The following is a 57,671-nucleotide window of genomic DNA, read 5'->3' on the forward strand; positions in this document are numbered from 1 at the left end:
GGTCAGGGAGGCCAGGGGGGCAAGGGTTGTCGCTGTTCCCAACCTTTCTGGACAATTCAAACCTGTAGCGGTAGGCCGGGTGATGCCAATTATAGCTGTACCACTAGAGAATTTAGCTGTCAGGATGGTCTGGATGGGGCGACGGGTAATAGTGGTCGTAACGGTCGCGAGGGACGTTTAGGACAGTTAACTTTAATTCAAATCGATCGCCCTTTAACTGCCGATCAACCGAGCGCAACCGTTGCCCTTGCGGAGTTAAAAGAACGGGGTTATATTCTCTCTAAAAATACTTGGGAAACTCGCACTGGCGCAATGTCTTTATTTTCCCCCGGTTCCCTGATCGATGATCAATATCGGATTTTATTAGATCGATCGGAACGTTCTTTTATTTTAATTTGGAATGCCCCCCAAGAGTTTAACCGGTTTGCTAATCAGCGTTTTACTTTAACCCTTGATGATCAAAAGGAAATGAAGGTAACTGTCCCCGGTGAACTCTGGATCGAGGGAACCACTCAAAAACGCAATAATGTTACGGAATTTGTCGTTTATAATGCTGTTTTTGAACGAGATGTCACCCAATTAGAAGCAAAAGGTATTACAGGAAATGGTACTGATTTAAGGCTTTTTCTGGAGGATAAAGCTTCCCAATCGAATTTAATTGGCACTAAATTTAAAGTCCGTTATCGCGTCACTCGTTGGCAAGCAGACGACCTGCAAACCAGTCCCAGAACCGATTTTGTCACTCGCTATGAAGGAGATATGCCTGCTAATTTAGTCCGACAGGACGGCAATCAATTTATTCTAGATATCGGTCAATTACCCTTACCTGTGGAATCTTTGCGATCGGGTACGGGGATAGAAATCGAGTTACTTGCTACTCGTTCTTTTGCTGGTTATTCCAAAGAACAAAAAATCGTCATCCGCGACACGATTAGAGGGGCAAATATACCACGGAGATAAGTCAAAAAAGTCTCCTTCTCCCTTCTCCAGTGCAGTCTTAACCAGTAATTTAAGTAGCTGGTTATAATTAAATTAAAAATGGATTTTAGGTTCGATCCCCCCTGCCCCCCTTGATAAGGGGGGTGCCGATCCCCCCTTAGTCCCCCCTTGATAAGGGGGGTGTCTGACAACTTTTAACGCCTACCTACTTAGATAGTCAACTTACCAAAAGGCTCTAAAATGTCTTGAGAGGAAGACTGGTTCTTCTCTGGGTTTCCCTGGAGAATGTCCCGATCAGCGAAAAAATCAAGGGAAAGATGGGCAGTATTTTAAGTGTGGCGCCGATGATGGATTATACCGATCGCCATTTTCGCTATTTTTTGCGACAAATTAGCCGTCGTCCCCTTCTCTACACGGAAATGATCACGACGATGGCGATTAAACACGGCGATCGCTATAAGTTATTGGGGTTTTCCCTAGCAGAAAAACCTCTAGCTTTGCAGTTAGGGGGTGATGATCCCTATCTTTTGGCAGAATGCGCTAAAATAGCCGAAGATATGGGTTATGACGAGGTAAATCTCAATGTGGGTTGTCCTAGTTCTCGGGTAAAAGAGGGCAATTTCGGCGCTTGTTTGATGGCTAACCCGGAATTAGTCGCTAGGGGAATATCGGCAATGAATCAAGCTGTATCGATTCCCGTGACTGTAAAACAGAGAATTGGCATTGATGATCAGGATAGTTACGAAAATATGGCCAATTTTGTCCGTATTGTCGCGGATGCGGGTTGTCAACGTTTTACCATCCATGCGCGGAAAGCTTGGTTACAGGGATTAAGTCCCAAGGAAAATCGCACCGTCCCCCCCCTGCGTTACGATGATGTTTATCGCCTAAAAAATCAGTTTCCCCATTTGTTTATTGAAATTAATGGCGGTATCATTAATTTAGAACAGGCTAGACAACATTTACAATTAGTAGATGCAGTTATGATCGGTCGGGCAGCCTACGATAATCCCTATTTATTTGCCACAGTCGATCGAGATTTTTATGGGGAATCGGTTACTCCTCCTACCCGGGAAGAAGTAATCAAAAAAATGCTTCCCTACATCAATGAGTGGGTGAGTAAAGGTTATAAATTACACCAAATCAGCAAACATCTTTTACAGCTTTTTGCTGGTCAGCCCGGAACTAAGGCCTGGAAGCGTTATATTAGTGAAAATAGCCATTTTCCTGGGGCCGATTCTGGGGTAATCTGGCAAGCTTTACAGCAGGTAAATTCCCTAAATGATCTGGCTAATTCCCATTGATTTATTTTCTTTTCTATGATTACTCAATCCTCAATTACTGCCGGGGTAAAAAATTCAGCTATGGCGGATTTTGTTTATCAACCTCCCCCGGCAGCTATCACGGCTAAACGTATTTTAATTAAACCTAATTTAGGTTATCCTGTGCCTCCACCGGTAACGGTTAGTCTGCCGGTATTAAGTCAAGTTTTGCGGGGATTGAGAGAGGTAAATCCCACGGCAGAAATCATCTTGGTAGAGGGAGTTTGTTCGGCTATTTCTTTGAGAGAAATTATCGATATTTTGGGGGTAAAATCTATTCTCGATTCTGGAATAACCATTCTTGATGCTGATAGTTTACCCCAGCAAGAATATCCAAATCTTTCTCCTTTTCCTGTCCGTTTTCCCTCGATGTTTGCCCCTAAAATTATCGAAGAAGTGAATTGTCGGATCACGATTGGAACCCTAAAACGCACCCATTTAAAGGATGAACCCCTGATTTCTGCTTCTTTAAAAAATCTCTATGGACTCTTTCCCCGTAGTCATTATAAAGCCCGTAGTCCCAACTCGCGAGGGCAATTACATCGCCCCTCCGTACCGCTAATTTTACAGGATGTTTATTTTTGTATCGGTCATCTTTTTGATGGGGCAGTGGTGGACGCTAATCTCAAATATTTTAGTAGCAATTGGCGACCGGATCGAGGAAAATCTATTCCTCTCGGTCAAGTGTTTTGGGGTGATGATATGATTAGCGTGGATCGCAGTGCTTGTCTGTTAGGTGATGAACCGATGCCAAGTTATTTAGATGCGATCGATTTGCTTCGTTCTCAACTTTTAAACGGAACTAATTAGGGTTAATAATTAGGGTTGGCTGAAATAGGCAAACACTTGTATTAAATAATATCCAGCTTATTATTTATACTGCAAAGCCGTCCGATCCTAGGCTGACATGACGGGATTTCATAGTCAGTAAAAGTATAGGAGATTGGGGATCACCGGAGCGGGGGGGGAACAATCCATAAGGGACTTGCGCTTTGATAATGTACCTTTTGGGCGAACGCAGTTCGCCCCTACATTGTGGACAAAATCCGTTACTGTAGGGGCGCAAAGCTTGCGCCCTCCGATCGATTGGGATATTATTCCCACGCAAGTCCCTAACTGGGTTTTTACGGAAGCGAGCGGGGTGCGTTTGGCATTCTCAAAGATTACCCCATTGTCGAGTGAACTGCTCTTTAGGTTGCCCCAAACCCCCCCTCGGTGAGCGGTTATGCGTCTATCCAGATGCTGCCGTCTTCGATGCGAAGGGGATAAACTGGTAAAGCTTGGGGTTGAGAAACTGCCGCCATCGCTTTGTTAACCACAGGGGGCCAGGTAATCCAATCTTTGACAGCACCGCTACAGAGATCAAACGAACTACGATGCCAGGGACAAACGATCGCGCCGTCCTCGGTAATTTTGCCCTTCGTCATCGATAATTTTAAATGGGGACAACGATTACCGACGGCGTGGAATTGACCGTTATTGTTAATCAAAAGAATGGAATTTTCCCCCACTTTTACCACTTGACGGGCGCCGGGGGCAAGGGAATCTACAGATAATACTTTTGTCCAACTCATATTTTTATTTAACCAAGGGAGAGATCGAGAATGGTTTCGGGGTAATTTTGGGCAATAATGTCCTGTTTGGCCCATTGTTGGTAATCTTGCAACAATTGACTCATTAAACGCTGTTTAATCCGCAATAAAACCCCTTTTAGGAGACTATTGCCAGTGATTTCTAACAACGGACGCGGGGTTAACCATAATGGTGGTGGTAGGGCGACTTTCACTTCAAGATTGGCTTTTCCCGCTAGATAGGTTTGATTATTTTTTTCCACAGGAGCGAGTTTGCCTTTAACATTGAGGCTAAAGCGATCGTTGATATAATCAATACCTTTGATCTGACAGTCTTCTGATTGCAAAAATATCGTCCCCTCAGAGGTAGCCCAGACATTAAGAATAACCGTGGGCTGAAAATAGTACATATTCAAGAAGTTTAGGGGACGCATTTTTAGGCGAAACCGATGCTCGGACAAGTGTTCCGTTAAGCTAGTCTCAACGATAGCCTGTACTAATCTTTGCGGTTGACGCAGATAATGCTGAATCGGTATGGTTTGTTCAGCAACAACAATTTCTAGGGATTCGGCAGCGGTAAAAGTTACTTCCATAAGTTGGTTATCTTAAATTTGTCTCCCTTCTTAATTTTACTTTACAAAACTTATGCTTTTCGACAGTCCAGATGTAGAAATTTTACCGCTAAGAGGGGACACAAACCAGATTTTTGCCCAAAGTTGGGCTTTTTTCAGTGATCAGTGATCAGTGGGGGGTTTTAAGTCAACAGTGGGGGAGAAGGGAGAAGGGGGGGAGAAGAAGGGAAGTTAAGGCCAAAAGACTAACAGGCTCTACAATGATGACAAGTGAGACCTCTAGGGAAAGCAAAATAATTATAATGAAACCGAGAGAGTCAATTAAAGTCTTAATTGCTGACGATCAAGAGTTAACCTGTTTAGGACTCAAGATTTTAATTTCCCAGCAGCAGCATTGTTAGGTGGTAGGAATTGCGGTTAATGGTCAACAGGCGATCAACTTGGCGAAAAGTTGTCAACCAGATGTAATTATTTTAGATATAGGGATGCCTGTCTTAGATGGACACAGCGCCGCTATTCAAATCAAACAATTCGACCCTTATATTCGCATTATCGCCTATAGTTCCTTGCCAAAGCTTCCAATGGAAAAAAATAATCAAAGTACAGCTTTTGACCTATACTACCCTAAAGATATATCTTCCCAAGCTCTGATCACAGCGATCGATGACTTGGGAAAATTAGCACAATCGGACAAAGATCAATTCCGTCGAGTCGGATAGTTAACTAAGTTTTTCTTCAGGAAAAGTTGCTTGAAACTCATCGAGTAATTCATCCAACTCCTCAAGAGCTTGATTAACATCTAATCTCAGTCCCCCAATGTCGGGTTTATCGCGCAATTGCAGTAAATAATCGCGTTTATTAGCCATTTGTTTCACTTTATCGATCAAGCTGGTTTTATCCATAATTCACCCTCTGGTACTGACTGCGATTATATCTCAGTCAGCCCCCATCAGTGGCTCTCCTGCAAAAATCAAAAATCTTCTCTTGGGTGAGGAGACAGTAAACTCCGAGACAGGAGGATAAAAAAAGACAAGAGACAAGCACCCTATCTATAAAAACCACAATTAGGTCAAATTTATCTGATATTTTCAATATTTTAAACCGATAGCAGCTCGATAACCTAACTTCTTTAGCAGATATACTGATAACTAATAACTGATAACTGATTTTCCTATGTCCCCTCTCAATTCTCACCGCACAGAAATAACTACCGTTGCCGATCCTATTTATCTAGAAATCTTTAAAAATCTCTATCAATTTATTGCCGAACAGATGGGGATTACTCTCCAAAATACGGCAGCAAGTGTCAATATTAAAGAGCGTCTAGACTTCTCCTGTGCTATCTTTGATGAGGTGGGAAATTTAATCGCTAATGCTCCTCATATTCCCGTCCATTTAGGCTCTATGGCCGATAGTGTTAAAAGCTTAATTCAGGATAAGGGGGAGACGATTCGTCCGGGGAATGTTTATCTAGCTAATAATCCTTATAATGGCGGTACTCACCTCCCAGATGTCACAGTAATTAGTCCTATTTTTGACCGCCAAAATCAGGAAATATTATTTTATCTTGCCTCCCGGGGACATCAAGCTGATATCGGTGGCATTACCCCCGGTTCTATGCCTCCTCACTCTGTCCATATTAGCGAAGAAGGAATTTTATTCGATAATTTTTTGCTGGTAGCGGCGGGACAGTTTCAGGAACAAGAATTAATTAATCACTTAACTAATAGTCCTTTTCCTGCTCGCAATATTGCTCAAAATATTGCCGATTTTCAAGCACAAATAGCCGCTAATACTAAGGGGGAAAGAGAATTACATAATATGGTTGATCGCTACGGATTAGCTATGGTTAAAGCCTATCAAAAGTTCGTTCAAAATAATGCCGAATTGGCGGTTAGAAAAGCTATATCTGTCTTGAAAGATGGTGAATTTACTTATTATCTGGACAACGGTGCTGTCATCAAGGTCAGAATTACCATAGATATTGATAATTGTCAAGCAACCATCGATTTTACTGGCACATCTGACCAGTTAAATAATAACTTTAATGCACCCCTGGCAGTGACAAGAGCGGCGGTTTTATACGTTTTTCGTACCCTTGTGGAGGAGGCAATTCCTTTAAATGCTGGCTGTTTCAAACCCCTCCATTTAATTATCCCATCTGGCTGTTTTCTTAATCCCGTTTATCCAGCGGCCGTGGTAGCAGGAAATGTGGAAACTTCCCAGGCAATAGTTAATACTTTATACGGTGCTTTAGGCATTCAAGCAGCCAGTCAAGGAACGATGAATAATTTCACTTTTGGTAATCAAGAATATCAATATTATGAAACTATTTGTGGCGGGTCTGGTGCGGGGGCAAATTTTGCGGGAACCGCCGCCGTACAAACCCAGATGACTAATTCCCGTCTCACTGATCCAGAAGTATTAGAAATGCGCTATCCTGTGTTAGTAGAAAGTTTTAGCATTCGCCAAGATAGTGGCGGTAAGGGACAATATTCTGGAGGTGATGGTGTGATTAGAAGGATTAAATTTCAAGAGGCTATGACTGCTAATATTCTGTCGGGTAATCGCCGGATTCCCCCCTTTGGACTAGCGGGAGGAAAAGCCGGTAAAATAGGACGTAATGCCGTGGAAAGAAACGATGGAACTATCGAAGAATTGCCCGGCACAGCGACTGTAGAAATGAATCCCGGTGATATTTTTATTATTGAAACCCCAGGCGGTGGTGGCTATGGAAATTGCTGAACGATAACTTTAATTTTAATTAAGTACCTGAGTAAAATTAAGTAAGTGGTTATAATTAAATTAAAGACGGATTCCCCCTTAATAAGGGGGGTGTCTGACGATTTACTGATTAATTTATGACAATTATCTTAGCGATCGAAACCAGTTGCGATGAAACGGCTGTGGCCATTGTTAACAATAACCAGGTGTTGAGTAGTGTGGTTTCTTCTCAAATTGATCTCCATCGTCTCTATGGCGGTGTTGTGCCAGAAATGGCCTCGCGACAACACCTAGAAACCATTAATTTTTGTCTAGAAAAAGCTTGGCAAGAAACGGGTTTAACTTGGTCAGAAATTGATGGAATAGCCGCCACAGTTGCTCCCGGTTTAGTAGGTGCTTTAATGGTGGGAATGACGGCAGCCAAAACCCTCGCTATTATCCACGATAAACCCTTTATCGGCATTCATCATCTCGAAGGTCATATCTATGCTTCCTATCTCGCTGAATCTGATCTTAAACCCCCCTTTTTATCTCTTTTAGTCTCCGGGGGTCATACCAGTTTGATCCATGTGCAGACCTGCGGTAAATATCAACAATTAGGAACTACTAGAGATGATGCAGCCGGAGAAGCTTTTGATAAAGTGGCACGATTATTAAACTTAAGTTATCCCGGTGGTCCGATAATCGATCGCATGGCTAAAGATGGTAATCCCCAAGCTTTTCCCTTACCTGAAGGTAAAATATCTTTACCAACCGGCGGTTTTCATGCCTACGATTCCAGTTTTAGTGGTTTAAAAACTGCTGTTTTGCGCTTAGTAGAGAAATTCGAGCCAGATAATTTACCCGTAGCTGATATAGCCGCTAGTTTTCAAGATACGGTAGCCAGAAGTTTAACCCGTCGGACAATCAATTGTGCCTTAGATTATGGCTTAAAAACTATCGCGATCGGGGGAGGAGTGGCTGCTAATAGTGCCTTGAGAAATCATCTAGAAACTGCCGCCAAAAATCATGATTTAACCGTCTATTTTCCGCCGCTTAAACTCTGTACCGATAACGCCGCTATGATTGCTCGCGCTGCCGTTGATCATTATGATCTTGGTCATTTTTCTGACCTTTCCCTCGGTGTTCGTTCCCGTTTACCTTTAAGCGAAGTTATGCAATTATATAATACGTCAGATTTTTAGCTATCAGCCGTCAGTATTCAGAATTGAGGAGATGGCTTTTATCTATTCTCCCCATCACCCCACTTCATAATTCATAATTCATAATTCATAATGTTTGGCTTTTTAAACCTCAATAAACCCCCCGATTGGACTTCTCACGATTGCGTGGCCAAAGTCCGCAAAATTCTTAAGACAAAACGAGTCGGCCATGGCGGAACTTTAGATCCTATGGCTACGGGAGTTTTACCGATCGCCGTCGGGGCTGCCACCCGATTACTGCCTTATTTACCCGAAAATAAGGCTTATCGGGCAAAAATCCAGTTAGGACTCAGCACCGATACCGATGATATTACGGGAAAAGCGATCGCTACTTGTCCCTGTGGCGATTTAACTTTAGAGGCAGTTAAGCCCCATTTAGCGGAATTTATTGGCAATATTGCCCAGATTCCGCCGATGTATAGTGCTATTCACAAGGATGGTCGCCGTCTCTACGAATTGGCTCGCAAAGGGGAAATAATCGCAGTGGAGCCTCGTCAGGTCAAAATTGACCAAATTACGGTTTTAGGCTGGTTAGAGGGGGATTTTCCGCAAATAGAGCTAGATATTCACTGTGGATCGGGGACTTATATTCGTTCCCTGGCCAGAGATCTGGGCCAGGTGTTAGCGGTGGGTGGCACTTTAGCCGGTTTAACTCGCACGGAAAGCTGTGGTTTTCAATTAGCTGATAGTATTAATCTGGAAGCTTTAATGGCTAATTCCGAGGGTTTAATTTCGCCTCGCATTGCCTTGGCACATCTAGACTGGATTTCTTTCACGTCAGAGAGGGTTATCGATTGGTTTCACGGCAGAAAAATTAATCTCACCGATACAAATGTTATAATCGGTTCTTTGGTTGCTGTGGAGTCTTTAGAAGCTCAATTTCTCGGCATTGGTGAGATAGTTGTCGCAGAAGATGAATACTATCTACAGCCTAAAATAGTTATTCAGCAATAGGGTTAATAATTAGGGTCTGCTGAAAAAGTTTTTCGTGGGGACAGGGTGTGGGGTGTGGGGAGAATAAATAAAATAATCTCCTATCTCCTGACGACCGGCTACTGACTCCTGACTCCTAACCCTAACAACAGTTTTTGATTTTTACAAGAGGTCTAGTATAAACCCACTGATTATGATTTTTTCTGGCCACGATTTTTTTAGAAGCGACCAAAGATTTTAGACAAAGATTGAGCATAGAAACGGGACGATTTAAGCGTTGGCTCAATTCTTGAACTGTGATTCCTTGGGGATAAAATTGCATAAGTTCAAAAATTTGTGCGCTAGTATTTAATCCTTTTGTCGGACTAATAATCTTGATAGCCAAGGCTAGTAATCGGGAGAAACGACAGACCATTAGACCCTTGTTTGTCGCTGCTTTGTTCCGCTCGATCTAGCCTTTTTTCGAGAATTTATCAGGGCTTAAAGTGTTAATAAAACCCTGACGAAAATCGAGATTAATTTGTTCCCATAATCTCTTGAATAGCAGATAAAAGACGATCAATCTCCCCATCAGTGCCGATGGAAATCCGCACATAATTCTGAATGCGAGGATGTTTAAAGTATCGCACTAATATCTGACGCTCTTTCAGTTGATTATATAACTCACTGGCACTAATGTGCGGGGGAGAAGCGAGGATAAAATTAGCTTCCGAGTCAAAGACAATAAATCCCAAATCGCGCAAAGAAGTAATTAAACGGCTGCGGGTTTGACGGACTTTTTGCCAAACTTGCTCAAAATAATTATGGTGTTTTAAAGCTGCTGTGGCTAAAGTTTGAGCGATGCGATCTAAATTATAGGAATCACGCACCTTATCCATCTGTTCGATAATTGCCCTCGAAGCAAAACCGAAACCGACTCTTAACCCCGCTAAACTATAACTTTTCGACATGGTACGACTAATGATGACATTATCGTAACGGGAGAGAAAATCGAGATGATTGTCATCACTAAAATCCACATAAGCTTCATCAATTAATACCACTCCCGACGCATTAGCACAGGTTGCCTCTAAATAGTCGCGCTCAAGATGTTTACCGAGGGGAGGATTAGGAGAAGCGAGAAAAATTAATTTCGCTTCTGGACAAATAATCGGTCCTGCTAATTCAAATTGATCATTAGTGGGAAATTCGATAATATTTGCCCCGTGTACCCGGGCAATTGTCTCGTAAAGGGAATAGGTTAAATCCAAAAAAGCGACGCTTTCGCCGGGGTTAACAAAGGTACGCAGGGCGATATTAAGGATATCATCAGACCCATTACCCGCGATTATCTGATCAGCTGCTATGCCGTATAATTCCGCCGCCGTTTGCCGTAACTCTTTGGAGATAGGATCGGGATAGAGTCGGACTTTCTCTAATTGCTCTTGCAGGTGGGCAAAAATTTCCGCCGGTGGGGGATAGGGGTTCTCATTGGTGTTAAGTTTGGTAAATCCCGCAGTTTGGGGCTGTTCTCCCGGAGTGTAAGCGGGGGTTTGACGAACACAATCGCGTGTAGGTAGCATGAACTCTCTGGGGCGGCAATTTCTAGCAAGCTTTTTATTATAGCTGATTATCAGGGGTCGAATAGATGTCAACCCCTACCGGTAAAACTAATTAAGGTTCTACCCAACGGCCATCGGCTTTAATTAAATTAATCAACTCGCTTACACCTTCACTTTCGGGGACCCGTTTAATTTCCTCGCGACCGCGATAAAGGGCAATATAACCGGCCTGTTTGCCTACATAACCATAGTCTGCGTCGGCCATTTCTCCCGGTCCATTGACAATACAACCCATAACGGCGATATCGAGTCCGGTGAGGTGTTGAGTCGCTCCACGCACTTGCTGGAGGACATCTTCTAAATTAAAAAGAGTGCGACCACAGGAAGGACAGGCAACATATTCGACCATGGTTTTCCGCAGTCCCAGAGCCTGGAGAATACTGTAACAGACGGGAATTTCCTTTTCGGGAGCTTCCGTCAGAGAAACGCGAATCGTATCACCAATACCGTCCGCTAAGAGAGTGGCAATCCCGGCAGTGGATTTAATTCGTCCGTATTCCCCATCTCCTGCCTCAGTAACCCCCAAATGTAGGGGATAATCCATACCTAACTCGTCCATGCGCTTAACCATAAGACGATAGGCGGCCACCATCACTGGCACGCGGGAAGCTTTCAGGGAAATGACCAGATTGCGAAAATCGAGGGATTCGCAGATGCGGATAAATTCTAAAGCCGACTGTACCATTCCTTCGGGGGTGTCGCCGTAGGTAAAGAGCATTCTTTCGGCCAGAGAACCGTGGTTAACGCCGATTCGCATCGCTTTATCTTGATCTCGCAGGGAAATCACCAAGGGTTTCAGGGTTTCGGCAATTTTTTCGCCAATTTCATCAAATTCTGCTTGACTATACTCGCTGCGGTCGGCTTTCGGTTTCTCGAAAACGTACAAACCGGGGTTAATCCGCACTTTATCGACGTGTTTGGCCACTTCTAGGGCGATTTTCATGCCGTTGTGATGCACATCGGCTACTAACGGCACGGGTTGATAGGTGGCGAGCAGTTTTTCCCTAATTTTAGCCAAGGCGGTGGCGTGGGCCAGACTCGGCACGGTGACGCGGACAATTTCACAGCCGATTTCATGGAGGCGACGGATACCGGCCACGGAACCATCTATATCAAGGGTATCCTCGTTAATCATCGACTGCACGACTACGGGATAACCACCACCAATGGTAACGCTACCTACCCGGACGGGACGGGTTTTGCGTCGGTGAATCGTGGTGTCGAATTCGGAGGCAGTTGCGGGGGGGTTGAACGTCGATTCCAAGGTTTGCATAGGACTATCACCAACAATCACTCTCCCTATTCTCTCAAAGAACAGGAACAGATTCTAGCCACTCTAATAAAATTGGGTTAAAACGGTCAGGACATTCATCCTGTAAACAATGACCGGCCCAGTCAAATTCTACATATTGAATCCTAGGATTAAGGGAGACAAAACCCTGAGCTAACTGGACGGGAACCATGCGATCTTGTTTGCCCCAACACAATAAAATCGGGATTTCTAAGCGTGGTAAAATTAACTTTGCTGGTGGACAATATTCGGGATGATTAACAGCTTGTGCCAGGGAAATAAAGGACTCCGCTGCCCCCTCATCTAGGGTTGGGGCGGCGATAATTTGTACTAATTCGTCGCTAACGGCTTTCTTGTCTTCGTAGGCGATTGCTGTCCATTTTTTCAAGACTTGCGGACGACGCAGATAGTAAAAAATCGGTTTTAATAGCCAAGGGGAAGTGAAAAAGTTTTCGATGGGAGTGACGATATTTAATAACCAATCGGCGATCATTTCCCGCCGGCGACTGACATCGGGTAAACTGAGCATAACTAATCCGGCTACCATTTCTGGGTATTTACCCCCCAGGGCCATACTAACTAAAGAACCGATCGAATTTCCCACTAATACCACCGGTCTATTGATAAAAGTTTGCCAGAAATCGTGTATTTGTTCCACCCAGAGATTAACGGTATAGGGAACCTGTACTTTACGCGAACCACCGAATCCTAATAAATCTACCGCGTAAACTCGATGATTTTGGCTGAGGATAGGAATATTATGGCGCCAATGTTCGATCGCCGCTCCAAATCCGTGCAGTAAAATTAAAGGGGGATTATCGGCATCTTGGGGGTTTTTTGCCGGCATAAAACTATAACGAATTTGCCAACCGCGCCACACCCAATCCCGTTGATAACCGATACGTTCTGTCCAAGTTGGTGAAGTCGTCACTTAAGTCAAACAATTAAGAGGTTTTCAGGAAATATCACTCTAGTTTTATTATACGGGTTTCCCCCTGCCTAACCCACAACCGAATAACATTTTTGTACTACTTTTTCCAAATATATTTAGGTCTTGCTGAATAATGGTAAAACCCTTTTAAAATAAGGCTTTTGACCTGCTAAAATTCGATGTTAGTGCTGCGAAAATAGGATTAAGACCTTCAAAAACCTTGTATTATCCTTATTTAAGTACACAAACTGGTACAAAAAAAAGAGGACAACAAAGCCTGAAACGACTGGCTACTGACTCCTGACTCCTGACTCCTAACCCCACCAACAAACTTTTTCAGCAGCCCCTATTTAAATCTAGGGTTGATCTAGCCTATGCTAAAAAGAGGGGGATTAAAATCGCTCCTAGACTTTAATTGCAAATTTAGGATACTGCACAGATGGGCAATCTATTTGATGATGTTAGTCGCTTTCTTGAAACCCAACTGGAAGAATTTCTCAAAAGTCATCCCCAATTAGAATTACAGGCGCTGGTGGAACAACTGCGCGAACAGGAGCGCGATACTGCTAAACTGATTAGCGCCCTAGAAAATGAGCGTCAACGTCTCGAACAGCAAATTTTGGCCACTGCCCAAGATATCCAAACTTGGCACGCTAGAATTGATAAGGCTAAGGCCGCTGGACGGCAGGACTTGGTTAAGGCTGCCAGTGAACGCGAGGCGGCTCTATTTCGTCAGGGTAATCAACTTTGGGGACGGATGGAAGGAGTGAAAAAACGTCTGACTCAATCCCAAGAGTTACTGCAACAAGTCCAACAACGTCGTCAGGAAGTGCAAATTAAAGCCGAAAAAGCCCCCAAAAATCAGTCCCGTGACTGGGAAACCAGTTTTTGGGATCAACCCCAAGAATCGGACTATCAGCGCTCGAACTACGATAATCTCGATCTAAAATTTAAAGAATGGGAAATGGAAGAAGAATTGAAAAAATTAAAGCGAGAAATAGGACGATAATTACTGTTATTAGGGGAAGTAGGGAAGTGGGGAAGTGGGGAAGTGGGAGAATTTCAACTAAAACCCTAAAACCCTAAAACCCTAAAACCCTAAAACCCAAAACCTAAAACCTAAAACCTAAAACCCAAAACCTAAAAATTCCCCAGAATTGTTCCTCTTAGAAAACGATGGCATCTCAAGCACAAAATCCTGAAAATCAACCCTCCTCTACCCTCGAAGAAATCCGGGCTGCTCGTTTAGAAAAAGTGGCAGGATTGCAAAAAGCTGGCTTAAATCCCTACGCTTACCAATGGAAATCTACCGCTCACGCTCAACAATTACAAGAGCAGTACGCCGACTTAGCACCGGGGGAAGAAATTAGCACAGAAGTAGCCATTGCTGGTCGGATTATTGCCCGAAGAATTATGGGTAAACTAGCCTTTTTTAACCTGCAAGATGAAACGGGAACGATTCAATTATACCTCGATAAAAAACGCATTAGTGAAACTATGGCCGCCGTGCCGAATGCCTTTAACACGGTGATTAAACTAACCGATACAGGCGATATTTTAGGGGCAAAAGGGACGATTAAACGCACAGAACGCGGCGAATTATCTATCTATGTAAACCAGTACGAAATTCTCACTAAATCCCTCTTACCTCTTCCAGATAAATGGCACGGTTTAACCGATGTAGAAAAACGTTATCGACAAAGATATGTGGATTTAATTGTTAATCCCGAAGTGCGACAAACTTTTCGCCGTCGCGCCCAAATTACTGCTTCTATTCGGAGATATTTGGATCAACAAAACTTTATTGAAATTGAAACTCCCGTGCTACAAAGTGAAGCCGGAGGAGCCGATGCTAGACCGTTTATCACCTATCATAATACGCTGGAGATGGAGTTATATCTCCGCATTGCCACCGAATTACATCTAAAAAGATTAATAGTCGGTGGTTTTGAAAAAGTCTTCGAGTTAGGCCGAATTTTTCGTAATGAAGGGGTTTCTACTAAACATAACCCTGAGTTTACTTCCATCGAAATCTATCAAGCCTACGCTGATTATTATGACATGATGGAGTTAACCGAAAACATTATTGTTAATGCTGCACAAGATGTTTTAGGTACGCTGAAAATCACCTATCAAGACAGGGAAATTGACCTAACTCCTCCTTGGCGACGAGTGACTATGCACGAATTAGTCCAAGAAATAACTGGGGTTGACTTGAATAGTTTTGAGGATTTCGAGTCGGCTCGTATTGCCGCAGAAAATGCCGGCATTGGCGTTCCAGAGGACTGTAAAACCATCGGTAAGCTCTTAAATGAAGCTTTTGAACAAAAAGTCGAAGAAACCCTAATACAGCCCACTTTTGTGCTAGATTTTCCCGTGGAAATTTCCCCTTTAGCTAAACCCCATCGCTCAAAAACTGACCTCGTAGAAAGATTTGAATTATATGTGGTTGGACGGGAATTGGCTAATAGTTTTTCTGAGTTAACCGATCCCATCGATCAACGGCAAAGATTGGAAGCACAGGCACTCAAAAAAGCGGCTGGAGATTTGGAAGCGCAGGGAGTTGATGAGGACTTTTTAACCGCTTTAGAATACGGAATGCCTCCCACGGGAGGCTTAGGAATTGGCATCGATCGCCTGATCATGTTATTAACCGATTCTGCCAGTATTCGCGATGTGATTGCTTTCCCCTTATTAAAAAGTCAAAGTACAGCGATTAAATCTTTTGACTACGATGAGGACAAAAAAATTCTGAAAGTGGAATTTAATCACGGTGGTATCTATCTTTATCATGATCTACCTTTGGCAGTATATAAAGATTTTCAGTCTGCACCATCGAAAGGACAGTTTTTTGTCGGACAGATTCGCGATAAATACAGTTTTGACAAGGAATTGTAAAAGTTAGTGTCACTTCAGTTATCAGTTATCAGTTATAATTCATAATTCATAATTCATAATTCATAATTCATAATTCACAATTCACAATTCATAATTCATAATTCATAATTCATAATTCATAATTTATAATTCATAATTCATGATCCCTTTTTACCTTTGACTTCCTGCCAAGTATTACCGACTCCCTGTAAAACCCCGCGAATTACTAAACCAATACCCCTACCGATAACTTGGATAAGAATATAGACTACTCCCTTACCCACCACCCGAAAAAAAGCGCGTAAACGAGGAGATAAAGAGTCTCTTAATTCTAAGGCGATCGAAGCTAACCAGGGTATGCCTGTTAAACTGTTTAATTCTTCCTGTCGGGGGGAATAAATGGCTAGAGATTGGATTTCTCCATCGCTATAGTGAAATAATTGATATTGACTTTCAAAGATATCTTTAGGTTCTTGCCAATATTGTTGCCGTCGGTATTTCCAAGATAATTCATTGCGGATTTTAGCTAATTTTCTGGCGATGAGAAATTCTGACCGGTAAAGTTTTTGTTTGATTCTTTCCGATTCCGAGAAGTTATTGAGAATAATTACCGTTACTGCATTGGCAATATTATGAATGAGATTTTGCAGGAGAATTTCGGCTCTGGCGATGGTTTCAGGAGCATTCGCTCGGTATTCTACTCCGTCAATAGTTAAACTATTTTCGTACACTAAATAGGAAAATAAGTCAAGAGTAAAAGGAATTTTATTGAGGATTTCTGTTTGAATTGCCTCTCTTTCTTCCCGAATAATTTCGTTAAGTCTGCCTTTACTAATTTCGTCATAAACCGAGGCATTAATTTCTAAAAATTTACGGGTCACTTTCTCCCAGATATCGTAAATAATCAGATTTAAGCGACCAGTTAATTCCCCTCGGCTAATCTGTAAATATCTCATCTCATCGACATTTTTACGAATTTCATCGAGAACTAAATACAATAATTCCCGTTGCCGATTATCCTGTAAAACATCAATTTCAAAACTGATCTTGGTTCTATTAATTAAAGGGGAGCGAATGACTGCTAAAGTGGACTCAAAAACCGCCGAAACACAGAGGGGACGCTCGCGGCTTAAAATTGGTAATTCTCGATCGATATTGTTAATTATTACCGGGGGTGTGACTGAAGCTGAATTGTAATAGCTACCTTCCAGGGGAATTAGTTTTCTCACTAACCATAGAGCTGCTAAAAGTTCTCGTTTTCTTCCCTGCCAATAAAAGCGATCAAAGCCGGATAAAGACTGTTGATTGAGATGGAGATCAATTAAATGTAATTCACTTTCGATGCGATTTAATCCCGTTTTGCCAGCACTGATTAACCAATGGCTAGGAGCTAAACTTGCACGGGTAGCAATGGTGAGAGGAGAAGGGACAACATCGTGGGATTCATCCCGGTAAATCTGACCTAAAATAGTGATAAATTGCTCTAGGTTTGTGCCTTTGGGAATATAACCGGCGATGCCTAATTCCCTGGCGATAAGTTGCTGTCGGGAGTCGAGAGGAAAGGTTAATAGAACAATTTTACTTTCCGGATAGCGAGAGTGGAGAATTTCACAGTGAGACCAATCAAAGAGAGGATCAATAATAATAATTTCGGGGGCAGGATTAAGAGTCAAGGCGAAAATTGTTTCTAAATCCCCTTCGGTGACGATACTAATATTTTCTATCTGCGACAAAGCCTGCACCAGACCCAAGCGGAAAATCGGGTCATTATCGATGATAATTAGGGTGAGAGGGCGATCGATCACAAGAGTTGCAGCCTGTCAACGGATACTATTCACAGGGTCGATTATACAGTTATCTGGCTCATTTGTTTTGTTTATAGCCATAGAAATCGATGCGATAATCGGTAATTTTTACCCCCGTCGATGCCTCGACCTGTTTAATTAATTCCGGGGGAAGTTGGATATGCACATCGATGATTTCTTGACTGTCGAGACAATTGATGTGACTGTGGGAATCGCTGATGTTACCGTAGAGTCTGCCGTCCCAGCGTTCCACAGATTCGATAATGCCTTGACCCGATAGAGCCTCTAGGTTTTGGTACACTGAGGTATGACCGATGTTTTTTCCTTGTAGATTGAGACGATCATAAATTTCTCGCGCTGATAGGTGTTCCTGCGCTTGCCACAGCAATTCTAAAATATAGCGACGCTGACGACTAACCCGCATTCCTAAAGTTTGACACCTTTCGATCGCATCTTCTAAACACCGGATCGGTTTTTGTTTTACCTCCAAATTGTCCATAGTTGCGTCCGTTGACCTCCGCCCTAATACATAGTCATTACCAGTTTAGCTTAGTCTTTCGATCGATGTCCACATTGCCCCAGTTTTTAGCCCCTCTTACGGCGGTTATCTCATACTAAATCCTGTTTAAAAAGTATAGGAGATTAGGGGGAAGGGAGAGGAGTTTGAGCATTTCTACTAAAATTATCTACCTGCACAATTCTAGCTTTAAGTCAATAGCCTTTACAAAACTTAAAAAATTGCAACATAAAAAAATGTCACCACTAGCGGCTTTTTTTGGGCAAGAGAATCGATACAGTACCCTGATTGTCTTGGTTTTGCGTTGATTTGAGGTTTAACGGTTAAACTAAGCCCACAGAATACAACGATCATACCAGATTAATAAATGTAGGCAACCCCGATTTACAGCCAAATTTTGGCAAATTCTGGGAAAATCAAAATCTTGTAACTTACTTGTTACATTTAACTAATCGGTCAAAATATTTAAATATTTTACTTGTTTATCTTAAATTTATAATTTTTACTTATTTTTTAAAGGCTGATTAACTAGGGTTGAGCAAAAAAGCTTGTAAGCTCTATTTAAAGTCAGTCGAATCGCTTAGTATCGGGAAACAGATGTGACTTGTATAAGCTGTTAAGTATTTAAATTTCTTGTTGAGATGAGGCAACAGGCAGGATAGGCGGTTAAAATACATCTTAGCTTAAGGACTAGAGAATATTATGAGACTAGAAAGAGAAGATTTTGATTGGGCGGTACAAGAAAACCTAATTACTGCCAGCCAAGCTGAAAATTTATGGACGGCTTTTTTGTCCCGTTATCCCCAAGAAGATGAAGTTAATCGTCCTCGCTTTAATTTCGCTAATGTAGCCTATTATTTTGGGGCATTAATTGTTATCTCTGCTCTGGGGTGGTTTATGAACGAAGCTTGGGAGAGTTTCGGCGGTGCAGGCCTATTTTTTATCGCTCTATTTTATGCAGTTTGTTTTATTTTCACGGGTAAAAATCTCTATTTTCAGCAAAATCTCAAAATCCCCGGCGGTCTTTTATTTACCATGGCAGTGGCAATGACTCCCTTAGCAATCTATGGTTTACAACGCTGGACAGGATACTGGCAAGCCGGAAATATGGCCATTTATCCAGATTTCTATACCTGGACTAAAGGCGGTTGGTTTTTAATGGAATTAGGCACGATTCTCGCAGGATTAATAACTCTGCGATTTGTTAAATTTCCCTTTTTAACTGCACCGATCGCTTTTAGTCTGTGGTATATGTCAATGGACTTAACCTCTTTAATATTTGGAGAGAACGAATATACATGGAGAATGCGACTGTGGGTATCCTTTTGGTTTGGAATTGCCTGTTTAATAACTGCCTATTTAATTGATGTACGTCAGCGTCGCAGTCGGGGAGATTTTGCTTTTTGGCTGTACTTATTCGGATTGATTATGTTTTGGTTTAGTCTATCTCTTCTCATCGAGGATAATGAATCGCAACGATTTTTGTACTGTCTAATTAACTTGGGATTGATGTTATTATCCATCCTGCTAAGAAGAAGATTATTTGTGGTTTTCGGAGGTATCGGAGTATTTGCCTATCTTTCCTATCTCTCCTATCGTATCTTTGCCGATTCAATTTTCTTTCCCTTTGCCCTAACCGTCCTAGGACTTGGTATTATCTATATGGGAGTTTTGTATCAGCGTCATTACCCAACCCTAGCTAGATTTATTGAAAGTTATATCCCTCTCGAATGGCGCAATTTATTACCCAAAGATAGATAATTAGGAGAAATGGGGATATGGGGAAATGGGGAGATTCAACTAAAAACCCCAAAACCCCAAAACCCGACACCATCTTTTTTACTTTTATGAAAATACTTATCGTTGACGATGAACACGAATTAACCGAACCCTTAGAACAAATTCTTGATCAAGAAGGCTATGAAGTGGATATTGCTGATAATGGTCGGACGGGGTTAGAATTGGCACGAGAGAATAATTATGACCTCTTAATTCTCGATTGGATGTTGCCCCAGCAATCTGGATTACAAATCTGTCAATATTTACGGGATCAGGGGGACACCACTCCCGTTTTATTTCTAACCGCTAAGGATACCATAGACGATCGAGTGGCGGGATTAGATGCCGGTGCTGATGATTATTTAGTCAAACCCTTTCAACTGCGAGAATTATTAGCGAGAGTCCGCGCTTTATTGCGTCGTTCTCCCAATTTTGAAGCTAGTAATAGCAGTAAATTAAAATGTGCTGATTTAGAACTCGATAGCGAAAATCAAGTGGCCTATCGTCACGGTCGCACGATCAGTTTATCAGCAAAAGAAATACAATTGTTAACTTTATTTATGACCCATCCCGGGCAACTTCTCACCCATGAACAAATTTATCAGCATCTCTGGTCAGAAGGAGAGCAACCTAATAGTAATGTGGTTCCTGCCCTGATGCGCTTGCTGCGTCGTAAAATCGAAGCGGAGGGAGAAACACCTCTCATTAATACTGTCTATGGGAAGGGCTACCGTTTCGGGGAAAATTAGGGAATGCTGAAGGATAATGAGAATAAGTAGCTGGTTATAATTAAATTAAAAATGGATTTTAGGTTCGATCCCCCCTGCCCCCCTTGATAAGGGGGGATTAAGGGGGGCATCTGATAATTTTTAACGCCTACCTACTTAGCAACTGATTACTGATTACTGATTACTGATATATGTTATCCTGCCTACAAATTGAAAATTTTACCCTCATCGATCGCTTAGAATTAACTTTCGGCAGCGGATTAAATGTACTGACCGGTGAGACGGGGGCAGGAAAATCGATTATATTAGATGCGATCGATATTGTTCTCGGTGGTAAAGTCAATCATCGCGTCATCCGTCAGGGAAGCCAACAATCAACCCTAGAAGCGACTTTTTCTCTGACTCCAGAATTAATTGCTTGGCTAGAAAGTCAGGAAATTGACCTACTAGAGGATAATAGTCTGACCATCAGCCGGGAATTAGTGATTACTAATAATTCCTTGCGTTCTCGTTCTCGGATTAACGGAGTCGTCGCTAATCGCCAACAAATGGCGCAAATAAGAGATTTTTTGGTAGAAATCACCGCCCAAGGTCAAACAGTTCAGTTAATGGACGCTAATCGACAGAGGGAATTATTAGATCTCTACGGGGGTGAATCGCTGCAGCAGCAGCGGGAAAAAGTAGCCACAGCCTACGCTAACTGGCAAGAAAGCAAGAATAGTTTAAATAATAGGTTGCAATCGGAACAAAATCGCTTACAAAGATTAGATTTAATAGAATATCAACTAAAAGAACTAGAATCAGCTAATTTAACTGACGCTAACGAGTTGGAACAGTTGGAACAGGAAAGAAACCGACTCTCCCACGGTGTCGATTTGCAAAATTCCAGCTATCAAGTCTATCAACTACTCTACCAAAACGATCGCGATCAACCCGCTGTCGCTGATTTGTTAGGAAAAGCTGAAAATATCTTGACAAATATGATGGTTTATGATACGAGTTTAGAGCCAATTTTAGAGATGGTGCGATCGGCATTAAATCAGGTGGTGGAAGCGGGACAGGAAATCAACGTTTATGGGGATAGTCTAGAGGCAGATCCCGAGAGATTGAACGAGATAGAAGAGAGAATTATCCAACTTAAGCGCATTTCGCGCAAGTATGGCCCAAGTTTAGCCGAAGCGATCGATTATTATCAGAAATTACAGCAGGAATTAGCGGAGTTGACGGGAGAAGGACAATCGATTGAGGAATTAGAAAAAATTTGTCAGCAACAGGAAAAAATCTATCGAGAAACTAGCACCCAGTTGACCTTTTTGCGACAAGAAACCGCTAGTCAACTAGAAAAACAATTGGTACAGGAATTAAAACCTTTAGCCATGGAAAAGGTGATTTTTGTCTGTCGGATTGCTCCGGGTAATCCTAGCAGTCTGGGAGTCGATCAAGTGGGATTTTATTTTAGTCCCAATCCGGGGGAAAAAATCCAACCTTTATCCAGTACCGCTTCCGGAGGAGAAATGAGTCGTTTTCTCCTAGCGTTAAAGTCCTGTTTTTCCCAATCCCAATCGGCAGCAGCCACCCTAATTTTTGACGAAATCGATGCGGGAGTATCGGGAAAAGTTGCTCAAGCAATTGCCGATAAATTGGATCAATTAGGTCAACAATATCAGGTTTTATGCGTTACTCATCAACCCTTAGTGGCTGCTTTAGCTGATCACCATTTCCGAGTTTATAAACAAATGATTGCCGAAGATGATCCCACTAATCTCTCGGAAATTCGCACGGTTGTCCGGGTTACTTCTCTCGATAATCGTCAGACGAGAAGGGAAGAATTGGCACAATTAACGGGAGGAAATTCGGCAGCGGCTGCCATCGCTTTTGCCGAGTCTTTATTGGATAAAGCGGCTGCCAAAAAACAGCAGGATTTAACCTTGAAATTGACTGATTAACCAACGTCCTACCTGACTTTGATCCTTGCTGCGTGCCTGTTGTAAAGCTGACTCTAAAACCGCAAGTTTTAAATTAGGTAAAACCTTTGATATATCAATTCTTTTACTACCTCGATCGATTATTTCAAAAGCGAATATTTGGGGATAATCGACGTTAACACTCCAATATTCACTAACTCCTAATTCTTCGTATAGTAAGCGTTTATTGACTAGGTCATCATTGAGGGTAGATTTTGAGATTTCAATGACTAAATCTGGTGGGGGATACTGATTTAAATCAATTAGCGAAGTACCGTAGGGAATCAGATTAGCTTTCTCGGCAAAATAATAAGATATATCTGGTTGAATTTCTCGATAACTAGACTTGCGAAAACTGCAATTATCTTTGGCATTAAAGGCCAGATTTTTTAGGGTAGCATAGAGACTAACAGCGAAGATCAAAATAGCATGATCGCTGGCATGATCGTTACTAATAGGAGTCATTTCTAATCGATAATAGCCATTGTAATAATAACTTTTTCCTTGATTTTCTGGGAAGTTTTTAATCGCTTCTAAGTATTCTTCCCAACTACCTTTAATCCATGAGTCAGTTATCCCCCTAGTTTCTAGCTGTTGCATAGTTATCTGATACCGCTTTGAACTTTTTCTCTAATTATAGCAACTATTGCTCAAATCAGAACCAGGGAACCGAGCAAGTATAATGATAGAATAGATTAATCGAGTAAAAATTAGCCGAATTATGACCACAACTTATGATTATATAATTATCGGTGGTGGTATCACCGGTTCCGCCTTAAGTTATGAACTAGCTAACCTAGGCAGTCGAGTCCTCTTATTAGAAAAAGAAACCCATCCCCTCAACGCCACTTTCTACAGTTACGGGGGTTTAGCCTATTGGTCAGCTACCACAGAAATCCAGAGAAAATTATACCAAGAAGGTGGAGAAATTCAGCGCAATTTATCCCAGGAACTGGGCATAGATAACGAATACCGGGACATAGAGCTAATTCTCACCGTTAACCCCGAAGATGACCCAGCCGCTGTGGCCGAAAAATTTGCTATCTTTGCTATTACTCCCGAAATTCTTGATCCGCAGGCAGCGATCGCTTTAGAACCCCTATTAAATCCCGCAGCTATCTCCGGAGTTTTACGACTGCCCCACGGTCACATTAACCCCGAAAAAACTAATCTTGCCTATCAACAAGCTTTTCTGCGTCTGGGAGGCACGATTATTCGGGAAGCTGTCATCGAATTAATTGAAACTGCATCGAGAATTACCGGCGTAAAAACTCCTAAAAATAATTATTCTGCCGGGGAAACTATCGTCTGTGCCGGGGGATTAACCCGGTCTTTACTGCAAAAATCTGGTATTACTGCTCCCGTCTATTTTACCCATGCCCAGGTGATCAAAATTCCCCCCACTGAGATCAAATTAAACACCCTAGTTATGCCCGCAATTCCTGCTAGATTGCTATTAGAGCAAAAAATCACCCAACTAGAAAAGCAGGGCATTTGGCAGAGAGAAACCCCAGAAATAATTGCCAGTGTTTTAGAAACGGGGGCGGTACAATTCTGGGATCAAAGCCTTTATCTAGGGCAAATTAGCGCCATTATCACCGATCCAGATGCGATTTTAAACCCTCTGGCCGGGGAAAAAGCAATACGGGCCGCCGTGGGGACATTGCTGCCCTCTTTAGCCTCTCTCCCCGGCAGCTGTCATCATTGCCTAGTGGCCTTTGCACCCTCGGGACGGCCTCTAGTGGGAGCGATCGCCGATAAAGTGGGATTGCAGGTATTTTCTGGCTTCACCAGTACACTTGTATCGGCTCCGCCCCTGGCCCGACGTTTTGCGCGTCACCTGCTGGGGGAAAATGACGAGATAATTGCAAAAGTCAAGAGAGAAATTAACTGATGGTTGCCATTAATCCTAATCGACTTTTTCCAACTGCCAAAGAATTTGGTTTCCCTCCCGTCTGACCCGGGAGATTACCCAATTTCGCCACGGCCAATGGTCGCCTCGACTGGTAACGGCGCCCGGATTAATATCCATTAAATCGGCCACTTCGGCGCTGGTAATCAAATAACCGCGATTGGCCACTTCATCGGCAATGCGTAGGGTTTCGATGAGATTTCTTAGCTGGTCAACTCTTTCTCCCCGGGGTAATTGGATTTCATCGCCAGCGCTATTAGGTGGTTCATTCATGGTGATGGTCTGGTCAAAGTTGATTAACAATAAAAATTGTCGGTTGAGGCAAACAAGCAAGCTTCCCCTATCCTTATTCTATCGATTTCATCAATAATAGTCCTGATCAAAACAGTCCTATCTCCCCGTCGAGACAGGAGACAGGAGACAGGAGACGGGATACAGCTATTAGGGATCGGATTTGAGTTTTCAGTTCTCTGTTTGCTCACCACCGCAGAAGTCTGACGGAGTAGTGGCTTAGATGTGTAATTAATTGTGCTTAGATACTTACACTGATCACTGATAACTGAAAATAACTGCTATAAAATTGGACTAGCCTTTTTCCCCAGAAAAAAATCCCCATCCATGACCTTAATCCTCTACAACACCCTCAGTCGTCGCGAAGAACCCTTTACCCCCCTCATCCCCGGCATGGTCTCCATGTATTGCTGCGGCATTACCGTCTATGATTATTGCCATTTGGGTCATGCGCGTACCTGTGTGGTTTGGGATGTGGTGCGGCGTTATTTGGAGTATCTCGGTTATCAAGTGCGCTATATTCAAAATTTCACCGATATTGACGATAAAATTCTCAATCGGGCTAAAAATGAACATACCACCATGGCAGCCGTGGCCGAGAAATTTATCCAGGCCTACTTTGAGGATATGGCAAAATTAGGAGTCAGACCGGCGGACGCTTATCCCCGGGCCACTCATACCCTCGACGGTATCAAGCGCCTAGTCTATGAATTAGAACAAAAAGGCTATGCTTACCCCAGCGATGGCGATGTTTACTATTCCGTCCGTCGTTTTTCTGATTATGGCAAACTATCGGGGCGAAAACTCGATGATTTGCAAGCCGGGGCCAGCGGCCGGGTAGAAACCGACGACCCGGAAGCAATTAAAAAACAAGACCCCTTTGATTTTGCCCTCTGGAAGGGGGCAAAACCGGGGGAACCTAGTTGGGATTCTCCCTGGGGCCAAGGTCGTCCGGGGTGGCATATTGAATGTTCGGCCATGGTCAAAGAACAATTGGGAGAAACTATCGATATTCATGTGGGGGGAAGTGATCTGATTTTTCCCCACCACGAAAACGAAATTGCTCAAAGTGAAGCGGCTACGGGTAAACCTCTGGCCCACTATTGGTTACATAATGGCATGGTTAAGGTGGCCGGGGAAAAAATGTCGAAATCCCTCGGTAATTTCATCACTATTCGCGAGTTATTGACAAAATATGACCCCTTAGCCGTGAGATTATTAATTTTAGGCGCCCAATACCGCAAACCGATTGATTTTTCCGATGAGGGATTGCAGGCGGCCACTAATGGCTGGCATACTTTGCAAGAGGGTTTATCCTTTGGTTATAAGCATCTTCCGCCAGATAATCCCGCAATTACTGACCAAGAGCTAGAAAATCGCTTTCAAGAGGCGGTAAATCACGATTTTAACTTTGCCGGTGGTTTAGCGGTGTTATTTGAAATCGCTAAGGAATTACGCAAGGAGGGTAATAATTTAACCCATGCGGGTAAGACGGACAGCAATCTGGCCGAATTAGCGGTAAAATGGCATACTTTGGTGAAATTGTCTAGGGTTTTGGGTCTAGAAATTGCCGCCGACCAGGGAGAAACTCCTGTTTCTGAGGGAATTAGTGTAGCGGATATCGAAAATCTCATCCAACAACGGACAGAGGCGAAAAAAGCGAAAAATTACGCCGAAAGCGATCGCATTCGCGCAGAATTAAAAGCCCAAGGCATTAGTTTAATCGACCAACCCGGGGGAGTGACTAAATGGTTAAGAGAGGGAGACTAGAAATTCTTTGACCACTTCCTCTACTTTGCGATCGCGTCCATCCACCTGATAGTTTAATTTCTGCATAGTGCTGGAGGTAATTTTGCCGGTGAGTTTGGCTAAAACCTGTCGCAATTGCGGATATTTTTGCAAACTATCCCGGTTAAAAATCGGTACCGCTTCGTAGGGAGGAAAATAGCGTTGATCATCTTCTAGGATGACTAAATCTAGCACGGGAATTAAGCCATCGGTGGAATTTCCCGCCACTAAATCCACTTGTTTTTCGGCTAAAGCGCGGTACATTAACCCTAAATCCATCACTTTCGGGGGTTGGGCAAAAGTTAGACCGTAGGTCTTCGCTAATCCCTTGTAACCGTCTTCCCTTTCCAAAAATTCATAACCAAAACCCGCTTGCCAATTGGGGGTATATTTAGCCACCTGCGAGAGAGTTTTAAGATTGTATTGACTGGCGGTTTCTCCCCGGATAACAATGGCGAAAGTATTCTCAAATCCTAGACTGGGAAACACTTCTAGATTAAATTTTTCTGGATAAATCTCTTGCAGCTTTTCAGAGACTAATCGGGCATCGTTAAGGGGTTTTTCCTGCAAAATTCCCGTGAAAGCCGTGCCAGAATACTCCACATAACCATCGATTTTACCCGCTTTCACCGCTTCATGACAGATCAGAGTACCACCGAGATTAAATTGACGATCAACCCGTAAATTCGTCTCTTTTTCGATTTCCTGTGCCAAAATTTCCCCTAAAATCACCTGTTCAGTAAAATTTTTGGAACCGATCACCACTGTGCCGGGGGATGAATGGAAAATTTGAGTCAAGAGGAAAGATAGCAGGGCTAACCCGATTAAACCTAAGCCCCATTGCCATTTAGAGGGCTTTTTCGGACGTGGCGAAGGGGTAAAGGTCTTTTCTAGCCGACCGAGACTCCAATCGGCAACAAAGGCTAAAAAAGCGGCAGGAATTGCCCCCGCCAAAATTAACTGATTGTTGACCGTGGCAATACCGCGAAAAATAAACACTCCCAAACCACCGCCACCGATGGCAGCTGCGATCGTAGCCACACCGATAGCAATCACCGTCGCAATTCTCACTCCTGCCAAAATTGTCGCCCTAGCCAGGGGTAATTCGATATAGCGCAGGATTTGTCCGTCAGTCATGCCTAGGGATAACCCGGCTAATTTTAATTCGGAATCAACTTTTTTGATGCCCAGATAGGTATTTAAAACAATTGGCAGTAAGGTATAGAGAGTTAGGGCAACAATAGCGGGAATTTTGCCGATTCCTCCCAAAAAAGGCACGGAAATTAAAAAACCAAATAGGGCTAAACTGGGGATAGTCTGTAGGGTGTTAACGATCGCTATAATCGGTTGAGCGAGAATAGCTTGACGACTAATTAAAATACCTAGAGGAATCCCGATTAAGCTACCCATAGCCATGGCTATTCCCGTCAAGAAAAGATGCTCTCCAGTGCGAAAAGCGATTTCCCCCCCATAATCTAGCCAAAAACTATCCATAAACTTCTCTTAAAGCGGATGCTTCATCCTATTGTATAGAATAAATAGTATCTATTAGTTCCAGTCTTGATTTAAAGATTCTACCACCATCTTGACATTATTTCCTCCCTAAAGACCAATGACTAACAAATTTAATCCTCGGGCTAAAACTGTTGCCGATTGGGCCTATATCGGTGTTGATAAACATTTTCATAAAGTTCTTAAACACGAAGCTGGGGTTTTACTCGATCAGGACCCAGAAGAATTGCATCAAATTCGTGTGGGAATGCGCCGTCTTCGCAGTACCTTAACTGGTTTTGATCCCGCTTTAACCATGCCGAAATATGCCGATCAAAAACGGGTGGGTAATCTGGGCAGAATTTTAGGAGAATTGCGAGATTTAGATGTGTTAAAAGAGGCTTTTATCGGTCATTATCAGCCAATTTTACCCCCGCAAGAACAGGAGCTACTGAAGAAAGTTTTACAAGTTCTCGAAAGCCAAAGAAAGAAGGCATTTGCTAAGGTAGAAAAGCTGTTAAAGTCCGATAAATTTCTCAATTTTAAGGCAGATTTTGCCCGTTGGTTGGATAATCCCACCTATCAACCGATGGGAAAATTAGATATTGCTACGGTTTTACCAGACTTATTATTACCGCAAGCGAGTCGTTTTTTACTGCACGAAGGCTGGTTAGTTGGGGTAAATTTAGAGGAAGATCAAAAAGTAAGAGAGTTTTCTAGTCAAGAAATTGATGACTTATTGGAAAAAGAAGGATTATTACTGCATGATCTCCGCAAAGAAGCCAAGCGTTCCCGCTATAATATGGAGTTATTCACTCAGTTTTATGGCGACAAATATCAAGAGTATCTAGAAGATATTAAAAACCTTCAAAGTGTTCTCGGAGAAATGCAGGATTGTTGTGTTCTCTCGGATTTTCTTAGCCAAATTTTCCCCAATTGTCTTGCCAAGGAAATGCCCACTTTACTAGAAATTTTCCAAAATATCCGTCACCAAAAATGGCAAGAATGGCAACCCCTACAAAAGAAATTCCTTGACGCTGACACCAGAAAAAGTCTGCACCAGACAATTTTAGAGCCTATTTTTCGGCCAAATAGTGTAGAATTAGAAACTAATCCAGAATTCTGAGATTAGGAACCGATGAATTTTTTTCAAAAGTTAAACCACGCCATTAGTCAAAACCAGACTCTACTTGTCCTCGGTTTAGATGCTAACCCCGAAATGATGCCCTCCACCCCGGGAGAATTAATCGTTAATTTAGAACAGTGGCTCAAGTTTATTATCGATGAAACCGCCCCTTTTGTCTGTGCCTACAAACCAACTTTAGGTTTTTATCAAGCTTTGGGAGCAGCGGGATTAGAATTATTACAGCGAATTTTAGCGGCAATTCCCGCTCATATCCCGGTAATTTTGGATGCTAAACACGGTGATATTAATACTAGCAGTATTTTAGCCGAGACTATCTTTAAAACTTGGCAGGTGGACGCGGTTACTCTCAATCCCTACTCCGGACAGGATCACGTTGCTCCTTTTTTAGTTTACCCCGAGCATGGCGCTTTTATCCTCTGTCATACTTCCAATCAAGGCGCGATTAATCTGCAAGAATTTCCCAGTCGCGACAATCCTTTTTATCTGCAAGTTGTCAAAGAAGCTTGCACCTGGGGAACTCCCGAACAGGTGTTTTTAGAAGTGGGAACCACTCAACCAGAGATATTGAAAAAGATTCGCAATTTTGCTCCCGAAAGATTGATTTTATTACGCAGTATTTGGGAAGACAAAAGTAAATTCTCCGAGTTAATTACTCTGGGTTTAAATAGTCATGGTGAGGGTTTATTAATTCCTGTCCCCCAAGACTTTTTATCTCAACCCGATTTGGGGGCAAAAGTCAAGGATTTACGCGAGGAAGTCAACAAAATTAAACAAAATCACCAGCAAGAATCAAGCCAAGATGAGACTTGGTCTGCTAACGTTTGTCTTTTAAAACAACATCCTCATCAGGATTTAATTCTACAATTATTTGATATTGGTTGCTTGATGTTTGGCGATTATGTGCAAGCATCGGGAGAAACTTTTTCCTATTATATCGATCTTAGAAAAATTATCTCTAATCCTAATATTTTTCAGCAGGTAATTGAAGCCTATGGAGAAATATTAAAAACCTTGACATTTGACCGCATTGCTGGTATCCCCTACGGCTCTTTACCTACAGCCACGGGTTTATCTTTATTATTAAATCATCCGATGATTTTCCCCCGCAAAGAAGTAAAAGCTCACGGCACAAGAAGAGTAATTGAAGGTAATTTTCAAGTGGGGGAAACGGTGGTAGTGGTGGACGATATTTTAATTTCTGGCAAAAGTGCGATCGAGGGGGCAGAAAAGATTAAATCGGCGGGATTATTAGTTAATGATATCGTGGTTTTTATCGACCATGGTGGCCCCGTTAAAGATAAACTTCGTAGCCATGGTTATCAACCTTATTCGGTTTTAACCCTAGCAGAAATTACCGATACTCTCTACGAAGCGGGAAGACTGACAGAAGCAGAATATAGCTGTTTTTTAAATCGCTCCCATTGATATTTAGCCATCAGTTATCAGTTATCAGTTATCAGTTATCAATTTTAAGTGAGCAGTTATCAGTTTTAAGTGAGCAGTATGTATTAAGTGAGCCTCATCAAATGGCAGTTTCCTGCTGTCGGCTCTTCTAGGTTCTGTGTGATAAGTTTAACTTACATAGGATCGATCAATCTTTGTGTCTTTGTGGTTCGTTCCACCCCCTCGCTAGGAGGAATGTATCTTAGAATACATTTTGCCCACCAAACCTAAGAGAGCCTGCTGTCTTTTCACTGATTACTGATCACTGATTACTGATCACTGATTACTGATCACTGATTACTGATCACTGATCACTGAAAATTGTTAAGAAACTTGACTGCGTAAGACCTTTAGGGTATTCAGGAGCTTGCTTTCTTCTTTTTCCTCAAAAATAGTTAAATCTTTCGGTTTACAACGTTTTATATCCAATTTAATCCCCTGCGCTCCTTCTGTTTTCAAATCTTCTTCATAACCGGCTTGAGCGACTTCAGCCTCGTCTTTAGCGAGAAAAGGGCCGAAATAATAAGTACATCTGGGATAGTCGGTTTTAATCTCGACCCAGTAGGCTAATCCGAACCTTTCGAGTAAGCTAATCAAAAATTCTTTCATTTCGTTCCCCATCTAAATCTACTCTGGTGGTTTTGTTACGTTCGTTTACATTTCGCAAACTTCCTTCCTATTTTATTTATACTTTCTCCTTTTGGCTATTGGCAGTGTCGAAAAATACAGATTCTCAGTCGGGGGAATTTTGCCAGCGTTGCCGGTAAACCTCGTAAAGAGCCATACCCGCCGCCACCGAAGCATTGAGACTGGGGGTTTTGCCTGCCAAAGGGATAGATACCAACTCATCGCAGGACTTTTGGGTTAGCAGACTCAAACCCTCTCCCTCCGAACCTACCACCAATCCTATCGCACCCGTTAAATTGATTGTGTGTAAAGATTTACCAGTTTTTGCCGCCGTGCCGTAGAGCCAAAAACCGGCCGCTTTTAATTCCTCTAAAGCACGATTGAGATTGACCACCCTAGCGACGGGTAAATATTCCAAGGATCCGGCCGCCACTTTCATCACTGTCGATGTCACCCCGGCGGCACGACGTTGGGGAATAACTACCCCCTGACAACCCATAGCTTCGGCGGTGCGAATGATTGCCCCCAGGTTATGGGGATCCGTGATCCCTTCAGCGATGACGATGACGGGGTGGCGACTTCTGCCCTTAGCTTTTTCGATCAGATCGGCTAATTCAATATAATCATAGGGAGACATCTGGGCCGCAATCCCCTGATGATTGGCCTTATTGGTAATCTGATCGAGACGCAGATCGTCCACCTCATCAATTACCGTGCCGTTGGCCTTGGCTTTTTCTAGGAGGGTATGATAACGGGGATCGTAACGGAGTCGATTGACCACCCAAATCCGATTCAGTTGGCGCTCCTCCTCCATGGCCGTTAAAACCACCCGGCGACCGTAGAGCAGATCATCAGCTTCTTGGTTTTCTGGAGTTACTGCCGGGGATTTAGCCAGAATTGGCCCGGTTTTTGGCCGCGAGGGCCGGCGAGAATTACGATTATCGGACTTGTCACGAAATGGTCGATCGCTCATGGTTGCATGGATTAAGAGTAGAGGGCTATAATTCTAGTTTTTCTAATAGTTGATGTAATCTTGAGGGGTCTTGGAGATAAAGATAGCCGAACAGGGTTTCTAAACTGCTGGCCTGCTGATAGACTTGGGCTGTCAGACGACGGCGTTTTCCCGTGACCGCATTGCGTCCCCGGCGCAGAATTTCTTTTTCTTGGTCTGTCAGATAAGGCTGCAGTTGCGCTAAATCTAAAGCCTGTTGTTCGGCCCTGACCTTGCCTACCACCTGAGCGTGATAGTCTCCCAGACGCTGGGGCGGCAGTAAATAATAGGTGCGGATGTATAATTCATAAACAGCATCCCCTAGATAGGCCAGGGAAGCGGGCGATAATCGGTCAAGACCCTCTAGGATTGGTGAACCCTCGCCATTGACCTGTAAGCGAATTTTTTCGAGAGGAGATTCCACGATTTACGCTTTTTCTAGATATTCGATCGCCGCTTCTAGGGTGGGTTGCAGGGAAAAAAACTTCTCCAATCGCACCAGTTTTACGGTTTGAGTTACCCGGGGATTGGTAACAATTTGTAAACTGCCCCCTTCGGTTTTGGCCTTTTTCACCAATTTTACCAAAGCCCCTAAACCGGAGCTATCGATAAAATCAATCTGAGCGAGGCTAATAATCACATCTTTGGGACCTTCGTCCACATAGCCTTCGATCACCTTACAAAAAGTCGGTTCGGAAAAGGCATCTAAAAGACCCGTCAAACGGAAAATTTGGTACTTATCTCTGACCTCGCGGGTGCCTCGCAAGCTGACAGTCAAGTTAATTGCTTCTGGAATAATCGCCTCCTAGCTCTAGAGCCGTAAAAATCAAAACCCTAGTATATCCTAAAAATTTACGACCGATCCTTTTTTGCTTGCCGCATTAAATCGACAAATTTGCCAAACAGATAATCGGCATCGTGGGGGCCGGGACTGGCCTCGGGGTGGTATTGTACCGAGAAAAAGGGCAGAGACTTGTGTTTTAAACCCGCTACGGTGCGATCATTGAGGTTGAGATGGGTAATCTCCACTTGCGGATTTAAAGATGCCTCCTGCACGGCAAAACCATGATTCTGACTGGTAATTTCCACCTGTTGCTGCAGTCCACAGGGTTGATTTAACCCGCGATGGCCAAATTTCAGTTTAAAGGTTTCTGCCCCTAGGGATAGGCCTAAAATTTGATGACCCATACAGATGCCAAAAGTCGGTTTTTCTCCTTGCAAAAGTTGCTTGGCTAGGGCAATTCCTTCGGTGACAGCCGCCGGATCTCCCGGTCCGTTAGAAAAGAAAATACCATCGGGATTATATTCGGCGATTTTTTCCGGGGGAGTGTCCGCGGGAACCACGATCACCCGACAACCGTAGCTGGCTAAACGCCGGAGAATATTGCGTTTGATGCCAAAATCGACCGCTACTACCGTTAACGGTTCTTGATCACTATCAATTGGCGCAAATTCCCAGGCGGACGGGGTGGGAGTCGTCCACTCGTACACTTCCTTGGTGGTTACTTCCTTAACGAGATTTAACCCGGCCATACTGGGGGCTGCCTGCACCAGCCGCAGTAAATCGTGATAATCGAGTATTTCCGTGGAAATTGCCCCATTCATCGCCCCAACTGAGCGAATTTTGCGGGTCAGGGAGCGGGTATCGATGCCATAGATGCCAATAACATGATGAGCGGCCAGATAATCCGGTAGGGATTGGCTAGAACGCCAATTACTGGGCCGATGGCAGATGTTTTTTGCGATCGCTCCTTTCACCTGGGGACGAATTGACTCCTCATCTTCGGGATTAACCCCCGTATTCCCCAATTCTGGATAGGTAAAAGTGACGATTTGACCAGCATAACTGGGATCGGTGAGGACTTCCTGATAACCGGTCATCCCCGTGTTAAAGACAACTTCGCCGACGGTGGTTCCCTTGGCTCCGAAGGAATAACCCTCGTAAACTGTACCATCGGCTAGAACTAATAAGGCTTTTTGACTAGCAGCACTTGATATCATCGTCAATTTTTTAATCTTGAGTAGTGGTGAGAAACAGAAGTCAAGGATAGACTAGAACAGGGACTAGAAAACGAATTGCTTAGTTTTAATTGGCTAGGGCGTTTTATGATTAAGAGTACGTCCGCTCAAACACAACAGCTTCCCCTGACTAGCCATCGGCAAAATCCTATCGCTTAAAAAATAACTATATAAGTAATATGAGTCCAAGAAAACTTACTGATGCCACGAAAAAAGAAATTCTTAAGCTTTATCGGGAAACGGAGGCCACCACTTCCACGTTAGCTGAGCGTTATGGCGTGAGTAGTTCTACGGTCAGTCGTTTTCTCAAAAATTCTTTTTCTGGCCAGGAATACGAGCAGTTAATCCAGAAAAAACGCTTGGCCCGCAATGCTCGTGGCCTTGAGGAGGACGAAACAGCAGCGGATTTACCGGAAAAAGCGATCGAGGTGATTGGTTTTCGGGCAGCCCAAATCGCAGCTAAAGATGAGCAGGCTTTTGAGCAACCGATCGCTTCTGTGGAACAATTAACCCTGTTAATGGATACCGCTTACCCGCCAGAAGCAGATAATCCAGAAGATACAGAAATTAATGGCGATAAGACCCTAGAAACCGCTAATTTAAACGAGTTTTTCGTCGAAGCTATCGAGGAAGAGGAGGAGGAAGATGAGCTTGACGAGGATTGGGATGAAGAGGAGGATGAAGATGAAGATGAAGATGAGGAGGAGGAACTAGCGGACAGCTATTTAGGCCCGACTATCGTTAAAACCGCCCAATTACAGATCTTACCCCTCTCGGCGGCGGCTTTTCCCAAAACCTGTTACTTGGTCATTGATCGCGCTGCCGAATTAATCACCCGTCCCCTCAAGGATTTTGCCGAATTGGGTAAGGTTCCCCCTCAGGAAATCCAGCAGCGCACTCTCCCCATCTTTGAAAGTCATCGCATCGCTCGTCGTTTCTCCAAGCGCAAGGAAAAAGTGATTAAAGTTCCCGACGGTCGCCTGATTGAAAAAGCTCACGCTCAACTGGAAGCGAAAGGGATCACCCGTCTGCTCATGGATGGTCGTATCTACGCTTTAGAGTAGGGAATTAGGGGATAGGAGACTTTTCAGTCTCCCCCAAACCCGTTGCTGAGGGTGGAGACTCGCGCAGTTGAGAGGATTCAGCTTAGATGAGTTTACCCTAAGAAAATATGCCAATTTCATTCAGAGTAGAACTAGCTTACCAATAATTGGCTATGAGTGAGCGCGGTTTTTTTCTGGATTTATCACCGTGGTTAGTGTAGTTCAAACTGGTATTACTTACCCAAGTTTTGGTTATCTGGTCAATGAAATACCGAAATATGCAAGAAAATGGAACCGCCGAGAATGTTTATAAGTTTTCTAGTACCTTATCTCCTTCCGATCCAAGCTATGTGGATAGAAGGGCTGATCTGGAATTGTACCAAGCTCTGATGAACAGTCAATATTGTTATATTTTCAATTCTCGCAAAATGGGCAAGTCGAGTTTGACGGTACGCATCCAAACTCAAATTGAAGTCCAAGGAGTAGCCTGTTCCCGTATAGACTTAAATGAATTGGGGACATCAGTAGATCAATCTAGCTGGTATCATTCCTTAATTATTGAAATTGCCGAACAATTACAACTAAACATGACGGATTTAGAATCTTGGATTGCCAGTCAATCTGTTTCTAATGTTGGGTTACTTAGACAGTTTATTAAAGAAATTTTATTGATAAAAATTTCAAACAACATTGTTATTTTTATTGATGAAATTGATGTGGTTAGAAAACTACCCTTTACTACTGATGACTTTTTTGCTTACATTAGATCTTGTCATGAAAAGCGAGTTATTAATGCAGATTTTAATCGTATTTCATTTGTTTTAATTGGCACGGCTACCCCTAATCAATTAATTCAGGATAGTCAAAGAACTCCTTTCAATATTGGTAAAGCAATTGAATTAAATGGACTGTCGTTAGAAGATAACTGTCAACCCTTGATGCAAGGACTAGAAGGGTTGGGTGTTTTCCCTCAAGAAATTCTACAAGAAATTTTTAGCTGGACTAATGGTCAACCTTTTCTAACTCAAAAATTGTGCTATTTAATGGCCAAGTTTAAAGTTACAATACCTCAGTCTCTCTTATCAGCTTGGATGCGAGATTTTGTTTATAAACACATTATTGATAACTGGGAAAAAAAAGATGAACCTGCTTTTTTATCAAGTATAAGAGAGCGACTTATTTATCATCCTGATCAGGGATATTTACTAAGGGTTTATGCTAATGTTTTAAAAGGTAAATTGGTGAAAGCGAGTAACACACCAGAACATGATGAATTATTACTATCTGGATTAGTTATCGTCGATAATGAGGGCTATCTTAGAGTGGCTAATGCCATTTATCAGGCAATTTTTAATCAAAAATGGTTATATAATGTATTAGCAGCTAGTCGTCCTTATCAATCGGAAATTGCTAAATGGGAAGACTCAAATTTTACCGATACAAATTGTTTACTGACGGGGAAAAAGTTAGAGGAATCTAAAAAATGGCAAGAAGATAAAGAATTAGATAGTATCGATTATCGTTTTTTAGCAGCCTCTGAAAGCATTACTCGTCAAAAACAATCTCGTTTATTTATGTTAGCAGCGGGAATATTTACTAGCATTGTTACAGGGTTACTTGGGTTAGGATTCTACCAGTCATGGCTGTTACCTTACTTTTATAAAATTCCCTATATTAACGAGCCTAAACTATTTAGCCAAGGCGAAAAAAAGCTATTTATTGAACAGGAAAATTTTTATAAAGATCGGGGTATTTTGGCTTTTCAAAATGCTAATTATCTGGAAGCTAAACAGTTATTCAAAAAAGCCTATCTTGCTCATCCTGAAGATGCAGAAACATTGATTTATTATAATAATTCTATCGCTTATTTAAGTAATAATTATGTTACTTTGGCGGTGGTTATTCCCAGTGGAAAAAAAAATGAAATTTCCCAAGAAATCCTTAAAGGGATTGCTCAAGCACAATATTTATTTAATAGCCAATTACCGACAAGTGCGAATAATTTATTTTTAAATATCGTTATTGCCAATGATAATAATGATGAAAAAGTTGCCAAGATAGTCGCCAAGGAAATCGTTAAAGACCCCAAAGTTATTGGAGTCATTGGACATTATTCTAGTGAAGCCACCTTAGCAGCTTTACCTATCTATGAAAGAGCCAAAATTACTTTAATTTCTTCTACAAGTTCTTCGGATGTAATTGAGAGTGAATACTTTTTTAGAACCGTTATTACTAATGAAAAAATTGGTGAAACTTTAGCTAATTACGCCAGCAAACATGATCTAGATAAAGTAGTTATTTTTAATAATTCTAACCAGATTGATAGCCAAGAACTTACTCAAGAGTTTCGTCAAGCTTTCCAAAAAAAAGGCGGTAAAATCACTAAAGTAATTGATTTATCATCTTCCCTAGATATTGACGCAGAAGTTTTAAAAGCATTTTCCCAAGATCAAGTTAGAGGAATTGTCTTATTTCCCAGTTTGGAATCAGCTTCTGTGGTAGTAGAATTATCCCATACTCTTGAAGAGTTGAATACCAGCAACACTCCAGAGCTGAAAAATAAGCTAGTTCTTTTAGGGAGTCATTCCATGTATGAACATGAAATGTTGGTTGATAGCGGTAAATTTATTGATAATTTAGTTTTAGCTGTGCCTTGGTTTTCCCATCTAATTAAGTCCCAAAATTTTGTCAGAGATGCTCAAGCTTTATGGAAAGAAGATATTAGTTGGCGAACTGCTACCAGTTATGATGCGGCTCAATCATTTATAGCTGCTATTAGAGCCTTGCAATCCCAGAATAAAATTTCTTTAGAGTTGATACAAGAACATTTAGAAAACCTCAATCTTTCGGCCAGTTTGACCTCAGGCAATTCTCTCAGGTTTGTAGATAATGAATCTGAATCTAATCGAGAACCAATTACTGTGAAGGTTGAGAGTAAGTTAGAAGCAAAACTTGAAAAATCAATTCAGTTTCACTGGGAATCTCAACGAGACTAATCAAGCAAGTCGTCAAAATATACTTGATACAAATTGCAACGCACCTCTAGGGTATCATAATTTTTGTCGATCAGTCCCAATCGTTCCAAAAATTGGACAGATTCTCCTTTCATTTGCGCCGGAGTCAGAGCTTTTTTCTGAAGAATTTGCCTAAAAGTATTCCGTAGGTTAGCATTACTTTTCAGATATCTCATCAGGAGGAAAAAATGACTTTGAAATGGCTCTCGTCCCTGCAAGGCATCATCTAGAACCTTTTCCAGAGAATTCCCTTCTTGCAATTTTACCAAGATTAACTTAATTAAATAAGGATTACCTCCCACTAAGTTCATGACCTTATTAACATCTGATAACGTCCAATTAATGCCATTAACTTGAGCGAAAGAGAGAACTTGTTCCGTATTAAAATCCGATAAACTGGCCACATAACCTACACCAATTAAGGGAGAGGCATAAAAATCGTAGTTGCTATAAAATTCCGTTGAATGAATAATAATTAAGCGCAGTTTCCGCCAAGGTTGGGAACGTCTTTCATGCCAACTTCTGAGAATACCACAAATTTCATTACCGAGTGTTTCAGTTTCCAAAATTGTATCAAATTTTTCAAAGACAAAAACCAGAGGATTAGCGCTGGGTTGGAGAACATATTCTTCTAAATATCGTCGAGTTTTGTGGGCAGGAGTTCCGGGACGAGACCAAAATTTATCGAGAAGAGATTCGTTAATCTTTAATTCTTGGGTAATGGTACGACAAATCGACAGCAGCAAGTCTTCACAACTAAGGGCAATAGTAGCTTTTTCCTCCTCACAATCAATGATAACTGGTTGATAATTATCTTGTTTGAGATGATGGACTAACCAATTAACTAAACGGGTTTTGCCACTATTATGAGGTGCGCGAATTCTTAGCAATGATTGTTCTTGCTGAAGAACTTTGAGACAATTTTCCTCCAGAGGTGGACGTTTCACATAATCCTTAATATAGGTCTGATAATCCTGTTGTTTTTCCTCATCTAAAGAGGAGAGAATAGCAGCAATTACGGGAGATTGATGTTTACTTTTGTTTGCCCACTCTTGATCAAAGCTCCTTAGGTTAGTTAAAATATCATGACCGCGTTGCCAAAAAGTAATTTGAAAAGTACGAATTTTTCCTTGATTATTGAGACGATGATCTTCCAAAATACCTAAAAACTTTTCGTTAAGATATTCCGTCAAAGCATCGCGAATTTGCCATGACTCCAGCTTTTGACCACATTTTTCCGTCAGCATTTCTAAAGCATTAAGTTCGGCTTGAATTTTCAATTTTTTCTCATTAATCCAGCTAAATTTAATAGCCAGATTTTCACAATTATCCACCTCGTAGTTAGCAAACTTTAACAGAGCATTAAGCAGATATTTGGTTCTTTGTCTGGGAATATCCCCATAGGTAACTTTTCTAGACATTTGTTTATTCTCAATTAGTGTGAATATTTTCTCAATAAGTCCAATTTATCGAGGTACTCTAGACAACCTTGACCACATCTCTCAAAAAAATTTTCCGCAAAACCCCGAAGTTCCCCAAGGTTTTTCTCCACCCCCAAGTTACTCAAACTCCAGTCTGGGATAGCAATTGAGGGCAAGAAAAATTAGCCTTTGACTGTGGGTGTACTCACAATGCCATAATCAACCACAACAAGGTTCAGATTTTCTTAATAGTCTTTTTACCCTTGCTATGGCAGCACTTTGACCGATATCTGTCTGGCTATTTTGTGCCGAATTAGACAACTCCACTGGATGACCGACTATGACTAAAATTGCTGATATTGCCTACGTTACCTATCAACATCCGGATTTAGACCTGTGCGAACGTTTTTTGAGGGATTTTGGCCTGATTACCGCAGTTAAAACCGATACAGCCTTGTATATGCGAGCTAGAGGCAAAAAACAGTTTGTCTATGTCGTAGAATGGGGAAAAGAAGCTAAATTTGTCAGTTTTGCCCTAGAAGCGACATCAGAATCCGTCTTACATGAACTAGCCACTTTAGCCTCCGCTTCGACCGTGGAAACCCTGTTCACCCCCGGCGGTGGTCAGCGCATCAAAATTATTGACCCCAACGGTTTTAACCTAGAATTGGTCTATGGTATCGAGGAAGTGGAACCTTTGCCGATTCCCGAACCCTTGCAATGGAATCACGCTAGTCGGAAAACCCGTTTAGGTCGCACCCAAAGGCCGAAAAAAGAACCCGCACCTATTTTACGTCTAGGTCATCTAGCTATTGATGTCAAAGACTTTGAGGAAAGCTATCACTGGTATCAGCAGACTTTTGGCTTAAAAGCAACAGATTTAATTTATTACGGCCATCCCAGTTTACGAGTCGGGGGTTTTCTTCGTTGTCAACGGGGAGAGGAATGGGTTGATCATCACACCATCGCCATGTTGCAAGGTTCTCACCCCAAAGTCCATCATACTGCCTTCGAGGTGCAAGATTTTGACTCTATTAAAATCGGCCACGATTGGTTACGGGAAAAAGGATGGACTCCTGTGTGGGGTATTGGTCGCCATTTGTTGGGAAGTCAAGTGTTTGACTATTGGCAAGATCCTTTCGGTAGCCTCATTGAACATTTTACCGATGGGGATCTTTTCGAGCAAACCACCGAGCCAGAACTTCATGCGGGTGGGTTAGATATTCTCTATCAATGGGGACCAGCGATTCCCGAAAGTTTTTTAGGTTAAACCGTTGAAAAAGTCTTATAAAAGGGGTTAGATGATGAATATTGCTGAAATATTTCAGAAAAGACGCTCTACTCGTAAATTTCGCACCGATGCCATTCCCGAAGAAATTTTAGCCGAAATTTTTCGTTTAGGATTCCAAGCACCCTCTAGTTATAATTTGCAACCATGGCGATTTATTGTGGTTAGAGAACCAGAAAATAAGGCAAAATTGCGAGAATTCGGCTTTGAACAAGATAAATTGGTCGATGCACCCGTGGTTTTAATCTGTTGTGGCGATCGCCAAGTTAACCATCGTGGTTACATTAATCAAGTAATTGAGTTAGGAAAGCAAGAGGGGACGATTTCCGAAAAACGGGCCAAGTTCATGCACATGGCCATTCCGCCTTTTTTCCAATTTAAACCCTGTTATCAGTCTCCAGAAGCTTGGAGCAACCGACAAGTTATGATTGCGGTTACTTATCTCATGATAGCGGCGCAAAGCTTGGGGGTGGATAGTTGTCCCCTAGAAGGATTTGTGGCTAAACCCTTGCGCGAGTATTTCCAAATTCCCGATACGGTCGATGTCTGTTGTCTCTTAGCCTTGGGATACGCCGATGAACCCTTGAGCGAGTATGGGGGACGTTTTGGGACTCAGAAGCTCTGCTATGGCGAAATTTACGGAGAAACCTTTAATTTAAGCCCAAATCACCCCTAGAGTGACCGTCGCCCCGTCACCAGAAACTTTTCCCGGTGCGAGAGGATTAAATCTTTGTCTTCGATTCCATTTAATAATAGGGAGTAAAAAAATGACTCTTTGTTTAGATACTAAGCTTAATTTGTCAGAAATAAGCAGTTTAGTCGATATTATTCGTTATCGCGCCCAATACCAACCCCAAAAAACTGCTTATACCTTTTTAGTCGATGGCGAAACCGAAGAAAAACGCCTTACCTACGGGGAATTATTTCTAGAAGCGCAAGCGATTGCCAATAGTCTCCAATCCATCCTATTACCGGGGGAACGAGTTTTATTAGCATACCCTTCGGGATTAGAGTTTATTACTGGGTTTTTCGGCTGTTTATTAGCAGGAGTAGTGGCAATTCCAGTTAATTTGCCCAAGAAAAACCAAAAGATGGCTCGCTTAACTTCTATTATTAATAATTCGCAAGCAAGCTTACTTTTAAGCACACAATCGGAATTAGACCAATTAAAAAGGCAACTAGACAGAGACATTCCCTTTCTAGCTACGGATAGCTTAATCGGCAAAAGTTTAGCCGAAGACCACCCCACTCAGATAAAAGCAGAGACCTTAGCCTTTTTACAATACACCTCCGGTTCCACCGGGACTCCCAAAGGAGTGATGGTCAATCACGAGAATCTTTTGACCAACCTCCGAGATTTAGATTTAGGCTGGGAACACGATGAAAAGAGCGTTATGGTGACATGGTTGCCAACTTTTCATGATATGGGGCTAATTTATGGCATTTTACTGCCTTTTTATCGAGGATTTCCCTGTTATCTAATGTCTCCGGTTTCCTTTTTACAACGTCCTCTCGGTTGGTTAAATGCCATCAGCAAATACAGGGCCACCCACACTGCCGCCCCTAATTTTGCCTATAAACGTTGTCTTGACAAGATTAAAGAGGAAAAGCTGGCGGATTTAGACTTAAGCAGTTGGAAAGTGGCTTTAAATGGCGCAGAAACCGTCAGAATAGAAATTTTAAGCGAATTTGCTCGTAAATTTGCCCCCTGTGGTTTTGAGTTTGCCGCCTTTTGTCCGGGTTATGGTTTAGCCGAGGCCACCTTAAAAGTTGCTGCTGTCAGGAAAAATCAAGTTCCTCAAATCTGCTGGGTTGAAAAAGCCGCTTTAAACCGTCATCAAATCGTTTTTACGGAAAAAAGCCCAAATTCTCAATCCTTAGTCAGTTGTGGACAAACAGAAATCGACACAGAAATTGCCATTGTTAATCCTGAAACCTGTCAACGCTGTCCCTGCCAGCAGGTGGGAGAAATTTGGGTGAAAGGCAAAACTGTTGCCCAAGGCTATTGGCAACATCCCGAAGCTACAGAAAAAACTTTTCAAGCAGTTATCGCCGATACCGGACAGGGTTTTTATTTGCGTACAGGGGATTTAGGTTTTATTCATCAGGGTCAACTATACATCACCGGACGCTTGAAAGACCTGATGATTATTCGCGGCGGTAACTACTATCCCCAGGATATCGAACAGACCGTAGAACAATGCTATCCCGACTTTTGCCCCAGTGGAACTGCCGCCTTTACCGTAGAAATCGAGGCAGAAGAAAAGTTAGTCCTGGTTCAAGAGGTAGAAAGAACGGCAATTCGCCGTTTTAACCAGCAAAAAGCCCTAGAAGCAGTTCGTCGAGCGGTTTTTCAAGAACACGAATTGCAAGTTTATGATATCGCTTTTATCAAACCCGCATCTCTGTCCAAAACTTCTAGCGGCAAAATTCAACGCCACGCTTGCCGTCAACAGTATTTAAACCAGCAACTTCCACTAATTTCATCCCCTATGCCGACGCTAACCCCCCCCCTCAGCAGTCACCAAGCTGACCCCACAACCGCTAGTCAAGAAAAAACCGAGCAAATCTTGACTTGGTTGCGAGATTACGCCAAAACTCGCATTAATTCCCATCTGATTGATGACCGTCGTTGTGTGCCGCCCTATATTGTCATGGATTTTGGCAATCAAGGACTGATGGGAATGCAGATTCCTGAAGAATACGGGGGAATAGCCCTTAATAATCGCAATTTTTTGCAGGTGATGGAACAATTAGCCGCCATTGATTTAACTCTGGCGACGATGGTGAGTCTCAATAACAGCTTAGGTATCCGTCCGCTGCTCAACTACGGGACTATTTCCCTCAAGCAAGAGTTATTACCTCTTTTAGCGACAGGAAGACAATTATCCTCCTTTGGCATGACGGAACCGGAAGCAGGAGCGAATATCGGGGCAATTAGTACCGTTGCCGTGCCGGATGGCCGAGATAAATGGCGAATTCGCGGACTTAAGCGTTGGAATGGTTCTGCTTGGGCCGGAATGATTAATGTTTTTGTCCGTTTGCTTGATTCCGAAGAACCGGGGAATAACGGTTTGACAGGTTTTCTTGTCCGTCAAGGCACCCCCGGTCTGCGTTTGGGACCTGAATCCCTAACTATGGGATTACGGGGAATTATGCAAAATGCCATCTATTTTGAGGATGTTTTAGTCACTAAAGAGCAATTGCTGGGAGAATTGGGCAATGGCACTGAACCCGCCGACGATGCTTTACTTTATGCCCGTTTAGGTATTGGCATGATGGGAGTTGGCGGCATGAAACGCTGTTTACAATTAATGTTACGTTATGCCAGCCGTCGTTCGATCGCTACCGGTAAATTGCTAGAAAGTCCGATTACTTTAGCCCGTTTTGACCATTTAACTGGGGCTACGGTGGCCTTGTCCAGTCTCTTAAAGTGTATTACCACCGCCTTAGACCAAAAAGTTGCTGTTCCCAGGGAAATGGCCGTTATTGCCAAGATTACGGGGGCTGATTACCTCTGGGAAGCGGCCGATAGTCTCGTTCAGATGCTCGGGGGTAGAGGTTACATGGAAACTAATCTTGCCCCGCAAATTCTCCGGGATGCCAGAGTTTTACGAATTGGCGAAGGTCCTAACGAAAGTTTGAAAATCTTTTTGGGCAAAAGTATCACCCATACGGACAAATTAGGCGAATTTCTGACAAAAGTTCTGGAAGCGCCCGAGATTGCCCTGCAACTCCACAGCACCGCCCAATCTATTAATCAGCGTTGTCTCCAGTCTAATCTCTGGGGTGATCGTTCTGCCGCCTTAGCGTGGGCTTATTCTTTAATCGGAGAATTGGGTTGTTACGCCGCTTTAGTAGCAACAACGGCGAAAATGGCCCAAATTCACCCCGGGGAAAAGTACAGTCATGCCCTAGCTTGGAGTCAATTGCAGTTTGATTTATCTGTGCAGAAAGCTCTCCGGGGAACACCCGAAGAAAACTTTGCTTCTTCGGTGGCGACTATCCGCGATCGTATCCTCGATTATACTCAATCTATTGATGATATCGAACAACGTCTAGAGGGTTCCGATTATCAACTCGACGAGTTATTGACGTTGGAACCAGAAGCTAAACAGACTCATCCTCAAGCTGAAACTTCTCTGGTCGAAATTGCTAGTCAACCGACGCAGAACCGAGTAAATATACCCTCTAGTCCGAAAAAGTCCCTTCTTAGCCAACAAACTCCCGAAAAGGTGGAAATGTGGTTAGGTAATTGGTTACACCAGAAATTAAAGGTCAATCCAGCCACTATCCAAACCAGTCAGTCTTTTGCTGATTTTGGCTTAGATTCAATTTTTGCCGTGGAATTAGCCCAAGATCTTGCCGATTGGTCGGGAATCCCCGTCGAAGCCACCATTGTTTGGAATTATCCCACTATTGATAGTTTGGCAGAATATTTAGCTAACCAGATTAATCAAAGCAACACTGGGGCTGAATCGGCAAATAATCGGGAAAAAAGCGAAATTTTAGGATTTTTACCCCAAATATCCGAAGAAGAAATCTCTGCCTTCTTTAGTTAATCGCTGGTGGGGATAGGATAGCTAATTTCCCTTATCCTATCCCCCACCTCGGAGTCACGGGGACAATTGTGACTATGCCACTAAATTTTCCCATCCCGACAGTATCAAGGTTTTTCCCGCTTATCCGTGACTTTTTCCCAAGCATAACCTGAGATGAAAGTGACGTGACATAACAAGACAAGAGTTGTTAGGAAGATGAATCAACAAAAACAAGCTTTTTTAGAACAATACAAACACCTCGATGCAATGGTCAAAGCGCAAACCGAACCCATCGCTATTGTGGGGATGGGCTGTCGTTTTCCCGCAGGAGTCAATGATTCCGCAAGTTATTGGCAGTTATTGGTTAATGGCATCGATGCAGTAACAGAAATTCCTCTAGAACGTTGGAATATTGCCGACTATTATCACCAAGATGCCGATGTTCCGGGGAAAATGTATAGTCGGGAAGGGGCATTTTTAGACAAAGTTGACGAATTTGACCCAGCTTTCTTCGGCATCTCACCCCGGGAAGCCGCCGCCATGGATCCGCAACAACGGTTACTGTTAGAAGTCTGTTGGGAATCCCTAGAAAATGCAGCTATTGCGCCAGAAAGTTTGATTAATAGTCAAACTGGCGTATTTATGGGCATTTTTCGCGATGATTATGCCCAATTGTGTTTTCATCAAGGCGTAGTCAATCACATTGATGCTTACAACAGTTTAGGAACCAGTCGCGCTATTGCCGTCGGCAGAATCTCTTATCTATTTGGGTTTCACGGTCCGACTCTGCAAATTGATACGGCCTGTTCCTCCTCCCTCTTAGCAGTACATTTGGCCTGTCAAAGTCTGCGCGGCCAAGAATGTAATCTCGCTTTAGCGGGGGGTGTCAATCTGATGTTAACCCCGGCCACTGCGATTAGTAATTGTAAATTAAAAGCCGTTTCTCCCCAGGGTCGCAGTAAAACCTTTGATGCTTCGGCCGATGGTTATGGTCGGGGCGAAGGTTGCGGTGTCGTGGTCTTAAAACGTCTCAGTGATGCTCTCCGAGATGGCAATCTCATTTTCGCCCAAATTCGCGGTTCGGCTGTCAATCACGATGGAAAAAGTAATGGCTTAACCGCCCCCAATGGTCAGGCACAGGAAGCTTTACTCAGACAAGCCCTCGAAAGAGCGAAAATTCAACCTAAAGATCTGCAATACGTCGAAGTTCACGGTACAGGTACATCTTTAGGAGATCCCATCGAGGTTTTATCCTTAGGGAAAATTTATGGCCAGGGTCATAGCCAAGATAATCCCCTGATTTTGGGAACCGTGAAAACTAATATGGGGCATCTGGAAGGGGCTGCGGGGATTGCAGCGTTAATTAAGACAGTTTTACAGCTACAAAATCAGCAAATCGCCCCTAATCTTCATTTTAAGAACCCTAATCCCTATATTCCCTGGGAAAAACTGCCGGTCAAAATCCCCACCACTCTTACCCCTTGGTTGGTCAGAGAAGGAGTCCGACGGGCTGGAGTGAGCGCTTTTGGGATGAGTGGGACTAACGTCCATTTAATCGTGGAGGAAAGCAATTTTGAGCGGCTTAGTGACGAAAAACCTCATTTAGAACGTCCTTGTCATTTAATTACCCTTTCGGCGAAAAGTGAGCCAGCCTTACGGGAATTAGCTCAACGCTACTACGATTTTTTAAGTCAAAATTCCCAGACGGTCATGGCAAATCTGGCCTACACCGCTAATACTGGGCGATCGCATTTTGAGCATCGTTTAGCTATTCCCTTTCTGGCTCAAAAACAGCTTGAGCAAGCTTTAAAAGACTTTATTAGGGGTGAAAATCGCTTTTCAGGTCAAAGAAGTCTTTTAACCTCGAAAAAAGCCCCTAAACTGGCTTTTATGTGTACGGGACAGGGTTCACAGTATCCCGGAATGGCTAGGGAACTCTACGAAACGCAACCGACTTTTCGCCAAACTTTAGAGAAATGTGACGAAATTTTACGGAGCTATGGGGTGAAATCCTTACTGCAAGTGTTATATGGGGACGAAAAAACCAGTCAGTTGATTAATCAGACTTTTTACAGTCAAATTACCCTATTTTCCCTGGAATATGCCCTCGCTCAACTCTGGTTATCTTGGGGAGTGAAACCCGATGCTCTCATCGGTCATAGTTTAGGGGAATATGTGGCCGCTTGTTTAGCGGGAGTCTTTAGCTTAGAAGATGGTTTGAAGTTAATTGCCCATCGGGGACGCTTAATGCAGACATTACCGAAAAACGGCATAATGGCGGCAATTTTTACCGATTCTGACAGCGTGACCAATCATCTTAGGAAGATTAGGGGCATCTGTACCATTGCTGCGGTCAATAGTCGAGAAAATACAGTCATTTCTGGCGAAACTGAGGCTATTAACCATTTAATCGCTAACTTCAATCAGAGAGGCATTGAAAGTCAGATTTTAGCTGTTTCCCATGCTTTCCATTCTCCCTTAATGACGGGTATGGTGGGGGAATTTGCCAAGATTGCCGAAACTATCACCTATAATTCCCCGCGTCTCCCCCTTATTTCTAACCTGACTGGGGATGTTATCGATGCAGAGATAGCAACTTCCCAATATTGGGTTAATCATCTACTGTCTCCCGTAGAGTTTGCCCGGGGTATAGAAAGATTAGGGGAGTTAAATACGGAAATATTCCTAGAAATTGGTGCCAAAACCACCTTAATTAGCCTAGGTCAGCAAAATCTCCCCGACCAAGGTCTCTGGTTAGCTAGTTTATCCCCAAAACAGTCGAATTGGGAAACCCTACTCCAAAGTTTAGCAACCCTTTATGTAAAAGGGGTCAAAATTGACTGGAATGGATTCGACCTGGATTATTTACGCGAAAAAATCCCCTTACCGACCTATCCCTTCCAAAGAAAACGCTATTGGTTAGATTACATTGATTCTCAGCTAAAAACCCCGACAGTAGCGGCAGCTTTCCACCCTCTCCTACAGCAACCGCTGCATCTATTGGGGTCAAAGGATGTCCACTATCAATCCTCTCTTTCTCCCTGCTCTCCCAGCTATCTGCAAGAACATCAAGTTTTTGGCCAGGTAGTTTTCCCGGCCGCAGCCTATCTAGAGATGATTATAGTGGCAGCCGGTCAACAATATCCCAATCAGCAGTTCACTATTGGTCAATTGAGTCTGAATCGACCCTTAATTTTCTCAGAAAACCAGAGTAAAAAGGTACAGTTAAGCTTACTAGCGGGGGGACAATTTCAGATTCTCAGTCTTGGGGAAGGGGAAGTTTCCCTACTGCATCTATCGGGTAATTTAACCAATGAAAACCAGGACTTACCCAGCTGCAATTGGACAGATATCCGGAACCGTTGTCACCAAAAAATCGAAATTGCACAGCATTATCAGGACTGTTCAAGTAAAGGAGTGAACTACGGGGAAAGTTTTCGAGTTATCCAGGAACTTTACCGCAATCAGTCCGAAATTGTCGCAAAAATTCAACTTTCTTCCCATCTACTCTCGCAAGCGGTGGATTACCAGCTACATCCTGTCTTACTTGATGGTTGCTTTCACGCTATGTCGGCACTATTTCCCGCAGGGAATAGCACCTATCTTCCCACTAATATTGATCGATTGACCTTTTCGGGAGTTAAGGACACCTCTATATACTGTCATGGTCGCTTCAGCCATAGCAATTTGCAAAACGGCACTTTAATCGCTGATTTGACTATTTTCAGCGAATCGGGTCAATTAATTAGCCAAATTGACGGATTAACTTTTCAACAGGCCCAGCCAGAAACCCTCTTTTCCCAGACCAACGACCTCAAGGATAGTTTATACGAAATTACTTGGCAAGCCACGGACTTGACGGGAATGGATTGGACAGAAACAGGAGATTGGTTAATTTTTGCCGACAAAAAGGGAGTAGGGCAACAATTAGCCGAAAAATTGCTGCAACAAGGGCATAGATGCCAACTTATCACCGAAAACAATCGCCAGACTTGGCAATATCTCCTCAAAAAACCCTATCAAGGTCTAATTTATCTCTGGGGAATCGATGACGACCAAGCTTTAGAAAATAATCAAAACCTAGCCGCCACTCAAGAGCGAATTTGTGGAACTTTGCTGGAAATAGTGCAAGAAATAGGCAAAATAGAGGTTAATTACTCTCCTCGCCTCTATATTGTCACCCAATCGGCTCAATACATTCCTTCTCAGCCCACAGTGATTGCCCTTGCCCAAAGTTCCCTCTGGGGATTAGGACGGACTATTGCCCTAGAACACCCAGAATTGCGCTGTCTGTGTCTAGATGGAGATAAATTTCAGGATAGCCACACCTTAGCCCTAGAGGTGTTCCAATCTTTACAAAGTTCGGAGGAGGAAAATCAAATCGTTTGGCGGCAAGGCCAGAGCTATGTGGCTCGTTTAGGGCGATTTATCCCGAAATCGTCGCTAAAAAACCGAGAAATTGCCGAAAATGCCACCTATCTTATTACTGGTGGTCTAGGGGCCTTAGGGCAGCAAGTGGCTAATTGGTTAAGGAAAAAAGGAGCAAAATCCCTCGTCTTACTAAGTCGCCGGGGAATAACTCCAGAAACCCAGCCAATTATAGACCAATGGCGACAAGAGGGAACCAATGTAGAAGTTTTTGCCGCCGACGTTAGCGACTTTGGCCAAATGCGTCGGGCTTTTGAGATAATCGAGCAACAGTTACCCCCCTTAAAAGGCATTATTCACACGGCCGGGGTGTTAGAGGATGCCAGCTTATCCAAACAGACTTGGGAGAAATTTGAGCGCGTCTTTTCCCCCAAAATACTCGGTGCTTGGAATTTGCATCTCCTCAGTCAAGAAGTGGATTTAGACTGGTTTATTAATTTTTCCTCAATGGCCTCGGTGTTAGGGTCTTCTGGACAGAGTAATTATGCTAGTGCTAATGCCTTTTTAGACAGTCTAGCCCATTATCGTCAAGCGCAAGGACTGCCGGCCCTGACTATTAATTGGGGTCCCTGGGCAGAGGGTGGTATGGCGGAAAATTTAGACGAAAAAGCGAAAAAAAGGCTAATTAAACAGGGTTTTACCCCTCTTGATCCCGAAAAATGTTTGCATCTCCTCGAAACATTGCTGACGACTTCTCGGACACAGGTAACTGTCGCTTCTCTCAATTGGAATAGCTTTTTTAACAGTTTCGAGAATCAAAAAATTCCGCCTTTATTACGAGATTTCCAGAGTTTTTCAGCCCAAAAATTAACCCCAGAAAATAATTTTATTAATGTCTTAATGACAGTACCAATTGAGGAGCGTTTTGCGGCTTTGACTGCTCATGTTCAAGGGATTGTAGCGGAAATTCTCGCTATTCCGGCTAGAGAATTTACCCAAGTTGACCAAGGTTTTTTTGAGTTGGGAATGGATTCTTTAATGACGGTGGAATTACGCAATCGTTTAGCCAAGGATTTAGGTAAATCTCTAGCGGCAACTATCACTTTTAAATACCCAACAGTGACCAGTTTGGTCGATTATCTAGTCGCTGAAGTTATTGACCTTGACTTTAGTTTAAAACCCTTAGCAATAGGAGCAAATCAAGATAACAATCTTGATCCCCTCAACGAAGAAGATTTATCCCTAGAAGAATTGTCCGATTTACTGCTACAGGAGTTAAATTCCTTAAGCTAGAAAAGCAGACCTCAAACCCTATCTAAATAGCCTGTTTACCATGACACAAACACCTGCCAAAACCGATCAAATGAGCTTAATAAAAGATGCCTTAAATCAAATTAAGGTCTTAAAAACTAAGCTACATACCCTAGAAAAAGCCAAAAATGAACCAATTGCAATTATTGGTATGTCCTGTCGCTTTCCCCAGGAAGCTAATTCCCCGGAAACTTTTTGGGAATTATTGCAATCAGGAACCGATGCCATCAGCGAAATTCCGCCACAACGCTGGAATATTGACAATTATTACGATCCTAAACCCGATGCAAGGGGAAAAGTCTATACCCGTCACGGTGGCTTCTTAAATCAACCGATAGATCAATTTGACGCTGATTTTTTTGGTCTTTCTCCCCGGGAGGTAGCACAAATGGATCCGCAACAGCGATTACTGCTGGAACTAGCCTGGGAAGCTCTGGAAAATGCGGGAATATCACCCTTAAATCGGCGAGGAAGTCAAACAGGGGTATTTATCGGCATGATGACTCAAGATTATTCCCATTTTAGCCATCATCCCGATCTGATTGATGCCTATACGGGAACGGGAAATGCTAAAAGTGTAGCTTCGGGACGTTTATCCTATCTTTTTGGATTTCATGGCCCAACTTTAACGGTTGATACTGCTTGTGCCTCCTCTTTAGTCGCTGTTCATTTAGCTTGCCAAAGTTTACGCAATAAGGAGTGTGAAGTTGCCCTAGCTGGGGGAGTCAACCTAATGTTAACCCCCTTCGTTACTATCATGGAATCCCGCGCCCAGATGTTGTCTCCTGACGGTCGTTGTAAAACCTTTGATAGAACAGCGAATGGCTATGTGCGGGGAGAAGGCGGCGGTATTATTGTTTTAAAGTCTTTATCTGCGGCCATTCGGGATAATAACTTGATTTTAGGACTAATTAAAGGTTCGGCCGTTAACCATGGCGGTACGAGTAGCGGTTTAACAGTTCCCAATCAACTTAGTCAAGAACAATTGATTTGTCAGGCTTTAAAAAATGCTCAGGTAAAGCCAGAGGACATTAGCTATATTGAAGCCCATGGAACTGGCACTTCTTTGGGCGATCCTATTGAATTAGGTGCATTATCGACAGTTTTTGCTAAAAATCCCCAACCGGTTTGGGTTGGTTCCGTCAAAACCAATATCGGCCATCTAGAAGCGGCCGCAGGTATTGCCGGACTGATGAAGGTGATTTTATGCTTGCAACATCGACAAATTGCCCCCCATCTCCACTTCCAGCAACCGACACCCCATCTAGACTGGGAAAATCAACCGCTGAAAGTTCCGACTAAAAACCGTGAATGGGTTAGTGAAAACTCTTCTCGTTTAGCTGGAGTTAGTTCTTTTGGCTTAAATGGCACTAATGCCCATATTATTCTCGAAGAATACCCTTACGAACCTGAAACGACTGCGGCACCTGATTCATCGCCCTATCTGTTCACCCTCTCAGCCAAGACCGAATCGGCTTTAATCACACTAGCCCAAAAATACGCAAATTACCTAGAAAATGCCAACAATATTGCTTTAAGCTCCATTTGTGCTACTAGCAATCGCAGTCGCTCCCAATTACCCCATCGTTTCACCTGTATTGTCTCTAGTCACTGCCAACTTCAAGAAAAATTAACCGCTTTTGTTCAAGGTGAACCGAGTTCTTTTCGCCAAAAAAGTGAATTTAGTGGCAAAAATCGGGCAAAAATTGCCTTTCTCTTTCCGGGACAGGGTTCTCAATACCCCGGTATGGGAAAGGAACTATACCAATCCTATCCTCTATTTCGCCAAACAATCGATCGCTGTGCTGAGATTCTCCGTCAATATGGCGACTATTGCCTAACGGAGATTATTGACCAAGAAAATCATCTCAATCAAACTTTTTACAGCCAACCTGCCCTATTTGCTCTCGAATACGCCCTTTTTAAACTCTGGGAATCCTGGGGAATTACCCCCCATGGGGTTATGGGTCATAGTTTAGGGGAATATGTGGCCGCCTGTGTTGCTGGAGTCTTTAGTTTAGAAGATGCCTTAAAATTAGTCTTCTATCGGGCTAAATTGATGGATTCTGTGGGAAAAAGTGGTTCAATGGTCGTTATCTCGGCTAGTGAAGCTGAAATTAGTCCCTTAATTGCCCCCTATCAATCTCAGGTCGCTATTGCCGCTATTAATGGTCAGGATAATATTGTCCTGTCCGGTGCTGCAGAGACCATAGAAACCCTGGTAAAACAGCTTCAGGTCAAAAATCTGAAGATTACCCGGTTAAATGTCTCTCAAGCTTTTCATTCCCCTCTGATGGAGGAGATTTTAGACGAGTTCCGACAAATTGCCGAAACTATCACCTATCATCCCCCCCAACGAGCCTTAATTTCTAACCTTAATGGCAACTTAGTCAATTTTGAGGTCACTACTCCCGATTATTGGTGTCGTCATCTCCGGTGTTCTGTTCGCTTTGCCGATGGGATAAAAACCTTACTGGACAACGGTTATCAGCTATTTGTCGAATGCGGCTCTCATCCCGTTTTATCGGCCATGGGCAGCCTACTGGATAAAAATTATTCTTGTCTTTGGTTGCCCAGTTTGCGTCGTCAAACCTCTGACCGACAACAGATTCTCGAGAGTGTCAGTCAGCTTTATCTGCGGGGATTCGCCCTGAATTGGCAAGAGATAACGGCCAATCAAGACAGTAAACCCTGTATCTTACCGACCTACAGCTTTGAAAGAAGTAGTTATTGGCTAAAAACAGGCGACTTGACCCCAGAAGAAGCGCAATTATTGCCTAAATTGTCGAAATATCTCCTAGAAACACCGCCGCAACCGCCGGAAGTTGTCAAAACCACCACCGCATCATCTTCTGGTCATCTAATTACCCTTGATTCTCTGTTGGCCACACCCGCAGAGAAACAGCTTAAACAACTAGAAACCTACATTATCGGTGTTTTAGAACAGATTACTGGTTTATCCGTGGTCAAGCTACATACCAAGCAACCCCTCTCTAGTTTAGGCTTAGATTCTCTCATGTCCAGTCAATTACGACGTCAACTAGAGGAGGATTTAAAAATTATTGTTCCCGTGGAATACCTAGCGGGATTGAGTATTGAGCAGTTTTTACCGCAAATATTCAACTTAATCACCCAAAACTCCCAACCTGCAACTAGCAACAAAACTCCTCTCTCCTCAAAACAGAAAAAACCAATCAAGACGACTAAAGCCGAAAATATCTCTAATGATCCGAAACTTTGGCTAATTCGCAAACAAGCTAATCCTAACGCCCGCATTCGTCTATTTTGTTTTCCCTACGCTGGTGGGGGTGCCTCCGTATTCCAAAATTGGCTGAATTACTGCCCCAAGCAAGTGGAATTTTGGGCGATTCAACTACCCGGACGCGAAACGCGTCTTCAGGAAACTGCGATTACATCGCTAAAATCCCTGATTAATCGTCTCATTCCGATTCTGACTCCCTATTTAGACCAACCTTATGCTTTTTTTGGTCATAGCATGGGTTCTTTAATCAGTTTTGAATTAACCAGAGAATTAGCTAAAACTCGGCAAAATCTACCCCAACATTTATTTATGTCTGGATTTCGAGCGCCTCACATTGTCAATCCTGATTTACCCATTCATCGTCTGGGAGATGAGCAATTTTTAACAGCTTTAGGTCATTTTCAAGGAACCCCGGAAACTCTCCTCAAAAATCCCGATTTAATGGCGGCTTTTTTGCCAATTTTACGAGCAGATTTCAAACTCCTAGAGACCTATTCTTATCAACAAGGTCAACCCTTAAATTGTCCTATTACCGTTTTTGGAGGTCACAACGATGCCAAGGTTTCTGCCGATCAATTACAACAATGGCAACTGCAAACCAATCAAGATTTTGTCCTGCATACCTTACCAGGAGGACATTTCTTTATCAATCAACATACGGAGAAAATTATGAAAATAATTTGCCAAAGTTTACGAGAGTTTCCTGAACAAATGACTGCCTAATTAACCAATTACTCAAGGGAGAAAAATCATGACTTTAGATTACAAAGAGCAATACTGTATTATTGGGGCTGGTGCCGCAGGATTAGCGGCGGCTAGAGCCTTAAGCAAAGCCAAAATTCCCTTTAATGTTATCGAATCTGCCCAGGATGTTGGGGGTATTTGGATTTATGACCGTCCCGATAGTCCAATGTATAAAAATACACATCTAATTGGTCATAAAACCACACAACCTTTTTCTGATTTTCCCATGCCAAAAGATTACCCAGATTATCCCAATCATCGGTTAGTCTATGAATATCTTCGCAATTATGCCACTCATTTTAATCTCTATGATTTCATGGAATTTAATCTCAGCGTAGAGAAAATAAAAAAGGTGGGTAACTTTTGGGATGTCACTCTTAGCAACCAAGAAACCAGACGATACCGAGGAGTTTTAATCGCCAGTGGTTATCATAATAAACCAAATATTCCTCAATTTTCTGGGCATTTTGACGGGGAAATTATCCATTCAAAAGATTATGATAATCCCGCTCAATTAAATGCTAAAAAAGTCCTAGTAGTTGGAGCGGGACAATCAGCCATGGATTTAGTCGTCGAAGCGGCTATCAATGGCAGTAAAACTTTCCATAGTACCCGCCGTGGCTTTCTCTGTATGCCGAAATTTTTATTCGGGTTGCCCCCAGAATGGGTGATGATTAACACGCCAATCATGAATCTAATTCCAGCCCAAGAACACATGAAAATGATGGCTTTATTATCACCAATAGCTCTATTTTTACAAGGAGTTAATCTCAAAAAACTCAATATTCCTACAGACTGTAAAAGTAACGGCCTAATTATTCCCAACAGTGACCAACAAATCTATCGTTATTATGTGCATGGAGATGTCACCCATAAGCCTAATATCCAAGAATTAGACGGAAAGAATGTTATTTTTGACGATGGCAGTACAGAAGAAATTGATCTGATTATCTACGCCACTGGTTACAAAATTGAATTTTCTTTTATTGACAAATCGGATTTGAATTGGCAAGAAGGAACCACCCAGCCTAACCTCTATATGAATGTTTTTCACCCAGAGGAAAATAACCTGTTTGTCATCGGAATGGTTCATCCCACTGGCACCCACTGGCGAGTATTTGAAGAACAAAGTAATTTAGTGGCCGCTTATCTACAAGCTCAGGATAAAAAATCCCGGTTTGTCTATAAATTTGAAAAGCTAAAACGTCAAATTAGCTCCAATTTAAGCACCGACAATAAACACCATAGCGGTACTCACTCCTTAGTGATTGACAAATTGGGTTATATACGCCAAGCCCAAGGATTAGCTCGCCGATTACTGGCTTAAATCTCCCACGATAATTTACCCCCTGAAATCCCTATCTCTTAACTCCAATGCCCTACATTATTGAGACAGCTACCGGTTTTCCAGAACATTACTATCCCCAAGAAGTTCTAGAAGTCAATATCAGAAATCATTGTGCTAATCTTCTTCAAGATTATTGCCGAGAAAATCATCTTGACTTCCAGGAACAAACCTTTTTTGATTTAGAACAAATTCATCGTTTTTTCAGTAATGTCAAAATTCAAGGGCGATACTTCACCATTCCCCTAGATGAATTCGATGCCGATAATCCTCCCGGAATCGCCCAACCCTTTCGTCAAATGGTCGATCTAACTATGGATTTAGTAACATCGACAGTAACTAATTTGCTCAAAAAAGCCGCTCTTTCTCCCAAAGAAATCTCCCTAGTTACTGCCGTTACTGTTCTTCCTTCCGTTCCTTCCCTAGAAAGTTTACTCCTCAATCGTCTAGATTTTTCCCTCGATATCAAGCGGCAAGCGTTATCGGGTGTCGGCTGTTTGGGAGGCGCCCAAGGATTAGCCAGAGTAAACGATTATCTGCAGGGACATCCCACCGAAGCAGCGATTTTGTTTACCACCGATCCCTCCTCTGGCCTTTGGCAAGGGTCAATTCATAGCGATTTAACGGAATTATTGGGACAATTACCCGAAGATCCGTCTCAATATAGCAATATCATTATGACCCTTGTGGTAGCGGCTTTATTTGGCGATGGAGTCGGCACTGTTCTCTTAGCGGGAGATGAACATCCCTTAGTCAAGCAAGGTAAAGCAAAACTGAAGATTATCGGCACTCAATCGCTGTTAATGCCCCACACAGAGAATTTAATGGCATTACCTTTAACAGACTACGGTTTTCGCCAAATTCTTCGC

The 57,671-nt window shown here is 42.7% G+C and carries 42 protein-coding genes and 1 pseudogene (1 of these 43 running past the window's edge); 25 read left to right on the forward strand and 18 right to left on the reverse strand.

Going from position 1 to position 57,671, the window contains the following annotated elements; translation table 11 throughout:
- The 3 genes from IQ234_RS00930 to IQ234_RS00940 form a co-directional block, all read left to right on the forward strand.
- Positions 1 to 960: collagen-like protein (locus IQ234_RS00930; RefSeq protein ID WP_193955677.1), on the forward strand; the 960-nt coding region annotated here is incomplete at its 5' end.
- A gap of 296 nt (positions 961 to 1,256) precedes the next feature.
- On the forward strand, positions 1,257 to 2,243 hold the full coding sequence (dusA, locus tag IQ234_RS00935; protein ID WP_193955678.1) for a tRNA dihydrouridine(20/20a) synthase DusA: 987 nt from the start codon (positions 1,257 to 1,259) through the stop codon (positions 2,241 to 2,243).
- A 15-nt stretch (positions 2,244 to 2,258) separates the two neighbouring features.
- A complete protein-coding gene (locus IQ234_RS00940) occupies positions 2,259 to 3,071 on the forward strand; it encodes a DUF362 domain-containing protein (RefSeq protein ID WP_193955679.1) in 813 nt (270 codons plus the stop codon).
- A gap of 413 nt (positions 3,072 to 3,484) precedes the next feature.
- On the opposite strand, the gene IQ234_RS00945 is transcribed toward IQ234_RS00940, so the two are convergent.
- On the reverse strand, positions 3,485 to 3,835 hold the full coding sequence (locus IQ234_RS00945) for a Rieske (2Fe-2S) protein (RefSeq protein ID WP_002731942.1): 351 nt from the start codon (positions 3,833 to 3,835) through the stop codon (positions 3,485 to 3,487).
- Positions 3,836 to 3,843: 8 nt separating this feature from the next.
- A complete protein-coding gene (locus tag IQ234_RS00950) occupies positions 3,844 to 4,425 on the reverse strand; it encodes a DUF1997 domain-containing protein (RefSeq protein ID WP_193955680.1) in 582 nt (193 codons plus the stop codon).
- Between the two features lie 239 nt (positions 4,426 to 4,664).
- On the opposite strand from IQ234_RS00950, the pseudogene IQ234_RS00955 reads away from it, so the two are divergent.
- Positions 4,665 to 5,123: pseudogene (locus IQ234_RS00955) on the forward strand (response regulator transcription factor).
- On the opposite strand, the gene IQ234_RS00960 reads toward IQ234_RS00955, so the two are convergent.
- On the reverse strand, positions 5,124 to 5,306 hold the full coding sequence (locus IQ234_RS00960) for a hypothetical protein (protein ID WP_002734024.1): 183 nt from the start codon (positions 5,304 to 5,306) through the stop codon (positions 5,124 to 5,126).
- Between the two features lie 271 nt (positions 5,307 to 5,577).
- Here IQ234_RS00960 and IQ234_RS00965 point away from each other — a divergent pair, with 271 nt between their 5' ends.
- The 3 genes from IQ234_RS00965 (at position 5,578) to truB (ending at position 9,284) form a co-directional block, all read left to right on the forward strand.
- A complete protein-coding gene (locus IQ234_RS00965; RefSeq protein ID WP_193955681.1) occupies positions 5,578 to 7,149 on the forward strand; it encodes a hydantoinase B/oxoprolinase family protein in 1,572 nt (523 codons plus the stop codon).
- Positions 7,150 to 7,265: 116 nt separating this feature from the next.
- Positions 7,266 to 8,312 (forward strand): tRNA (adenosine(37)-N6)-threonylcarbamoyltransferase complex transferase subunit TsaD, encoded by a 1,047-nt coding sequence (gene tsaD / locus IQ234_RS00970; protein WP_193955682.1) that lies wholly within the window; start codon positions 7,266 to 7,268, stop codon positions 8,310 to 8,312.
- A gap of 90 nt (positions 8,313 to 8,402) precedes the next feature.
- Positions 8,403 to 9,284, forward strand: a complete 882-nt coding sequence (gene truB, locus IQ234_RS00975; protein WP_193955683.1) for a tRNA pseudouridine(55) synthase TruB — start codon at positions 8,403 to 8,405, stop codon at positions 9,282 to 9,284.
- A 121-nt stretch (positions 9,285 to 9,405) separates the two neighbouring features.
- Here truB and IQ234_RS00980 read toward each other — a convergent pair whose 3' ends face one another.
- From IQ234_RS00980 to IQ234_RS00995, 4 genes are all read right to left on the reverse strand, one after another.
- The gene (locus IQ234_RS00980; protein WP_193955684.1) at positions 9,406 to 9,678 is read right to left on the reverse strand and encodes a winged helix-turn-helix domain-containing protein; all 273 of its coding nucleotides are present in this window, start codon (positions 9,676 to 9,678) and stop codon (positions 9,406 to 9,408) included.
- Between the two features lie 100 nt (positions 9,679 to 9,778).
- The gene (gene hisC, locus IQ234_RS00985) at positions 9,779 to 10,825 is read right to left on the reverse strand and encodes a histidinol-phosphate transaminase (RefSeq protein ID WP_193955685.1); all 1,047 of its coding nucleotides are present in this window, start codon (positions 10,823 to 10,825) and stop codon (positions 9,779 to 9,781) included.
- Positions 10,826 to 10,916: 91 nt separating this feature from the next.
- Positions 10,917 to 12,137: a (E)-4-hydroxy-3-methylbut-2-enyl-diphosphate synthase gene (ispG, locus tag IQ234_RS00990; protein ID WP_193955686.1), complete on the reverse strand. Its 1,221-nt coding sequence runs from the start codon at positions 12,135 to 12,137 to the stop codon at positions 10,917 to 10,919.
- 34 nt (positions 12,138 to 12,171) lie between these two features.
- Positions 12,172 to 13,086: an alpha/beta fold hydrolase gene (locus IQ234_RS00995; RefSeq protein WP_193955687.1), complete on the reverse strand. Its 915-nt coding sequence runs from the start codon at positions 13,084 to 13,086 to the stop codon at positions 12,172 to 12,174.
- Between the two features lie 439 nt (positions 13,087 to 13,525).
- Here IQ234_RS00995 and IQ234_RS01000 point away from each other — a divergent pair, with 439 nt between their 5' ends.
- Together IQ234_RS01000 and lysS are read left to right on the forward strand one after the other, a co-directional pair.
- Positions 13,526 to 14,095, forward strand: coding sequence for a TIGR04376 family protein (locus IQ234_RS01000; RefSeq protein WP_193955688.1), 570 nt, complete (start codon positions 13,526 to 13,528; stop codon positions 14,093 to 14,095).
- A 167-nt stretch (positions 14,096 to 14,262) separates the two neighbouring features.
- Positions 14,263 to 15,984, forward strand: a complete 1,722-nt coding sequence (gene lysS / locus IQ234_RS01005; protein WP_193955689.1) for a lysine--tRNA ligase — start codon at positions 14,263 to 14,265, stop codon at positions 15,982 to 15,984.
- 137 nt (positions 15,985 to 16,121) lie between these two features.
- On the opposite strand, the gene IQ234_RS01010 is transcribed toward lysS, so the two are convergent.
- Both IQ234_RS01010 and IQ234_RS01015 read right to left on the reverse strand, forming a co-directional pair.
- Entirely contained in the window at positions 16,122 to 17,768 is a 1,647-nt protein-coding gene (locus IQ234_RS01010; RefSeq protein WP_193955690.1) for a DUF3685 domain-containing protein, read from the reverse strand.
- 58 nt (positions 17,769 to 17,826) lie between these two features.
- On the reverse strand, positions 17,827 to 18,267 hold the full coding sequence (locus IQ234_RS01015) for a Fur family transcriptional regulator (RefSeq protein ID WP_002741350.1): 441 nt from the start codon (positions 18,265 to 18,267) through the stop codon (positions 17,827 to 17,829).
- Positions 18,268 to 18,987: 720 nt separating this feature from the next.
- Here IQ234_RS01015 and IQ234_RS01020 point away from each other — a divergent pair.
- The 3 genes from IQ234_RS01020 (at position 18,988) to recN (ending at position 22,738) form a co-directional block, all read left to right on the forward strand.
- Complete coding sequence (locus IQ234_RS01020; protein ID WP_193955691.1) at positions 18,988 to 20,046, forward strand: DUF2157 domain-containing protein; 1,059 nt, start codon at positions 18,988 to 18,990, stop codon at positions 20,044 to 20,046.
- A gap of 86 nt (positions 20,047 to 20,132) precedes the next feature.
- Positions 20,133 to 20,813, forward strand: a complete 681-nt coding sequence (gene rppA, locus IQ234_RS01025) for a two-component system response regulator RppA (protein ID WP_193955692.1) — start codon at positions 20,133 to 20,135, stop codon at positions 20,811 to 20,813.
- Positions 20,814 to 20,983: 170 nt separating this feature from the next.
- Positions 20,984 to 22,738 (forward strand): DNA repair protein RecN, encoded by a 1,755-nt coding sequence (gene recN, locus IQ234_RS01030; protein ID WP_193955693.1) that lies wholly within the window; start codon positions 20,984 to 20,986, stop codon positions 22,736 to 22,738.
- Here recN and IQ234_RS01035 read toward each other — a convergent pair.
- Entirely contained in the window at positions 22,715 to 23,356 is a 642-nt protein-coding gene (locus IQ234_RS01035; RefSeq protein WP_193955694.1) for a Uma2 family endonuclease, read from the reverse strand. The two genes, recN and IQ234_RS01035, sit on opposite strands and share 24 nt — an antisense overlap.
- A gap of 121 nt (positions 23,357 to 23,477) precedes the next feature.
- Between IQ234_RS01035 and IQ234_RS01040 the strand changes: the two genes are divergently transcribed.
- Positions 23,478 to 24,650 carry an NAD(P)/FAD-dependent oxidoreductase gene (locus IQ234_RS01040; RefSeq protein WP_193955695.1) on the forward strand — a complete coding sequence of 391 codons (1,173 nt, stop codon included), beginning with the start codon at positions 23,478 to 23,480 and terminating at the stop codon, positions 24,648 to 24,650.
- 15 nt (positions 24,651 to 24,665) lie between these two features.
- Here the strand turns inward: IQ234_RS01040 and IQ234_RS01045 are convergent, their stop codons facing one another.
- A complete protein-coding gene (locus IQ234_RS01045) occupies positions 24,666 to 24,941 on the reverse strand; it encodes a hypothetical protein (protein WP_002768833.1) in 276 nt (91 codons plus the stop codon).
- A 345-nt stretch (positions 24,942 to 25,286) separates the two neighbouring features.
- Between IQ234_RS01045 and cysS the strand changes: the two genes are divergently transcribed.
- On the forward strand, positions 25,287 to 26,729 hold the full coding sequence (gene cysS, locus IQ234_RS01050) for a cysteine--tRNA ligase (RefSeq protein WP_193955696.1): 1,443 nt from the start codon (positions 25,287 to 25,289) through the stop codon (positions 26,727 to 26,729).
- On the opposite strand, the gene IQ234_RS01055 is transcribed toward cysS, so the two are convergent.
- The gene (locus IQ234_RS01055) at positions 26,712 to 28,241 is read right to left on the reverse strand and encodes a glycine betaine ABC transporter substrate-binding protein (RefSeq protein WP_193955697.1); all 1,530 of its coding nucleotides are present in this window, start codon (positions 28,239 to 28,241) and stop codon (positions 26,712 to 26,714) included. The two genes, cysS and IQ234_RS01055, sit on opposite strands and share 18 nt — an antisense overlap.
- Before the next feature lie 118 nt (positions 28,242 to 28,359).
- Between IQ234_RS01055 and IQ234_RS01060 the strand changes: the two genes are divergently transcribed.
- On the forward strand, positions 28,360 to 29,364 hold the full coding sequence (locus tag IQ234_RS01060; protein WP_193955698.1) for a CHAD domain-containing protein: 1,005 nt from the start codon (positions 28,360 to 28,362) through the stop codon (positions 29,362 to 29,364).
- Positions 29,365 to 29,376: 12 nt separating this feature from the next.
- Complete coding sequence (locus IQ234_RS01065) at positions 29,377 to 30,810, forward strand: bifunctional orotidine-5'-phosphate decarboxylase/orotate phosphoribosyltransferase (protein WP_193955699.1); 1,434 nt, start codon at positions 29,377 to 29,379, stop codon at positions 30,808 to 30,810.
- Between the two features lie 342 nt (positions 30,811 to 31,152).
- Here the strand turns inward: IQ234_RS01065 and IQ234_RS01070 are convergent, their stop codons facing one another.
- From IQ234_RS01070 to carA, 5 genes are all read right to left on the reverse strand, one after another.
- The gene (locus tag IQ234_RS01070; protein WP_104397146.1) at positions 31,153 to 31,449 is read right to left on the reverse strand and encodes a DUF1816 domain-containing protein; all 297 of its coding nucleotides are present in this window, start codon (positions 31,447 to 31,449) and stop codon (positions 31,153 to 31,155) included.
- Positions 31,450 to 31,561: 112 nt separating this feature from the next.
- Positions 31,562 to 32,428 carry a 23S rRNA (guanosine(2251)-2'-O)-methyltransferase RlmB gene (rlmB, locus tag IQ234_RS01075; protein ID WP_193955700.1) on the reverse strand — a complete coding sequence of 289 codons (867 nt, stop codon included), beginning with the start codon at positions 32,426 to 32,428 and terminating at the stop codon, positions 31,562 to 31,564.
- A gap of 25 nt (positions 32,429 to 32,453) precedes the next feature.
- Entirely contained in the window at positions 32,454 to 32,870 is a 417-nt protein-coding gene (locus IQ234_RS01080) for a Mini-ribonuclease 3 (RefSeq protein ID WP_002741322.1), read from the reverse strand.
- Positions 32,871 to 32,873: 3 nt separating this feature from the next.
- A complete protein-coding gene (locus IQ234_RS01085) occupies positions 32,874 to 33,224 on the reverse strand; it encodes an STAS domain-containing protein (protein ID WP_036399615.1) in 351 nt (116 codons plus the stop codon).
- Between the two features lie 74 nt (positions 33,225 to 33,298).
- The gene (gene carA / locus IQ234_RS01090) at positions 33,299 to 34,447 is read right to left on the reverse strand and encodes a glutamine-hydrolyzing carbamoyl-phosphate synthase small subunit (protein ID WP_193955701.1); all 1,149 of its coding nucleotides are present in this window, start codon (positions 34,445 to 34,447) and stop codon (positions 33,299 to 33,301) included.
- 197 nt (positions 34,448 to 34,644) lie between these two features.
- On the opposite strand from carA, the gene IQ234_RS01095 reads away from it, so the two are divergent.
- The gene (locus IQ234_RS01095; protein ID WP_193955702.1) at positions 34,645 to 35,529 is read left to right on the forward strand and encodes a helix-turn-helix domain-containing protein; all 885 of its coding nucleotides are present in this window, start codon (positions 34,645 to 34,647) and stop codon (positions 35,527 to 35,529) included.
- A gap of 257 nt (positions 35,530 to 35,786) precedes the next feature.
- Positions 35,787 to 38,504, forward strand: a complete 2,718-nt coding sequence (locus tag IQ234_RS01100) for an AAA-like domain-containing protein (RefSeq protein WP_193955703.1) — start codon at positions 35,787 to 35,789, stop codon at positions 38,502 to 38,504.
- On the opposite strand, the gene IQ234_RS01105 is transcribed toward IQ234_RS01100, so the two are convergent.
- Positions 38,501 to 39,943 carry an AAA-like domain-containing protein gene (locus tag IQ234_RS01105; protein ID WP_193955704.1) on the reverse strand — a complete coding sequence of 481 codons (1,443 nt, stop codon included), beginning with the start codon at positions 39,941 to 39,943 and terminating at the stop codon, positions 38,501 to 38,503. The genes IQ234_RS01100 and IQ234_RS01105 overlap by 4 nt on opposite strands.
- Positions 39,944 to 40,283: 340 nt before the next feature.
- Between IQ234_RS01105 and IQ234_RS01110 the strand changes: the two genes are divergently transcribed.
- From IQ234_RS01110 to IQ234_RS01140, 7 genes are all read left to right on the forward strand, one after another.
- A complete protein-coding gene (locus IQ234_RS01110; RefSeq protein WP_002732692.1) occupies positions 40,284 to 41,213 on the forward strand; it encodes a VOC family protein in 930 nt (309 codons plus the stop codon).
- A gap of 31 nt (positions 41,214 to 41,244) precedes the next feature.
- Complete coding sequence (locus tag IQ234_RS01115; protein WP_002776854.1) at positions 41,245 to 41,907, forward strand: nitroreductase family protein; 663 nt, start codon at positions 41,245 to 41,247, stop codon at positions 41,905 to 41,907.
- Positions 41,908 to 41,998: 91 nt separating this feature from the next.
- On the forward strand, positions 41,999 to 45,793 hold the full coding sequence (locus IQ234_RS01120; protein WP_193955705.1) for an AMP-binding protein: 3,795 nt from the start codon (positions 41,999 to 42,001) through the stop codon (positions 45,791 to 45,793).
- A 195-nt stretch (positions 45,794 to 45,988) separates the two neighbouring features.
- Positions 45,989 to 51,433, forward strand: coding sequence for a type I polyketide synthase (locus tag IQ234_RS01125; protein WP_193955706.1), 5,445 nt, complete (start codon positions 45,989 to 45,991; stop codon positions 51,431 to 51,433).
- 40 nt (positions 51,434 to 51,473) lie between these two features.
- A complete protein-coding gene (locus IQ234_RS01130; protein WP_193955707.1) occupies positions 51,474 to 55,436 on the forward strand; it encodes a type I polyketide synthase in 3,963 nt (1,320 codons plus the stop codon).
- A 28-nt stretch (positions 55,437 to 55,464) separates the two neighbouring features.
- Positions 55,465 to 56,784, forward strand: coding sequence for a flavin-containing monooxygenase (locus IQ234_RS01135; protein WP_193955708.1), 1,320 nt, complete (start codon positions 55,465 to 55,467; stop codon positions 56,782 to 56,784).
- Positions 56,785 to 56,831: 47 nt separating this feature from the next.
- A protein-coding gene (locus tag IQ234_RS01140) for a type III polyketide synthase (RefSeq protein ID WP_193955709.1) crosses the window boundary here: on the forward strand, positions 56,832 to 57,671 show its 5' portion. The gene runs 336 nt beyond the window's last position; only the first 840 of its 1,176 coding nucleotides appear in the window; the start codon lies at positions 56,832 to 56,834; its stop codon lies beyond the right edge, outside the window.

Origin of the sequence: Microcystis aeruginosa LEGE 91341, assembly GCF_015206885.1 — a bacterium.
Classification (GTDB): Bacteria; Cyanobacteriota; Cyanobacteriia; order Cyanobacteriales; family Microcystaceae; genus Microcystis; species Microcystis aeruginosa_H.

Bases quoted from the DNA above. Each gene is read 5' to 3' on its own strand.
- IQ234_RS01120 (WP_193955705.1), top strand. From the start codon at position 41,999: ATGACTCTTTGTTTAGATACTAAGCTTAATTTGTCAGAAATAAGCAGT.
- carA (WP_193955701.1), bottom strand. From the start codon at position 34,447: ATGATATCAAGTGCTGCTAGTCAAAAAGCCTTATTAGTTCTAGCCGAT.
- IQ234_RS01065 (WP_193955699.1), top strand. From the start codon at position 29,377: ATGAATTTTTTTCAAAAGTTAAACCACGCCATTAGTCAAAACCAGACT.
- IQ234_RS01020 (WP_193955691.1), top strand. From the start codon at position 18,988: ATGAGACTAGAAAGAGAAGATTTTGATTGGGCGGTACAAGAAAACCTA.
- IQ234_RS00950 (WP_193955680.1), bottom strand. From the start codon at position 4,425: ATGGAAGTAACTTTTACCGCTGCCGAATCCCTAGAAATTGTTGTTGCT.
- rppA (WP_193955692.1), top strand. From the start codon at position 20,133: ATGAAAATACTTATCGTTGACGATGAACACGAATTAACCGAACCCTTA.
- IQ234_RS00960 (WP_002734024.1), bottom strand. From the start codon at position 5,306: ATGGATAAAACCAGCTTGATCGATAAAGTGAAACAAATGGCTAATAAA.
- IQ234_RS01045 (WP_002768833.1), bottom strand. From the start codon at position 24,941: ATGAATGAACCACCTAATAGCGCTGGCGATGAAATCCAATTACCCCGG.
- hisC (WP_193955685.1), bottom strand. From the start codon at position 10,825: ATGCTACCTACACGCGATTGTGTTCGTCAAACCCCCGCTTACACTCCG.
- IQ234_RS01060 (WP_193955698.1), top strand. From the start codon at position 28,360: ATGACTAACAAATTTAATCCTCGGGCTAAAACTGTTGCCGATTGGGCC.
- IQ234_RS01125 (WP_193955706.1), top strand. From the start codon at position 45,989: ATGAATCAACAAAAACAAGCTTTTTTAGAACAATACAAACACCTCGAT.
- cysS (WP_193955696.1), top strand. From the start codon at position 25,287: ATGACCTTAATCCTCTACAACACCCTCAGTCGTCGCGAAGAACCCTTT.
- IQ234_RS01070 (WP_104397146.1), bottom strand. From the start codon at position 31,449: ATGGGGAACGAAATGAAAGAATTTTTGATTAGCTTACTCGAAAGGTTC.
- IQ234_RS01105 (WP_193955704.1), bottom strand. From the start codon at position 39,943: ATGTCTAGAAAAGTTACCTATGGGGATATTCCCAGACAAAGAACCAAA.
- IQ234_RS01100 (WP_193955703.1), top strand. From the start codon at position 35,787: ATGCAAGAAAATGGAACCGCCGAGAATGTTTATAAGTTTTCTAGTACC.
- IQ234_RS01000 (WP_193955688.1), top strand. From the start codon at position 13,526: ATGGGCAATCTATTTGATGATGTTAGTCGCTTTCTTGAAACCCAACTG.
- ispG (WP_193955686.1), bottom strand. From the start codon at position 12,137: ATGCAAACCTTGGAATCGACGTTCAACCCCCCCGCAACTGCCTCCGAA.
- IQ234_RS01095 (WP_193955702.1), top strand. From the start codon at position 34,645: ATGAGTCCAAGAAAACTTACTGATGCCACGAAAAAAGAAATTCTTAAG.
- IQ234_RS01115 (WP_002776854.1), top strand. From the start codon at position 41,245: ATGATGAATATTGCTGAAATATTTCAGAAAAGACGCTCTACTCGTAAA.
- IQ234_RS01110 (WP_002732692.1), top strand. From the start codon at position 40,284: ATGACTAAAATTGCTGATATTGCCTACGTTACCTATCAACATCCGGAT.
- IQ234_RS01130 (WP_193955707.1), top strand. From the start codon at position 51,474: ATGACACAAACACCTGCCAAAACCGATCAAATGAGCTTAATAAAAGAT.
- IQ234_RS01135 (WP_193955708.1), top strand. From the start codon at position 55,465: ATGACTTTAGATTACAAAGAGCAATACTGTATTATTGGGGCTGGTGCC.
- recN (WP_193955693.1), top strand. From the start codon at position 20,984: ATGTTATCCTGCCTACAAATTGAAAATTTTACCCTCATCGATCGCTTA.
- lysS (WP_193955689.1), top strand. From the start codon at position 14,263: ATGGCATCTCAAGCACAAAATCCTGAAAATCAACCCTCCTCTACCCTC.
- IQ234_RS01015 (WP_002741350.1), bottom strand. From the start codon at position 18,267: ATGGACAATTTGGAGGTAAAACAAAAACCGATCCGGTGTTTAGAAGAT.
- truB (WP_193955683.1), top strand. From the start codon at position 8,403: ATGTTTGGCTTTTTAAACCTCAATAAACCCCCCGATTGGACTTCTCAC.
- IQ234_RS00940 (WP_193955679.1), top strand. From the start codon at position 2,259: ATGATTACTCAATCCTCAATTACTGCCGGGGTAAAAAATTCAGCTATG.
- dusA (WP_193955678.1), top strand. From the start codon at position 1,257: ATGGGCAGTATTTTAAGTGTGGCGCCGATGATGGATTATACCGATCGC.
- IQ234_RS00965 (WP_193955681.1), top strand. From the start codon at position 5,578: ATGTCCCCTCTCAATTCTCACCGCACAGAAATAACTACCGTTGCCGAT.
- IQ234_RS01055 (WP_193955697.1), bottom strand. From the start codon at position 28,241: ATGGATAGTTTTTGGCTAGATTATGGGGGGGAAATCGCTTTTCGCACT.
- IQ234_RS00980 (WP_193955684.1), bottom strand. From the start codon at position 9,678: ATGGTCTGTCGTTTCTCCCGATTACTAGCCTTGGCTATCAAGATTATT.
- tsaD (WP_193955682.1), top strand. From the start codon at position 7,266: ATGACAATTATCTTAGCGATCGAAACCAGTTGCGATGAAACGGCTGTG.
- IQ234_RS01035 (WP_193955694.1), bottom strand. From the start codon at position 23,356: ATGCAACAGCTAGAAACTAGGGGGATAACTGACTCATGGATTAAAGGT.
- IQ234_RS00945 (WP_002731942.1), bottom strand. From the start codon at position 3,835: ATGAGTTGGACAAAAGTATTATCTGTAGATTCCCTTGCCCCCGGCGCC.
- IQ234_RS01040 (WP_193955695.1), top strand. From the start codon at position 23,478: ATGACCACAACTTATGATTATATAATTATCGGTGGTGGTATCACCGGT.
- rlmB (WP_193955700.1), bottom strand. From the start codon at position 32,428: ATGAGCGATCGACCATTTCGTGACAAGTCCGATAATCGTAATTCTCGC.